Raw genomic sequence first — 57415 nt, 5'->3', positions numbered from 1 at the left:
CCGGCCCGGGTGGCGGTCGCCTACGCGCCGGGGCTGGCCGTCCCGGACTTCCACGCCGTCGTCGAGGCGGCCCCGCAGGGCCGGTGGCGGGTCGTGGACGCCACCGGCCTGGCCCCGCGCCCGGCGCTGCTGCGCATCACCGCGGGCCGCGACGCCGCCGACACCGCGTTCCTCACCACGACGGGGGAGGTCGCGCTGACGCACCTGTCGGTGCGCGCGGTCACCGACGGCGCCCTGCCCGCCGACGACCACCGCGCGGCAGTGGCCCTGCCGTAGCGGGGCCACCGGCGGGTCCGCGGGCGGAGCGCCGCGGGAGGGTCAGAGCTTCTCGCCGGCCAGGGTGGCCGCGTCCGGCAGCGCCTCGAGCCGCTCGACGGGGATGGGCTCGCCGGAGACGACCGAGATGCCGTAGGTGCCGGCGTCCAGCCGCTTCAGGGCGTCCTGCACGCTGTCGAGCCGCCGGCGGGCGCCCTCGAGCAGCCCCTCGTTCTCGGCGGCCTGCTGCTCGTGCGCGCCGAGGTCGCCGGCGTCCTGCCCGCCCTCGGCGGCGTCGGGGGTGCTCCCGGCCTCCAGGCGTGCGGTGAGGTCGTCGATCGTGGCCCGCAGGTCGCGCTGCATGGTGGTGAGCCGCTCGCGGGCGGCGTCGAGGTCCAGGGAGCTGTCGGTCATGGAGGACGTTCCTACCGTGTCGCGACGCTCCCGGCACCACGAGACGCTCTCGGGAGACGCTCCGGGGAGACGCGCCGCGCCGGTGGGTCCATGCTGGGTCGGGTGATCTCCGTCGATCTCGCCCTCCGCCTCCGGGACGCCGGCCTGCCGTGGGAGCCCGCCTCGGGCGACCGGTTCGTCATCCCGCACCGGGACATGGACTCGGACGTCTTCACGCTCTCGGACATGACCGTCGAGGTCCACGACCACCCCACGGGCCAGTTCATCGGCTTCAACGGCACGACCGAGTGGGCCCTGGACTCGGTGGACCGCCCCGAGGCGTGCTGGTTGCCGGCCGAGCACCAGCTGCGCGACCTGCTCGGGGACCGGTTCACCCGCCTGGAACGGCGCGACGCGCCCGGGGGGTCGGTCCACCGGGTGCTGCTGCTGGACGAGCGGGGCGCCGACGCCTTCGAGGCGGCGGACGCCTCCGACGCCTACGCCCTCGCCCTGCTGCACCACCTGTCCGGGGCGACCGGGGGCAGCGTCGGCACCGACGGGGCGACCGCGTCCGCCTGAGCCCGGCCCGCGGCGCGCCGGCGGCTCACTCCGGGCCGGGGTCCTCCTCGCGCTTGGCCAGGAAGCGCTCGAACTCCTCCCCCAGCTCGTCGGCGGTGGGCAGGAAGGCGCTCGCGGCGCCGGTGCCGCGCCCCTCGTCGCCGGAGGCGTCGTACTGCTCCTCCAGCGCGGTCACGACCGCGGCGGCCTCGGGGGACTCCGCGACCTGCCGGTCCACCTCGACGCGGGTGGCCGACGCGGCCTCCTGCAGCGACTGCACCGGAACGGCGACCCCCGTCGTGCCCGACAGCGTGCGCACCAGCACGGCCGCGGCGTCGGGGTAGTCGCTGCCGGCGAGGTAGTGCGGCACGTGCGCCAGCACCGACACGACGTCGCGGCCGGCCTGGCCGCCGCGCAGGTGGACCAGCGCCGAGGCGTGCGCGGGCACCTGCGCCTCCAGGTCCCAGGTGCGGAACCCGTCCAGCAGCTCGGGCCGGGTGGCGCTGGCGGTCACCCCGGCGGGACGGGTGTGCGGGACGGCCGTGGGGGCCGCCGACAGCACCGTGACCAGCCCGACGCCCAGCTCGTCCACCAGCCGCCACACCGCCGCGCTGAAGCGTTCCCACTGCACGTCCGGTTCGGGACCGGACAGCAGCAGCAGCGAGGACCCGTCCTCGTCGGTGACCCGGTGGACCTGCAGGCGGGGGGGCTCGTAGTCCACCCAGTCCTGCCCGCCGAAGGTCATCGTGGGCCGCCGGGCCCGGTAGTCGTGCAGCTGGTCCACGTCGAACGAGGCGACGACGTCGTTGCGGCAGGTCCGCAGCAGGTGCTCGACGGTCTGCCGGACGGCGTTGCCGGCGTCGATGAAGCCCGACAGGGCGATGACGAGGGGCGGTTCCACCAGGGACGGCCGCTCACCCTCGTAGGAGTACAGGGAGGCCGGATCGAGCATCCGCCCATCATCCTCCGGATGGGGAGGTGGGCCGACCGAGGGTCAGCCGCGCGCGACGGCCGGCTGGTCGCCCGGGCGGCCCAGCGGGCCGAGACCGGCCTCGCGCTCGGCCCGCAGGCGGTCGATGGCCTTCTCGAAGTCGGCGAGGGAGTCGAAGGCCTGGTAGACCGACGCGAAGCGCAGGTAGGCCACCTCGTCGAGCTCCTGGAGGAACGGCAGCGTCGCCAGCCCGACCTGGTGGGCGTCGATCTCGGCGGCGCCCTGGGCGCGGACGGCCTCCTCGACCCGGTGGGCCAGCAGGGCGATGTCGTCCTCGGACACCGGGCGCCCCTGGCAGGCCTTGCGCACGCCGGAGGCGATCTTGGCGCGGCTGAAGGGTTCGGGGGCGCCGGAGCGCTTGAGGACCGTCAGGCTCGCCGTCTCGACCGTGGTGAACCGCTTGGAGCAGTTGGGACACTGCCGACGGCGACGGATCGAGCTGCCGTCGTCCGTCGTGCGGGAGTCCACGACACGGGAATCCTCGTGCCGGCAGAACGGGCAGTGCACCCCGAGTTCCTCCCCCGCGACCGAACGACAGGCCTGGCCAAGGCTCGACCGTACGTCCGGACGGGGAGGACGGGCAACCGGACCGGTCGCCCCCGGGGTGTCCACGGGTCTCAGTCCCGGGTCGGCATCACGAGCCGCTGCCCCGCCGAGACCGTCATCGAGGGCATCTCGTTGAGCTGGACGATCCGCCCGGCGACCTCCCGCCAGTCCTCGCGGGGGGCCCAGCCGGAGGCGATGGCCGACAGCGTCTGACCCGGCTGGACCGTGACGACGACGGCTGCCGGTGCCCGGTGGACCCCCGCCGAGGCCCCGGTGAGGGCACCGGTGACGGCCACGACCGCCCCGGTGAGCGCGGTGGCCGCGGTGCAGGTGACGAGCAGGCGGCCGCGGCGGGTCAGGCGCAGACCGGTGGTGCCCGCGTGCGGGTGGCGGACCGGACGGGGGCGGCGGCGGTCGTGCCGGGCGCGCGGGGGCCGGTGCGCCGCCGCGCGGGACGGCCGGGCGAGGAACGGCTGCGACGGCTCGCAGGGCAGGACGAGGGCGGTGGTGCTCACGAGCGTGGGCCTCCATCTCGGGGTCGCCGCGATCGAACGGGTGTTCGATCGGGCGCGTCTGTTCTACCACCGTTCGAACGGTGGAGCGCAACCCCCGCAGGGGCCCGGGGAGGCCGACCGCGACGGCCGGCCCCCGGGCGCACCGGGGGGGGTGACGCGGGCAGACGCTGCCACCGCCCTCCGACAGACGCGCTGACCTGCGACGACGTCCAGGCCCTCGTCAGGAGGCGTACCGCCTGGCCGCCCGCTCGCGCGCCCGGGCCGCCTCGACCTCGCGGTCCTTCGGCGGGGCGGCGGTGACGAGGTCGTCCAGGAGGTGCTCGGTGGCGTGCGCGACGGCCGCGACGGCGCGGTCGAACGCCTCCTGGTTGCGCGCCGACGGCTTCGTCGTCCCGGCGACCTTGCGCACGTACTGCAGGGCCGCCGCCCGCACCTCCTCGCCCGTGGCGGGCGGTTCGAAGTTGTGCAGCTGGCGGATGTTCCGGCACATGGGACGAGCCTAGGCAGCGTCCCGGCACCCGACCAGGGCCTGGTCGACACGCCGGGTTCGAACACGTGTTTGATGCCCGGGGGCCGGGTGGCTAACGTTGCTCCACCGGGCGGTCGGCGAGCTCGACCGACCACGCGGCACCGCGCAGCGCCCCGGGTGACCATCGGACAGGGAGAAGGACGTGGCCGACGTGCTGGACGGCACCGACGAGAGCGGACCCGTGACGGAGCAGGCGCTCGGGACGGTCCACGAGTTCCCCGACCCTCCCCTGGCGCGCGACGGGCTCACCCAGCGGCAGCGCCGGGTCCTGCACGCCATCAAGGACTGCGTCGACCAGCGCGGGTACCCGCCGAGCATGCGGGAGATCGGGCAGGCCGTGGGCCTGACGAGCCCCTCCAGCGTCGCCCACCAGGTCAAGACCCTCGAGAGGCTGGGGTTCCTGCGCAAGGACCCGCGCCGCCCCCGCACCCTCGAGGTCGTCTCCCCGCCCCCGCGGTCGGGGTGGGGCGTGGTGGACGGCGTCAACGGCGTCGACGGCGCGGCCGCCGACAGCCACCCCGCCCCCGCGTACGTGCCCCTCGTGGGCCGCATCGCCGCCGGTGGCCCCATCCTCGCCGAGCAGCTCGTCGAGGAGGTGTTCCCGCTGCCGGCGCAGCTGATCGGCGCCGGGGAGCACTTCGTGCTCCGCGTCGTGGGCGAGTCGATGATCGAGGCGGCCATCTGCGACGGCGACTGGGTGGTCGTGCGCCGGCAGCCGACGGCCGAGAACGGGGACGTCGTCGCCGCCATGATCGACGGCGAGGCGACGGTGAAGGTGCTGCAGCGCAAGGACGGCCACGTCAAGCTGCTGCCCCGCAACCCGCTGTTCGACCCGATCGACGGCGACGAGGCCACCGTCCTGGGCCGGGTCACCGCCGTCCTGCGGAGCCTGTGACCCGCGCGGACCCGTCGCCGGCCCGTCGCCAGCCCGGCGCCGGTTCAGCGCACCGGCAGCACCAGCTCGACGGCCGCCTCGACCGCCAGCCGCGGTGAGGTGAGCACCGGGACGCTGAGGTCGCGCAGCAACGGCGCTGCGTCGACCATGCTCGCCTGGGCCAGCACGACGACGTCGACCGGCGGGTCCAGCGGCCGCAGCGCCCGGCGGACCGTGTCGGCCACCCCGGTCGTGTAGGTCAGCAGGTCCCCGGACTCGAACGCCGCCCACGTCCCGGTGCAGCGCACCTCGACGAAGTCGACGCGGCGACCGGTGTCCTCGGCGCACTCCCGCAGCAGCGGGACGAGCGTGGCGGCCGCCTCGTCCAGCGAGCTGACCACGGCGACCCGCCGCCCGGCCAGCACGGCCGCCTCCGCCATCGGGCGGTCCACGCGCACCACCCGCAGGCCGAGCTCGGCGCCGACGGCCTCAGCCGTCGCCCCGACCGTCGAGCACGTGCAGACGACGACGTCGGCCCCCTCGGCCACCAGCCGGCGCAGCCGGTCGCCCAGGGCGGCGCGCACGGCCTCGGGCCCCCGGGCCCGAGCGGCCGCGAGCAGGCCGGTGTCCACGAGGTGCCGATCAGCGACGGTGTCGTCCCGTTCGGCCAGCAGGTCGCGGAAGGTGCGCACGTGGGCGTGCGCGGTGTGCAGGAAGCCGACGGTGGCCACAGAGCGAGGATGCCACGCCCGTGGCCCCCCACCACCAGGAGGTGTCGCGGACGTCACTCGCTCAGCCGCCGCAGCGCCGCCAGCACCGTATCCGTCGACGTCGTCGCCCAGAAGTCCGGCAGCGACTCGCGCAGGAACCCGCCGTAGCGGGCCGTGGCCAGCCGGGAGTCCAGGACGGCGACGACCCCCTTGTCCTCCGCCGCCCGGATCAGCCGCCCCGCCCCCTGGGCCAGCCGGACGGCCGCGTGGGACACCGAGACGGTCAGGAACCCGTTGCCGCCGGCCGCGTCCACGGCCCGGGCCCGCGCCGACATGAGCGGGTCGTCGGGGCGGGGGAAGGGGATGCGGTCGATGACCACCAGCGAGCAGCTGGCGCCGGGCACGTCGACGCCCTGCCACAGCGACATCGTCCCGACCAGCGTCGTGGCGGGGTCGTCGGTGAAGTCCCGGACGAGCTTGGGCAGCCGGTCGTCGCCCTGGCACAGCACCGGCGTCGAGACGCGCCGGCGCAGCGCCTCGGCGGCCTCCTCGGCCGCCCGGCGCGAGGAGAACAGCCCCAGGGTGCGCCCCCCGGCGGCCTCCACGAGCGCCGCCAGCTCGTCCATCGCCGCCTCACCCGCCCCGGCCCGCCCCGGCGGGGGCAGGTGCCGGGCGACGTAGAGGATCCCCTGCCGGGGGTAGTCGAACGGGCTGCCGACGTCGACCCCCGTCCAGGCCGTGCCGGCCCCCTTGGCGCCCTTGAGCCCGAAGGCGCCGGCGACGGGGTCGAAGGACCCGCCCAGCGTCAGGGTCGCCGACGTGGCGACGACGGTCCGCTCGCTGAACAGCCTCTCCCGCAGCAGGCCCGCGACCGACAGCGGCGCGATGTGCAGGGACGGCGGCCGCGAGGCCGCCCCGAAGCCCGCGGTCACCCACGCCACGTCGTGACCGTCCTGGGCGTCCCGGCCCACCTCAGCGGCCAGCCGCTCGGCGACCGAGAAGACCTCCTGGACGGCGGCGCGCGCCAGGTGCCGGGCTCCGCGGGACTCGGGGTCCTCCTCCTTGCCGGCGGACTCGCCGGCGTCCTTGAGGTCGCTCAGCGCCTGCCGGGCGGCGTCGCGCACGGCGACGACGGCGTCGGCCAGCGCGTCGGGCCACCGGTCCAGCCGGCCCGGCGGGGCCTCCTCCAGCGCGGCCTCCAGGGCGACCGCGGCGTCGTCGAGGGCCTCGGCGACGATGCCGGCCGAGCGGCGCAGGCGCCGGGACGCGGTGTGCAGCACCGAGGCGGACAGCTCCGCCGTCGCCACGGCCGTCACCCGGTCGGCCAGTTCGTGGGCCTCGTCGACGACGAGCACGTCGTGCTCGGGCAGCAGCAGCCCGCTGTTCTCCAGGGCGTCGATGGCCGTCATGGCGTGGTTGGTGACGACGACGTCGACCTGGCGGGCCCGGGCCCGCACCCGCTCGGAGAAGCACTCGGCGGCCACCGGGCAGCGCTGGGACCCCAGGCACTCGCGGGCCGAGACGGACACCTGCCGCCAGGCGCGGTCGCTGACCCCGGGGTCCAGCTCGTCGCGGTCGCCGGTCTCGGTCGTCGCGGCCCACTCGCGCAGCCGCACCACCTCGCGGCCCAGCCGCCCGGCGTCCCCGCCGGCGCCGCTCGCCGCGACGGTGGGGGCGGCGATGTCGAACAGGGCGCCCTCGTCGGTGGGGAATCCGCCGTCGAGCTTGTTGCGGCACAGGTAGTTCGCCCGGCCCTTGAGCAGCTCCCAGGTGGGTTCGCGGCGCAGCGCCGGGGCCAGGGCCCGGGCCAGGCGCGGCAGGTCCCGCTCGACGACCTGGGCCTGCAGCGCCAGCGTCGCCGTCGTGACGACGACGCGGTGGTCGGTGTGCACGGCGTGCGCGACCGCCGGGACGAGGTAGGCCATCGACTTGCCCGTGCCGGTGCCGGCCTGCACGAGCAGGTGGCGGCGGGTGCGGATGGCGTCGGTGACGGCCTGCGCCATCCGCGCCTGCCCCTCCCGGCGCTGGCCGCCGAGGGCGTCGACGACGGCGTCGAGGAGGTCGGCGGCCTCGGGGCCGTCGACCTCCTCGTCCGCGACGTCGCGGGGGGCGGGGTCGGTGGACGTGCTCACCGGTCCATCCTCCCCCGTCGCACCGACACGACCGTCCGCCGTCCACAGCGGGTCCCCTCCGGGGCCCGCCGTGGACGCGGACGTCACCTCACGCGGTGCGCGTGAGCCGGTACCGCTCCAGCTCGGCCGCCAGCCGCGGGCGGACCCGGGCCAGCAGCCGCGTGCCGTCGGCGGTGTGCTCCTCGTCCAGCACCTGACCGGTGGTGTGCACCCGGTGGACGAGCTCGCCGCGGTCGTAGGGCACGACCACCTCGAGCTCGACGTCGGGCACCGGCAGCATCTCGGCGATGCGGGCGAGCAGCTCGTCCACGCCCTGCCCGGTGCGGGCCGAGACGGCGACCGCGTTCTTCTCCCGGCGCAGCAGCCGGTCGAGGACCTCAGGGTCGGCGACGTCGGCCTTGTTGACCGCCACCAGCTCCGGCACGCCCTGCGCGTCCACGTCGGCCAGGACGGCCCGCACCGCGGCGAGCTGCCCCTCGGGGTCGGGGTGCGACCCGTCGACGACGTGGAGGACGACGTCGGACTCGGCGACCTCCTCCAGCGTCGAGCGGAACGCCTCGACGAGCTGGTGCGGCAGCGAGCGGACGAACCCGACCGTGTCGGCCAGCGTGTACGGCCGCCCCTCGGGCGTCTGGGCCCGCCGGACGGTCGGGTCCAGCGTCGCGAACAGGGCGTTCTCGACGAGGACCCCGGCGCCGGTGAGCCGGTTGAGCAGGGAGCTCTTGCCCGCGTTGGTGTACCCGGCGATGGAGACCGCCGGGACGGCCCGGGCGTGCCGCAGCGAGCGCTTCTCGACCCGCGCGGTGCCCATGCCCTTGATCTCGCGGCGCAGCTTGGCCATCCGGCCCCGGATGCGCCGGCGGTCCAGCTCGATCTTCGTCTCACCGGGACCGCGGGAACCGATCCCCGCACCGCCGGCGACCCGGCCACCGGCCTGCCGGGACATCGACTCGCCCCACCCGCGCAGGCGCGGGAGGAGGTACTCGAGCTGGGCGAGCTCGACCTGGGCCTTGCCCTCCCGGCTCTTGGCGTGCTGGGCGAAGATGTCGAGGATGACGGCCGTCCGGTCGACGACCTTCACCTTGACGATGTCCTCCAGCCCGCGGCGCTGGGAGGCCGACAGCTCCCCGTCGCAGATGACGGTGTCGGCGCCCTCGGCGGCCACGAGGTCGGCCAGGGCGGCCGCCTTGCCCGCCCCCAGGTAGGTCGCGACGTCCGGGGTCGTGCGGCGCTGCAGCACGCCCGCGAGGACGTCGGAGCCGGCCGTGGCGGCCAGGGCCGACAGCTCCTGCAGCGAGACCTCGGCCTCGGCCCGGTTGGAGTCGGCGCTGGACCAGACCCCGGCCAGGACGACCCGCTCGAGCCGCAGCTGCCGGTACTCGACCTCGGTGACGTCCGAGAGCTCGGTGGACAGCCCGGCGGCGCGGCGCAGCGCGCGGCGGTCGGCGAGGTCGAGCTGGTCCCCGTCGAACGCGGTGTGACCGTCGGGATCGTCGTTCTCGCCCACCTCCTGCGCCGCGTTCTCCCCGTGACCGCGCAGGATGCGGGCGATGGCCCGGTCGAACTCCTGGTCGCGTTCGCTGTTCGTGGGTCCCGCGGACTGCTCCGTCGCGGGAACGTGGCGCTGGTTCATGGACCTCCTCGGTCGCTTCGTGGTGTGCGCCTAGCGTGACAGTGCAACCACGACGGGGGCGAGTTCATTTCACGCCCTACGCTTGCCCGTCGTGTCGCAGCCCGAGCCCGAGCACTACTTCTCCGCCCAGCCCGCCACGGCCGACGAGCGCCGCGAGCTGACCGTCGAGCTGGCCGGTCGCGAGGTCACCGTCACCACCGCCCGCGGCGTCTTCAGCGGCGACCGGGTCGACAAGGGCACCGCGGTGCTGCTGCCGCTCGTCGAGCCCGACGACGCCCCCGGCACGGTGCTCGACCTCGGCTGCGGCTGGGGCCCCGTCGCGCTGACCCTGGCGCTGCTGCGCCCGCACCAGGCGGTCCACGCCGTGGACGTCAACGAGCGCGCCCTGGACCTGGTGCGGCGCAACGCCGCGCGCCTGGGCACGACCGTGCACGCCGCGCTGCCCGACGCGGTCGACCCCGCCGTGCGCTTCGACGAGATCTGGTCCAACCCGCCGATCCGCATCGGCAAGGCGGCGCTGCACGAGCTGCTGCTGCGCTGGCTGCCGCGGCTGGCGCCCGGAGGGGTGGCGCACCTGGTCGTGCAGAAGAACCTGGGCGCGGACTCGCTGCACTCCTGGCTGGGCTCGGGGGTGCTGCCGGGCACCGCGACGACCCGGACGACGACGTCCGGGGGCTTCCGGGTGCTGACGGTCAGGCGGCAGGGGTGAGGGTGAGGACCCCGCGGGCGACGAGCTGAGCGGGCCCGGACAGCCAGACGGTCCCCTCCGACAGCGTCGACCCCGCACCGACGGTGACCACGAGCCGGCCGCCGGGCACCCGCACCCGCCACACCCCCGGTGCGCCCTCCCCGGCCCACGCGCGGGTCGCGAGCGCCGCGGCGCAGGCCCCGGTGCCGCAGGAGCGGGTCTCCCCGGAGCCGCGCTCGTGCACGCGCATCGCGATGTCGCCGATGTCGAGGTCGCCGTTGCCGTCGAGGTCGACGCCGTCGACGGGGACGACGAGCTCGACGTTGGTGCCGTGCGGCGGGACGGGCTCGACCTGCGGGGCGCGGCCCAGGTCGGCGGCGTCGAGCTCGGCGGCGTCGGGCAGGGCGACGACGGTGTGCGGGTTGCCGAGGTCGACGGACAGCGCGGGGCGGGCCACGCCGTCGAGGCCGGGGACCTGGACGAGGGCGTCGGACCCGTCGGCGAGGGCCCGGGCGCCGCCGGTGAGGGACCAGCGGCCCATGTCGGCCGTCCAGGAGCCGTCGGGCTCGCGGCGCAGGCGCTTGAGACCGGCCCGGGTGGCGACGCCGAACCAGGTGCCGTCCCCGGCCCCCTCGGGCAGCAGCCCGCTGCTCAGCAGGAACTCGGCGAAGACGCGGACGCCGTTGCCGCACATCTCGGCGACGGAGCCGTCGGAGTTGCGGTAGTCCATGAACCACTCGGCCTGGTCGGCCAGCGCCGCGGCGGCCGGTTCGGCGGCCGTGCGGACGGCGCGGATCAGCCCGTCCGCCCCGATCCCGGCGCGCCGGTCGCAGATCGCGGCGACCAGCTGCGCGTCCGGTGCCCAGGAGCCGTCGGGGTCGGCGACGAGCACGAAGTCGTTCTCGGTGCCGTGGCCCTTGGTGAAGGGGATCTCGCTGGTCACGCGGCCGATGCTACGGGCAGCAGGTCGACGATCCGGCGGGCGAGGTCCTCGGCGGTGGTGCCGTCGGGGGCGTCGAGCCAGTGCACGCGCCCGTCGCGGCGGAACCAGGACTCCTGCTTGCGGGCGAAGCGCCGGGTCAGGCGGGCGGTGAGCTCGCGGGCCTCGTCGTCGGTGGTCGTGCCGTCGAGGGCGTCGAGGACCTGGGCGTAGCCGAGGGCGCGGCCGGCGGTCAGCCCCTCGCGCAGGCCCCGGGCCTGCAGGGCCCGGACCTCCTCGACCAGACCGGCGGCCCACATGCGCTCCACGCGGGCGTCGATGCGGGCGACGAGCTGGTCGCGGGGCACCGCGAGGCCGACCTGCAGGGTCGGGCGCAGGTACGTCGGCTCGGGCAGGGCGGCCGCGAAGGGGGCCCCGGTGATCTCGCCGACCTCCAGGGCCCGCACGATGCGGCGGCCGTTGCCGGGCAGGATCCGGGCGGCGGCCCCGGGGTCGGAGGCGGCCAGCCGGGCGTGCAGGGCGTGCGGGCCGACGCGCTCGAGCTCGGCCTCGAGCCGGGCCCGGACGGCGGGGTCCTTGCCGGGGAAGCGGAGGTCGTCGAGCGCGGCGCGCACGTACAGCCCCGACCCGCCGACGAGGACGGGGACGCGACCGCGGCCGGTGACGTCGTCGAAGACGTCCCGGGCCCACTGCTGGAAGGCGGCGACCTCGGCGGTCTCGGTGACGTCGAGGACGTCGAGGAGGTGGTGCGGGACGCCGCGCCGCTCGGCCTGCGTGATCTTCGCGGTGCCGATGTCCATCCCGCGGTAGAACTGCAGCGCGTCGGCGTTCACGACCTCGCCGGGGGTGCCGGTGGCCCGCTCGAGCAGCCGGGCGAGGGCGACGCCGACGTCGGACTTGCCGGAGGCGGTGGGGCCGATCACGGCGATCACGGGAATCTTCGGCTGGCCCACATCGTCATGGTGGCAGAGCATTGACCCCGTCCGGGACGACTGCCGGGGACCGAGTGGAGGGACGTGACCGTGGGCACGATGAACTACCTCAAGGGCAAGCTGGGCGAGGCCGCGGACCAGGCGAAGGAGATTGCCGACCAGGCCCGCGGGAGGGCTGGCACGTTCGCGGCCGAGCACTCCGGCCGGGCGGACGGGGCGATCGGCAAGGCCGGGCAGTTCCTGAACTCGCGGACCGACGGCAAGTACGCCGACAAGGTGTCCCGGGTCGCCGACTTGGCCCGCAAGGGCGTCGACCGGGCGGCCGAGCAGGCGCCCCCGACGACGACGCCGGACGGCGGCACCCCGATGCGCGGCGGCACCACCACCGACGGGACGCCGATGACGGGACCGGTCCGGTGACGATCCCGACGCCTCCGCCGGTGCCGGCCCCGCCGACCCCCGTCCCGCACCCCGGTCAGCCCGGGGAGCCGCCGGTGCCCGACCCGGGCCCGACGCCGGGGCCGGACCCCGTGCCGGACCCCTCGGTCCCGCCGTCGAAGTGACGGCCCGGGCGCGGCCTCAGGGCCGGCGGCGCAGCGACGGCATCCCGAGCCCCACGGGCCGGGGGCCGTCGGCCTGCTCCTCCACCGGGCGAGCCTGCCGGGCCTCCCACGCGTCGCCCGCGCGGGTGCGGCGCACCGCGAACGCGCCGAGGTCGTCGGCCTCGAGGTAGTGCGGGGCCCCGCGGGTGACGTGCACCGTGGCGACGTCACCCGGGCGCAGCGCGGTGCCCTCGGGCACCGCGAAGTGCACGAGGCGGTTGTCGGGGGCCCGCCCGGACAGGCGCCGGGTCGCGGCGTCCTTGCGGCCCTCCCCCTCGGCGACCAGGACCTCCAGCGTCCGCCCGACCTGGGCCTGGTTCTCCTCGTAGGTGATGCGGTCCTGCAGCGCGGTGAGCCGCTCGTACCGCTCCTGGACGACGTGCTTGGGGATCTGGTCGCCCATCGTCGCGGCCGGGGTCCCCGGCCGCGGGGAGTACTGGAAGGTGAAGGCGCTGGAGAAGCGGGCCTGCTCCACGACGTGCAGGGTGTCCTCGAAGTCGGCGTCGGTCTCCCCGGGGAAGCCGACGATGATGTCGGTGGTGATCGCCGCGTCGGGGATGCGGGAGCGGACGCCGTCGATGATGCCGAGGAACCGGGACTGCCGGTAGGAGCGGCGCATCGCCTTCAGCACCCGGTCCGACCCCGACTGCAGCGGCATGTGCAGGCTCGGCATGACGTTCGGCGTCTCGGCCATGGCCTCGATGACGTCGTCGGTGAAGCTGGAGGGGTGCGGGCTGGTGAAGCGGACCCGCTCCAGCCCCTCGATGCCGCCGGTGGCGCGCAGCAGCTTGCCGAAGGCCAGGCGGTCGCCGAACTCGACGCCGTAGGTGTTGACGTTCTGCCCCAGCAGGGTGACCTCGAGGACCCCCTCGCCGACGAGGGCCTCGACCTCGGCCAGGACGTCGCCGGGGCGGCGGTCCTTCTCCTTGCCGCGCAGGGCCGGGACGATGCAGAACGTGCAGGTGTTGTTGCAGCCGACCGAGATGCTCACCCACGCCGCGTAGGGCGACTCGCGGCGCGTGGGCAGCGTGGAGGGGAACGTCTCCAGCGACTCGAGGATCTCGACCTGGGCCTCGGCGTTGTGCCGGGCGCGCTCGAGCAGGACGGGCAGCGAGCCGACGTTGTGGGTGCCGAAGACGACGTCGACCCACGGCGCCTTGCGGACGATCTCGCCGCGGTCCTTCTGCGCCAGGCAGCCGCCGACGGCGATCTGCATGCCCGGGCGCCGCTCCTTGACGGGGGCGAGGTGGCCGAGGTTGCCGTAGAGCTTGTTGTCGGCGTTCTCGCGCACGGCGCACGTGTTGAACACGACAACGTCGGGCTCGACCGGCGCCTGCGCGCCGGCCTCGTCGAACCGGACGTACCCCGCGTCCTCCAGCAGGCCCGACAGCCGCTCGGAGTCGTGGACGTTCATCTGGCAGCCGAAGGTGCGCACCTGGTACGTGCGCGGGGTGCCGGTCTGCGGGGAGTCGGTCGTCGTGCTCATCACACCCCAGTCTAGGTCGTGCCCGGCGTCCCGGTTCCGCTCCCGCCGGGACGGGCCGCCATCACTTTCGGATCACGATGTCGTCACCTGCGTGGCGGTCCGGTGGACACGGTGAGCACCTCCTGTACGGTCCAGCGGCATGAGTGACCACGTGCAGGCCCCTCACCCGTCACCGACGACGGGCCGTCGTCCCCTCGTCCGCCTCGAGGGCGTGCAGAAGCACTTCGGCGCCCTGCACGTCCTCAAGGACATCGACCTGACCATCGCCGAGGGCGAGGTCGTCGTCGTCATCGGCCCGTCGGGCTCGGGCAAGTCGACGCTGTGCCGCACGATCAACCGGCTGGAGACGATCGACTCCGGCCGCATCACCATCGACGGCAAGGACCTGCCCGCCGAGGGCAAGGACCTGGCGCGGCTGCGCGCCGACGTCGGGATGGTCTTCCAGTCCTTCAACCTCTTCGCGCACAAGACGGTCAAGGAGAACGTGACGCTGGGGCCGGTGAAGGTGCGGGGCAAGTCGTCCTCCGACGCCGGCAGGCGCGCCGACGCGCTGCTGGAGCGGGTGGGCGTGTCCTCCCAGGCCGGCAAGTACCCGGCGCAGCTGTCCGGCGGTCAGCAGCAGCGTGTCGCCATCGCCCGGGCGCTGGCGATGGACCCCAAGGTCATGCTCTTCGACGAGCCGACCTCGGCGCTGGACCCGGAGATGATCAACGAGGTGCTCGACGTCATGACCGGGCTCGCCCGCGAGGGCATGACGATGGTCGTGGTCACCCACGAGATGGGCTTCGCCCGTCGGGCCGCCGACCGCGTGGTCTTCATGGCCGACGGCCAGATCCTCGAGGACACCGACCCCGAGACGTTCTTCACCGCACCGAAGCACGCGCGCGCCCAGGACTTCCTCTCGAAGATCCTCACCCACTGACCCACCCGCCGACCCACTCGCTGATCCAGCCACGCATCGGGGCCACGGATCCAGCACCGACCCAGCAGTGCCACTGCGATCGAGGAGACCAGACCCCGTGAAGAACGTCAGAAACGTCGTGCTGGCCGGTGCCGCCACGGCCGTCCTCGCCCTCACCGCGTGCGGTCAGGAGGGCTCCCCGGAGACCAGCAGCGGCGGCGGCTCGACCTCCGGCGGGACGCCGGCAGCGGCACCCACCTACGCCGTCGCGACGGGCGTGACCCTGGAGGGCAGCCCGACCTTCGAGAAGATCACCTCGGCCGGCAAAGTCACGATCGGCGTGAAGGCCGACCAGCCCGGCATCGGGCAGAAGGACGCCGGGTCCGGGGAGTACGCCGGGTTCGACATCGAGATGGCCAAGCTGATGGCCGCGAAGCTGGGGCTGAGCCCGGACAAGATCGAGTTCGTCGAGACCGTCTCGGCCAACCGCGAGCCGTTCCTGCAGCAGGGCACGGTCGACATGGTCATCGCCTCGTACACGATCAACGACAAGCGCAAGGAGGTCGTCGACTTCGCCGGCCCCTACTACGTGGCCGGTCAGGACCTGCTCGTGCGGGCCGACGAGTCGGAGATCACCGGGCCGGACTCGCTCGCGGGCAAGAAGGTCTGCTCGGTGGAGGGCTCGACGCCTGCCACGCGCATCCGCGACGAGTACCCCGACGCCGACCTGGTCACCTTCGACGCCTACTCCAAGTGCGTGGAGCAGCTGACCTCCAACGCGGTGGACGCCGTCACCACCGACGACGCGATCCTGCGCGGGTACGCCGCTCAGCAGCCCGACGCCTTGAAGGTCGTGGGCGAGCCGTTCAGCGAGGAGCCGTACGGCATCGGCCTGCCCAAGGGCGACACGGCCATGCGCAACGCGCTGAACGACGCGATCGAGGCCGCCGTCACCGACGGCGACTGGAAGAAGGCCTACGACTTCACCCTCGGCGGCAGCGGCACCGACCCCGAGCCGCCCACGGTCGACCGCTACTGAGGCACCCCGTCCGGGGTCCGCGACAGCGCGGGCCCCGGACGTCGCCGTTCCGGCTCCACCCACCAGGACACAGCAAGGAGCTGACGTGCAGGTCATCGTCGACAACCTCGACGTGTTCGGTCGCGGGGTGTGGGGGACGGTCACCCTCTTCTTGTGGGCGACCCTGGGTTCCCTGGTCCTCGGGACGATCCTCGCGGTGTTCCGCATCTCCCCCAGCGCCGCGCTGCGCGCGTTCGGCAGCACCTACGTCAGCGTCTTCCGGAACACGCCGCTGACGCTGATCATCGTCTTCTGCGTGTTGTGCCTGCCGACCCTGGGCATCACGTTCGGGGTCGGCACCGCGACGCAGTACCGCCTGTACGCCATCCTGGCTCTGGTGGCCTACACCTCGACGTTCGTGTGCGAGGCGGTGCGCTCCGGGATCAACACCGTTCCGGTGGGGCAGGCCGAGGCGGCCCGCGCGATCGGGCTGCCGTTCACCGGGGTGCTGCGGCTGGTAGTGCTGCCGCAGGCTTTCCGCGCGGTCGTCCCGCCGCTGGGCAGCGTCTTGAACGCGCTGCTGAAGAACACGTCGGTGGCCTCCGCGGCCAGCAACTTCGAGCTGATCTCTGCGCTGCGCAACCTCGTCGAGCAGAACGGCAACGCCGTGATCTCCGTGCTGATCGGCATCACCGTCGCCTACATGCTGCTGGCCGGGGTGCTCTTCGCCGGTGTCGGCCTGCTGGAACGGTCCCTCTCGCGCAACGGAGCCCGCGCATGAGCCAGGTCCTGTACGACGCCCCCGGCCCGCGGGCCCGGCGGCTGAACCACGTCCTGACGGTCGTGGGGGTCGCGCTGTTCGCCGCAGTGGTGGCGGTGGTGGTGTGGCGGCTGAACGGGGCGGGGCAGTTCACCCCCTCGAAGTGGAACCCCTTCGCCTACACCGACATCCAGCGCGCGCTGTTCGGGGCGTGGTGGCGGACGATGACGGTGGCCTTGATGGCCATCGCGCTGTCGATCGTCCTCGGCGCGGTGCTGGCGAGCCTCCGGCTGTCGTCGGCCAAGGCGTTGCGCTGGGTCGCCTACGGGATGATCCAGCTGTTCCGGGCCCCGCCGGTCCTGCTGCTGATGTTCTGGTTCTTCTACGCCGGCAACGGGAACATCCCGATCTACTGGTGCGGCGTGCTCGGCCTGACCATCTACAACGGCGCGTTCATCGCCGAGATCCTGCGCGCCGGCGTCGAGGCGCTGCCCAAGGGGCAGAAGGAGGCGGGCCTGGCGATCGGGCTCACCGAAGGTCAGGTGCTGTGGACGATCCAGCTGCCGCAGGCGGTGCGCTCGATGCTGCCGTCGCTGGTCTCGCAGATCGTGGTGATCCTCAAGGACACGGCGCTGATCTACATCGTCGGCTTCACCGAGCTGCTGCGCTGGGGCACGCAGCTCGGGTCGCAGTACTTCAACCTGATCCCGGCGATGATCGTGATCGCCGTGGTCTACGTGGGGACGAACATGGTCATCGCCGGGGTCGCGAAGGTCATCGAGCGGCGCATGACGAGGAAGACCGCGACCAAGACCGCGGCCGTCCAGGTCTACGACGCCACCGCTGTCTGAGCTCAGATGTCGTCGCGGACCGTGTACAGCGTGAGCTTGCGGTCCGCGACGATCGTCCCCAGCCGGGACGCCCCCTCGGGGGTGGCGCGGAAGGCCCGGTAGGCGTCGTCGTTCTCGACCGACTCCCAGCGCTCGACGATGGAGACGTGCCGCTCGTCGGCGTTGTCGAAGAGCACCTCGCAGCCGAGGTTCCCCTCGAACGCGCGGGTCGCCTCGAGGGTCTCGGTGAGGATGGCCGGGGCCTGGGCGACGCCCTCGGCCGTGAGGGTCAGTTCCAGGATCGCGATGGTGGTCACGGACGCAACCTACGCCTGACCGTCGAGCTCCTCGCGGACGACCCGCAGCACGACGTCGGTGGGGAACCCGCGCCGGGTGAGCATCCCGAACAGCCGGCGCTCCCGGACCGCGCGCTCCAGCCCCACCGTGGAGCGCAGCTTGCGCCGCACGAGGTCCCGGGCGGCGTCGGTCTGGGTGTCGTGGTCGACGGTCTCGAGGGCCTCCTGGGCGGTCTCGTCGTCGACGCCCTTGCGCCGCAGCTCCTGGGCCAGCGCCCGCCGGCCGCGACCCACGCTGCGCGAGCGCACCCAGCCTTCCGCGAACGCGCGGTCGTCGACGAGACCGACCTCCTCGAACCGGTCGAGCACCTCCACGGCGATGTCGGCCGGGACCTCCCGGGCGGCCATCTTCTCCGCCAGCTGCGCGCGGGTCCGCGGCGCCATGGTCAGCTGCCGCAGGGCGATCGCCCGGGCGACCTCGCGCGGGTCGGCCTCCCGGTCCGGGTTCTCGTCCGGACCGGGAGGGACCTGCTCACGCTGGCGACGGCTCAGAAGTCGACCTTCTCGTCGGCCTCGGCCGGGGCGTCCATCCGGGCGCCGATGCCGAGCTTCTCCTTGATGCGCTTCTCGATCTCGTCGCCGAGGTCGGGGTTGTCGCGCAGGAAGGCGCGGGCGTTCTCCTTGCCCTGACCGAGCTGGTCGCCCTCGTAGGTGTACCAGGCCCCGGACTTGCGCACGAAGCCGTGCTCGACGCCGAGGTCGATGAGCCCACCCTCGCGGGAGATGCCCTGGCCGTAGATGATGTCGAACTCGGCCTGCTTGAACGGCGGGGAGACCTTGTTCTTGACGACCTTGACGCGGGTCCGGTTGCCGACGGGGTTCGTCCCGTCCTTCAGCGTCTCGATCCGGCGGACGTCCAGGCGCACCGAGGCGTAGAACTTCAGCGCCTTGCCGCCCGTCGTCGTCTCCGGGGAGCCGAACATGACGCCGATCTTCTCGCGCAGCTGGTTGATGAAGATCGCCGTGGTGCCGGAGTGGTTCAGCGCACCGGTGATCTTGCGCAGGGCCTGCGACATCAGGCGGGCCTGCAGGCCGACGTGGCTGTCACCCATCTCGCCCTCGATCTCGGCCTTGGGCACCAGGGCCGCGACGGAGTCGATGACGATGATGTCGAGGGCGCCGGAGCGGATCAGCATGTCCGCGATCTCCAGCGCCTGTTCACCGGTGTCGGGCTGGGAGACCAGCAGCGCGTCGGTGTCGACGCCCAGCTTGGCCGCGTAGTCGGGGTCGAGGGCGTGCTCGGCGTCGATGAACGCCGCGATGCCGCCCTTGCGCTGGGCGTTCGCCACGGCGTGCAGCGCGACGGTCGTCTTCCCGGACGACTCCGGGCCGTAGATCTCCACGACACGACCGCGCGGCAGGCCGCCGATGCCGAGGGCGACGTCCAGGGCGATGGCCCCGGTCGGGATGACCTCGATGGGCGGGCGGACGTCGTCGCCCAGCCGCATGACCGAGCCCTTGCCGAAGTTCTTGTCGATCGCGGCGAGCGCGGCGTCGAGGGCCTTCTCGCGGTCCGCAGGAGCGGGCATGTCTCCACCTCGTGGTCTGGATCTGGTCTGGATCGGACTGACTCGGGGAACGTTAGAGCCGACCTCCGACACGACCCCGCGACGGCGTGGGCCTGTGGACGGATCGACCGTTCCAACCTCCTGTGGACCCCCCGATCGTATCCGTACACCTGTTCGAACCCAAGTCGCCGCGGCCCCGGTGTGTCGGGATCACTAGGGTGCTCGGTGTGACGCAGACGTCCCCCACGGTCCTCGACCCGCGCGGCGCCGGGCTGCTGCCCGCCGGCGCCGCCCTCGAACGCCTCGGCTCGGGCAGCACCTGGGCCGAGGGGCCGGTCTGGCTCCCCACCGAGCGGGCCGTGGTCTTCAGCGACATCCCCGGCGACCGCGTGCTGCGCTGGGAGGAGTCCAGCGGCGTCGACGGCGGCCTGACCGTCCACCGCGCGGGGGTGGAGTTCACCAACGGCCGCACGCTCGACCACGAGGGCCGGGTCGTCGCCTGCTCGCACGGGCGCCGCGCCGTCGAGCGCACCGGGGCCGACGGCACCACCGGCGTCCTGGTCGACCGCTTCGGCGACCGGCGCCTCAACTCCCCCAACGACGTCGTCGTCGCCTCCGACGGAGCGATCTGGTTCACCGACCCGCCGTACGGCATCTCCGTCGCCGTCGAGGGGCACGAGGGGTTCCGCGAGTACGGGGACAACTTCGTCTTCCGGCTCGACCCCGCCACCGGTGACCTGCGCGTGGTCGTCACCGACGTCGAGGAGCCCAACGGGCTGGCCTTCTCCCCCGACGAGTCCCTGCTCTACGTCGCCGACACCTCCGCCGCGCCCACCCCGGGCAACGGCACCCACCGGCTCATCCGGGTCTACGACGTGCTCACCGGGGTACGCGGCGGCCGGGGCCCGGACGCCGTCCCCTCCGGACCCGTGGTCAAGAACGGCCGGGTCTTCGTGGAGGTCGACCGGGGCCTGGCCGACGGGTTCCGGGTCGACACCGCCGGCAACGTCTGGACGTCCAACGGGGACGCCGTGACCGTCTTCGCCCCCGACGGCACCCGGCTGCTCGAGGTCGTCGTCGGGGAGGTCGTCGCCAACGTCTGCTTCGGCGGCGAGCGCGGCACCGACCTGTTCGTCGCGGCCTCCACGAGCCTGTACCGCCTGCGGACGACCGCCGTCGGCGCGGGGCTGTGGTGGCTGTGACGGGTCCCGGGCCCGCGGGCTTCACGGCCCCCGCCGCCCCGCAGCGGGACGAGGCCCCGTACCTCGGCGACGAGCGCTCCACCCTGGAGGGATTCCTGGAGTACCACCGGACCACGTTCGCGCGGAAGGTCGAGGGGCTGACCGCCGAGCAGCTGCGCCGGCGCTCCGTCGAGCCGTCGTCGATGTCGCTGCTGGGGCTGGTCCGGCACCTGGCCGACGTCGAGCGCGGGTGGTGGCAGGCCGGGGTGGCCGGCGAGGACGTCCACCCGCGCTACTCCTCACCGGCCGACCCCGACGGCGAGTTCGACCGCGTCGAGGACGCCGACCCCGCGCACGACCTGGCCGAGCTCGCCACCCAGCAGGACCTCGCCCGGGCGGTCCTGGCCTCGCACGACCTCGACGACACCTTCGAGCACCGGCGGCAGGGCACGACGAGCGTGCGCTGGGTCCTGGCCCACCTCGTCGAGGAGTACGCCCGGCACAACGGGCACGCCGACCTGCTGCGGGAGCGGGTCGACGGGGCCACCGGGGAGTAGGTCAGCCCCGCTTCGGCGGCCTCGGGTCCTTGCCGAGGCGCCGCGCGGCCGGCACGTCCATGGCGTCGCACAGCGCCAGCCAGACGGCCTTGGGCTCGACCCCGGCCTCCAGCGCCTGCCCGGCGGTCCGGTCGTCGAGGGCCATCAGGTGCTGGTCGGCCACGAGCGAACGGCCGTAGGCGTCCCCGAACTCGTCGGTGACCAGGGTCCAGAACTCGCTGACTCGCACCGGCACAGGGTGCCACGCCGGGCACGTGTCGGAGCCGGGTGGTCTCATGACCGGATGAGCCCGGAGCCCACCCCCGAACCCAGCGCGCAGGAGGTCCTGGGCCGCTTCTCCGAGGCCACCCGCGCGTGGTTCACCGGCGCGTTCGACGCCCCCACCCCCGCCCAGGTCGGCGCCTGGGACGCCGTCAGCCGCGGCCAGCACGCCCTCGTCGTGGCCCCCACCGGGTCGGGCAAGACGCTGTCGGCGTTCCTGTGGGCCCTGGACGGCCTGGCCGGTGAGCCGGTCCCGGAGGACAAGGACCACCGCTGCCGCGTCCTGTACGTCTCGCCCCTGAAGGCGCTGGCCGTCGACGTCGAGCGGAACCTGCGCTCGCCGCTGACCGGCATCCGGCAGGCCGCGCAGCGGCTCGGGCTGCCCGTGCCCGAGGTGCGCGTCGGCGTGCGCTCGGGGGACACCTCCACCGAGGAGCGGCGCGGGTTCACCCGCACCCCGCCGGACGTGCTCATCACCACCCCCGAGTCGCTCTTCCTGCTGCTGACGTCGAAGGCCCGCGAGCAGCTGCGCGGGGTGCGCACCGTCGTGCTCGACGAGGTGCACGCCATGGCCGGGTCCAAGCGCGGGGCGCACCTGGCGGTGTCGCTGGAACGGCTGGACGCCCTGGTGGCGGCGGCCGGCGGGGAGCCCACCCAGCGCGTCGGGCTGTCCGCCACGGTCCGGCCGGTGCGCACCGTCGCGGAGTGGGTCTCCGGCGGCCGGCCCGTGACGGTCGTGCAGCCGCCCTCGACGAAGGAGTTCGACCTCGAGGTCGTCGTGCCCGTCGAGGACATGAGCGAGCTCGACAACTCCGGCCGGGGCGCCGAGGACCCCGACGACCTGACGGGCCAGGCGGCGGGCAACCCCCGCCGGGCCAGCATCTGGCCGCACGTCGAGGAGCGCATCGTCGACCTCGTCGCCGACCACCGCTCGACCCTGGTGTTCTCGAACTCGCGGCGGCTGTCCGAGCGGCTGACGGCGCGGCTCAACGAGATCTGGGACGAGCGGCTGAACCCCGACGCCGAGCAGGACGCCCCGGCGGCGGCACCCGCCGAGTTCATGGGGCAGGCCGGCGCCGGCGCCGGCAAGCCCCCCGTGCTGGCCCGCGCCCACCACGGCTCGGTGTCGAAGGAGCAGCGCTCGCTCATCGAGGAGGACCTCAAGGCGGGCCGGCTGCCCGCGGTCGTCGCGACCTCCAGCCTGGAGCTCGGGATCGACATGGGCGCCGTCGACCTCGTCGTGCAGGTCGAGTCCCCGCCCAGCGTCGCCAGCGGCCTGCAGCGCGTGGGCCGCGCGGGCCACCAGGTCGGCGCGGTCTCCCGCGGCGTGCTGTTCCCGAAGTTCCGCGGGGACCTGCTGCAGACGGCCGTCGTCGTCGAGCGCATGCGCGACGGCCGGATCGAGGAGCTGCGGGTCCCCGCCAACCCGCTCGACGTGCTGGCCCAGCAGATCGTGGCGATGGTCGCGATGGACGAGTGGACGGTGCCGGACCTGCTGGCGCTGGCCCAGCGCGCCGCGCCGTTCGCGACGCTGTCGCGGCCGGTCCTCGACGCCGTGCTCGACATGCTCTCGGGCCGCTACCCCAGCGACGAGTTCGCCGAGCTGCGCCCGCGGCTGGTGTGGGACCGCGTCACCGACACCCTCACCGGGCGCCCCGGCGCGCAGCGGCTGGCCGTCACCAGCGGCGGGACGATCCCCGACCGGGGGCTCTTCGGCGTGTTCCTGGCCTCCGGCGAGGGACCGGGACGGCGGGTCGGGGAGCTCGACGAGGAGATGGTCTACGAGTCGCGGGTGGGCGACGTCATCACGCTGGGGTCCTCGGCGTGGCGGGTCGAGGACATCACCCACGACCGGGTCCTGGTCACCCCGGCCCCCGGCCAGCCCGGCCGGCTCCCGTTCTGGCACGGCGAGGCCCTGGGCCGGCCGGCCGAGCTGGGCCGCGCCCTCGGCGAGTTCGTCCGCGAGCTCGGGTCCCTCGACGGGGGCTTCGGCGGCGACGCGGCGCGGGAGCGGGTCCGGGCCGCCGGTCTGGACGACTGGGCGACGGGCAACCTGCTGACGTACCTGACCGAGCAGCAGGCCGCGACGCGGCACGTCCCCGACGACCGGACGATCGTCGTCGAGCGGTTCCGCGACGAGCTCGGCGACTGGCGCGTCTGCATCCACTCCCCCTTCGGCGGGCAGGTCCACTCCCCGTGGGCGCTGGCGCTGGGCGCGCGCATGCGCGAGCGGTTCGGCGTCGACGTGCAGGCCATGCCCGCCGACGACGGGATCGTCCTGCGCCTGCCCGACCTCGACCTGCCGGAGGGCCAGGCCCCGGACGTGGCCGACCTGGTGGCGCTGGAGGCCGACGAGGTCGCCGACCTCGTGACGGCCGAGATCGGCGGGTCGGCGCTGTTCGCGTCGCGGTTCCGCGAGTGCGCGGCGCGGGCGCTGCTGCTCCCCCGCCGCCAGCCCGGCCGCCGCCAGCCGCTGTGGCAGCAGCGCCAGCGCGCCGCCTCGCTGCTGCAGGTCGCCAGCCGGTTCGCGAGCTTCCCGATCGTCCTGGAGACGGTGCGCGAGTGCCTGTCCGACGTCTTCGACGTCACGGGGCTGGAGCAGCTCATGCGCGACCTCGCCGCGCGCACGGTCCGGGTCGTGGAGGTCGAGTCGCCGCAGCCGTCGCCGTTCGCGCGGGGGCTGATGTTCGGGTACGTCGCGCAGTTCCTCTACGAGGGCGACTCCCCGCTGGCCGAGCGCCGGGCCGCGGCGCTCGCCCTCGACCCGAGCCTGCTCGCCGAGCTCCTCGGCCGCGGGGAGGGCGCCGCGCTGCGGGACCTGCTGGACCCCGAGGCGGTGCAGCGCACCGAGGACGAGCTGCAGCGCCTCGTCGAGGAGCGCAAGTCCACCGACGCCGAGGACGTCGCCGACCTGCTGCGCGTGCTGGGGCCGCTGACGACCGCCGAGGTCGCGGCCCGCAGCACCGCCGACCCGGCCCGCTGGCTGGTGGGCCTGGAGGAGGCGCGGCGGCTGATCCGGGTGCGCATCGCCGGTGAGGAGCACTGGGCCGTCATCGAGGACGCCGGCCGGCTGCGCGACGGGCTGGGCACTCCCCTGCCCGTCGGCATCCCGGAGGCGTTCACCGAGCCGGTCGCCGACCCGCTGGCGGAGCTGCTCGGCCGGTTCGCGCGGACCCGGGGGCCGTTCACCGTGACCGAGGCCGCGGCCCGGTTCGGGGTGGGGCGCGCTGTCGCGCACGAGGCGCTGCGCCGGTTGCAGGCCGTGGGCCGGGTGGTGGAGGGCGAGCTGCGGCCCGGTGGGACGGGGCTGGAGCTGTGCGACGCCGACGTGCTGCGGATCCTGCGGCGGCGGTCGCTGGCGGCGCTGCGCGCCGACGTCGAACCGGTGCCGCCGCGGGACCTGGCCCGCTTCCTGCCCGCCTGGCAGGGCGTCAGCACCGGTCTGCGGCAGCGCGTGCGCGGCGTCGACGGGGTCCTGCGCGCGGTGGAGCAGCTCGCCGGGGCGGTCGTGCCCGCGAGCGCCCTGGAGCCGCTGGTGCTGGCCTCCCGCGTCGAGGGGTACTCCCCGTCGATGCTCGACGAGCTCACCGCGGCCGGGGAGGTCGTGTGGTCCGGGCACGGGGCGCTGCCCGGTGACGACGGCTGGGTCTCGCTGCACCCGGCCGACCTGGCGCCGCTGACGCTGCCGGACCCGGGCGAGTCGGAGGTGGACGTCGACACCGAGCTGCACCGGGCGGTGCTGGACGCGCTCGGCGGGGGCGGGGCGTACTTCTTCCGCGCGCTGTCCGACGCGGTGGGCTCCACCGACGACACCGGTCTGACGACGGTGCTGTGGGACCTGGTGTGGGCCGGGCGGCTGACCAACGACACCCTGGCGCCGCTGCGCAACCGCCTCGGCGGCCGGGGGGCGCACAAGCCGCGGGCCGCCGCGCCGCGCAGCCGGTACGCGCGCCCGGCGCGGGCGCGGGGGGTGCGTCGGGTGGAGCTGCCCTCCCGCAGCGGGCCGCCGTCGGCTGCCGGCCGCTGGTCGCTGCTGCCGCAGGTCGAGACCGACGCGACGGTGCGCGCGCACGCCAGCGCCGAGGTGCTGCTGGACCGGCACGGGGTCCTGACCCGCGGGGCGGTCGGCAGCGAGCGGGTCCCGGGCGGTTTCGCCGCCGTGTACAAGGTGCTGTCGGCGTTCGAGGAGGCCGGCCGGGCCCGGCGGGGGTACTTCGTCGAGGGGCTGGGCGCCTCGCAGTTCGCGACCGCCGGAGCGGTGGACCGCCTGCGGGACAGCGCGAGGCCGGTGGGCGGGGCGAGCCCGTCGCAGCGTCGCGGCCAGGACCGGGACACCGGGCCGGGGGCGCTGGTGCTGGCGGCGACCGACCCGGCGAACCCGTACGGGGCGGCGCTGCCGTGGCCGGAGCGTCCCGCGGCGACCGAGGGCGCGACGGGGCACCGCCCGGGGCGCAAGGCGGGCGCGCTGGTGGTCCTCGTCGACGGCGAGCTGGTCCTGTACGTCGAGCGCGGCGGCCGGTCGGTGCTGTCGTGGACGGCGGAGGAGGCGGTCCTGCAGGCCGCGGCCGACGTGCTCGCGCTGGCCGTCCGCGAGGGCGTCCTGGGGCGGCTGACGGTCGAGAAGGCCGACGGCAGCGGGGTGCTGGTGGCGGACTCGCCGCTGGGGAAGGCGCTGGAGGCCGCGGGTTTCCACGCCACGCCGCGGGGCCTGCGGATCCGGAGCTGAGGGGTGCCCGAGGGGGACGTGGTCTGGCGCACGGCGCGGCGGCTGGACCGGGCGCTGACCGGGCGCGCGCTCCTGTCCAGCGACCTGCGGTGGCCGAGCCTGGCCACGGTCGACCTGTCGGGGCGGGTGGTGCTGGGGACGGTCAGCGCGGGCAAGCACCTGCTGACCCGGGTCGCCGCCGGTGGGGACGACCCGCCGCTGACGCTGCACAGCCACCTGCGGATGGAGGGGTCCTGGTTCGTCGAGCGCACCGGGGACCCGCGGGGGCGGCGGTCGGCGTCGGGGACGCGCGCGGTGCTGGCGACGGCGGAGTGGACGGCGGTCGGCCACAAGCTCGGGATGCTGGACCTCGTGCCCACCGACGGTGAGCACGAGCTCGTCGGGCACCTGGGCCCGGACCTGCTGGGGCCGGGCTGGGACCCCGCCGAGGCCGAGCGCCGGCTCACCGGGGACCCGGACCGCGAGCTGGGGGCGGCGCTGCTGGACCAGCGGGTCCTGGCGGGCGTGGGGACCTTCTACATGGCCGAGGCGTGCTTCCTGGCCCGGCTGACCCCGTGGGCGCCGGTGTCGCAGGTGGCGGACCCGGCGGCGTTCGTGGCGCTCGTCCACCGGCTGCTGGACCTGAACAAGGAGCGGGCCGACCAGGTCACGACGGGCGACCTGCGGCGGGGGCGGAAGAACTTCGCGCACGCGCGCTCGGGCCTGCCGTGCCTGCGGTGCGCCGGGACGGTCCGCGTCGCGCCGATCGGGCCGCCCCCGCAGGACCGCACCGCCTTCTACTGCCCGGGGTGCCAGCGCGGTCCGGCCCCGACGGACGACGGCCGCCCGCAGCGCCCCCTGGGCAGCTCCGGACGGCCGGGCGTGGGCAGGTCCTACCGGACCCGCCGCTGAGTCAGGCGGCCGAGACGAGGCGGCGCCGGACGATGAGCTCGAGCTCCTCGGGCAGGCCCTCGAGCTCGACCGCGAACTCGCGGCTGGGCACCTCGGCGAGCGCGGAGTCGATGGCGTGGTCGACCACGGAGTCGACGGCCTGCTCGACGAGGGTGTCGAGGTCGGTGTCCAGCTCGGGGGTGAGGTCGCCGGCCGTCTCGACGGCGGGGGCGTCGGCCACCGGGCGCTGGGGCTCGGGGGCCGGGGCGGGGACGATGCCCTCGGCGGCGTACCGGCGACGGGTCGCCGGGCCCTCCTCGACGGCGATGCGGCGGGTCACCTCGCCCAGGACCTGCGAGAGCGGGACGTCGAGCGCGGTGCAGATCGAGGCGAGGAGCTCGCTGGAGGCTTCCTTCTGGCCGCGCTCGACCTCGCTGAGGTACCCGAGGGAGACCCGTGCGGTGGAGGACACCTCACGCAGGGTCCGCTGCTGACCGCGCCGTTCATCGCGCAGCACGTCACCGATCGTCCGGCGGAGCACGACCATGCGGCGGCCTCCCTCAGGGAGTCGAGGTGGCAGTCCGCGCAGGACCGGACGGTTGTCCGAGACGGCTCGGTGGCTGCCGGTAGTGGAACCACTACCGTACCCCGGCCGGGGCGCGGAGGTGGTGGTGGGAGCAGAGTTGCGCACGTCTGGCTCAACTCCCGGACGGGCCGTCCTGTTCCTCGGCCCGCGCCGGGCGGTCGGCCAGCGCCGCGGCGACGGCGGCCAGGGCGGCCCGGACGGTCTCGCGCCGGATGCGCGCGCGGTCCCCGGTCAGGGCCAGCCGCACGTGCCGGGCCCCGCCGGGCAGCCACGGCGCGGCCACGCCCAGGAAGACCGTCCCGGCGTCGAACCCGTCGGCCGGGCCGGGACCGGCGACGCCCGTCGTGGCGACGCCGAGGTCGGCCCCCAGCCGGGCGCGGGCGCCGCGGGCCATCTCCTCGGCCACGAACGCGTCCACCGGGCCGGTGCGGGCCAGCGCGTCGGCCGGCACCCCCAGCAGCGCGGTCTTCAGCTCGGTGGCGTAGGCCACGACCCCGCCGCGGACGACCGCGGAGGCCCCCGGCACGTCCACGAGGGTCGCGCACAGCAGCCCGCCGGTGAGGGACTCGGCGGTGGCGACGTGCACCCGCGCGGCGGTCAGCGCGGCCACGACGTCCGGCGCGGACGTCACGGGCGCAGCAGCTTCGCCCCGGCCACCACGTACGCCCAGGCGCTCCAGAGGGTCAGGACGACGGCGACGCCCATGACGGCCAGGCACACCGGGTCCAGCGCGGCCGGCAGCGGCAGCACGAACAGCCCCACGGCGATCGTCTGGACGACGGTCTTGATCTTGCCGCCCTTGGCGGCGGGGATGACGCCGCGGCGGATGACGAGGAAGCGCAGCAGCGTGACGAGCAGCTCGCGGGCCAGGATGACGATCGTCATCCACCACCACAGCCGCCCCTGCAGGGACAGCACGACCAGCCCGGCCCCGATGAGCGCCTTGTCGGCGATCGGGTCGGCGATCTTGCCGAAGTCGCTGACGACCTCCCAGCGACGGGCCAGGTGCCCGTCGTAGCGGTCGGTGATGCTGGCGGCGACGAAGACGGCCGAGGCGGCCAGCCGCCACCGCCAGTTCGTGCCGCCGTCCGCGGCCAGGAACCAGACGAACAGCGGGACGAAGACCAGCCGCAGGACGGTCAGGGCGTTGGGCACGTGCCCGCGGTGCAGGCCCAGCCGGTCGGACCCTGTCCTGGTGCTCACGGCTCGATCTCCATCCTCAGACCGTAGCCCCCACCAGTGGTTCGGCGAGCAGGTCGGCGCCGGCGACGCCCGTGACCCGGGCGCGCACGAGGTCGCCGACCGCGACCGTGGAGCCCGGCGGGAGGTCCAGCTCGGTCTCGCCGTCGACGTCGGGGCCCTGGTGGGCGGCGCGGCCGACGACGTGCGGGTCGCCGTCCTCGTCGACGACCGACTCCACGAGCACCTCGACGACCTCGCCGAGGCGTTCCTCGGCGCGCTGGGCGACGAGCTCCTCCACGAGGCGGGTCACCCGGTCCAGGCGGGCCGCGACGACCTCCTCGGGGTGCTTGCCGTCGAGCCCCTCGGCCTCGGTGCCGTCCTCGTCGGAGTACCCGAACACCCCGACGACGTCGAGGCGGGCCCTCTCGAGGAAGGAGCACAGCTCGTCGAGGTCGGCCTCGGTCTCGCCGGGGAACCCGACGATGACGTTGGACCGGATCCCGGCGGTCGGGAAGCGCTCGCGCACCTGGTCCAGCAGGGCCAGGAACGCCTCGGTGCTGCCGAAGCGGCGCATGCGGCGCAGCACGTCCGGCGCGGAGTGCTGGAAGGACAGGTCGAAGTAGGGGACGACGCCGGGGGTGCCGGTGAGCGCGTCGAGCAGACCGGGGCGGACCTCGGCCGGCTGCAGGTAGGACACCCGGACGCGCTCGATGCCCTCGACGGCCGCGACCCGCGGCAGCAGCGCCTCCAGGGCCCGCAGGTCCCCGAGGTCCTTGCCGTAGGAGGTGGTGTTCTCCGAGACGAGGAACACCTCCTTGACGCCCTGCTCGGCCAGCCACCGCGTCTCGGCGAGGACCTCGTCGGCGGGCCGGGAGACGAACGAGCCGCGGAAGGCGGGGATGGCGCAGAAGGTGCAGCGGCGGTCGCAGCCGGCGGCGATCTTCACCGGCGCCCACGGGCCCGAGCCCAGGCGGCGGCGCACGACGCGCGGCCCGCTGGCGGGGGCGACGCCCTCGGGCAGGTCGGGCGCGGCGGCCAGGGCGGCGGCGCGGGCGGCCTGCCGGTCCACGGGCGCCAGCGGCAGCAGCGAGCGCCGGTCGCGCGGCACGTGGGACTGCGGCTTCTCCCCGTGCAGGATCGCCTCGAGGTGGGAGGACAGGTCGCCGTAGGAGTCGAAGCCGAGGACCGCGTCGGCCTCGGGCAGGGACCGGGCGAGGTCCTCGCCGTAGCGCTCGGCCATGCAGCCCACGGCCACGACGGCCCGCGTGCGGCCGGCCTCCTTGAGGTCCGCGGCGGCCAGCACGGTGTCGATGGAGTCCTTCTTGGCCTGCTCCACGAACCCGCAGGTGTTCACGACGGCCACGTCGGCGCCGTCGGCGTCGTCGACGAGGGTCCAGCCGGCGTCGGCGAGCCGTCCGGCGAGTTCTTCGGAGTCGACGTCGTTGCGGGCGCAGCCGAGCGTCACGAGCGCGACGGACCGCTGCTGTCCGGGGAGGGGAGGCACCTCCCCAGGGTACGGCCCGGGCGGCCGGCGACGGGCCGTCCGGCCGGGGCCCGGCCTCAGGCGCTGCGGGCCCGCTGGGGGTGGGCGACCGGGGCGCGGCCGACCTCGCCGACCTCGGGGGCCGCCGGCCGGGGGGCGTCCTCGGGTCCGGGCGGGGCGTCGGGTGCGGTGCGCGCCAGCCCCTCGGCCGCGGCCGCGGGGGCCTCGGGCGGCGACGCCGGCTGCTCCAGCGGCGCGGAGTCCTCCAGCAGCGCGCGCATGGGCCGGGTGGGGCGGAACCAGCCGCCGTCGGGGGGCAGCGCCGTCAGGCGGGTGCGCCCGAGCGTGACCTGGAAGGCGCCGGGGACGTCCTCGAGGTCGACGAACTCGATGTGCGGGGACTCCTGGGCGTACCCGGCGACCTCGGCGAAGGAGAGCACCACGACGCGGACCCCGGCGCGGTGCAGCTCCTCCAGGGGGGCCAGGAAGTTGCGGCCGTCGCCGCTGGCGACGACGACCCGGCGCAGCCGGTGCGAGGCCCGCCGGGAGGCGATGTGCTGGAGCATCGCGTCGTCGACGTCGTCCTCGGGGAGCACCTTGGGGCGGGCGAACACCGCGTACCCGAAGCTGCGCAGCGCCTCGATCCAGCCGCGCAGCGACACCGCGCTGGCGGGGTGGACGTTGGTGAACACGCAGCCCTCGACCTCGTGGTCGCCGGCCTCGGACAGGAACCAGCGGGCGATGGCGTCGAAGCGGGGGCGGTCGGAGGACGCGGGGCGGGACCCCAGGATCGAGGACAGCGTCATGTCGATGTTCGGCGCGTCCCAGACCAGGAGGTCCAGGTCGCGCCGCTCGGCCTCCCGGCGCTCGGTGGGGCGCTCGGGGGGCCGGTCCGGGGACCGTTCGCTGGACGACCGGACCGGCTCATGGGGTCGGGGCGCGTCCATGACTCAAAGTTACACGGAGAGTCACCGGAATGCGACAGACTGCTCGCTCTCCGTGACGTGTCGCTCCCGGCGCCTCAACGCCGGTCGAGCAGCTCCCAGGCGTCCTCCCCGCCGTCGACCTCGACGACCTCCGGCTCCCCCACCGGGTCCATCGCCACCGGCGGCTCCTCGCCGCGCATGAGCGCCAGCGCGCCGGGCAGGTCCTCCGGGCGCACCAGCACGTCGCGGGCCTTGGACCCCTCGCTCGGCCCCACGACTCCCCGCGACTCCAGCAGGTCCATCAGCCGGCCCGCCTTGGCGAATCCGACCCGCAGCTTGCGCTGCAGCATCGACGTCGACCCGAACTGCGTCGTCACCACCAGCTCGGCGGCCTGCAGCAGGACGTCGAGGTCGTCGCCGATCTCCTCGTCCACCTGCTTCTTCTGCGCCGTCACCACCACGTCGTCGCGGTACACCGGCTGCAGCTGCGACTTCACGTGCGAGACGACGGCCTCGATCTCGCTCTCGGTGACCCACGCGCCCTGCACGCGCATCGGCTTGGACGAGCCCATCGGCAGGAACAGCGCGTCCCCCTGCCCGACGAGCTTCTCCGCGCCGGGCTGGTCCAGCACGACGCGGGAGTCGGCCAGCGAGCTCGTGGCGAACGCCAGCCGCGACGGCACGTTCGCCTTGATCAGGCCGGTCACGACGTCGACCGACGGCCGCTGCGTCGCCAGCACCAGGTGGATCCCCGCCGCGCGCGCCAGCTGCGTGATGCGCTGGATCGAGGCCTCCACGTCGCGGGGGGCGACCATCATGAGGTCGGCCAGCTCGTCGACGATCACCAGCAGGTACGGGTAGGGCTGCAGCACCCGCTGCGACCCCTCCGGCACCTGGACCTTGCCGGCCTTCACGGCCTTGTTGAAGTCGTCGACGTGCTTGAACCCGAACTCGGCCAGGTCGTTGTAGCGCTGGTCCATCTCCCGCACGACCCACTCCAGGGCCTCGGCGGCCTTCTTGGGGTTCGTGATGATCGGCGTGATGAGGTGCGGGATGCCCTCGTAGATCGTCAGCTCGACGCGCTTGGGGTCGACGAGCACCATCCGGACCTCGTCCGGCGTGGCCCGCATGAGGATCGAGGTGATCATCGAGTTCACGAAGCTGGACTTGCCGGCGCCGGTGGCCCCCGCGACGAGCAGGTGCGGCATCTTGGCGAGGTTGGCGACGACGAACCCGCCCTCGACGTCCTTGCCGACCCCCATGACCATCGGGTGCTCGGTCGAGGTCGCCACCTTCGAGCGCAGCACGTCGCCCAGGGAGACGGTCTCGCGGTCGGAGTTCGGGATCTCGATGCCGATGGCGGACTTGCCCGGGATCGGCGACAGGATGCGGACGTCCGCGCTGGCCACCGCGTAGGCGATGTTCTTCGACAGCTGCGTGACCCGCTCGACCTTCGTGCCCGGCCCGAGCTCCACCTCGTAGCGCGTGACCGTCGGGCCGCGGGAAAAGCCCGTGACGCGGGCGTCGATGTCGAACTGGTCCAGCACCCCGGACAGGGCCTCCACGACCCGGTCGTTGGCGGCGCTGCGCTCCTTCGGCGGCGTCCCGGGCGTCAGCGCGGCCGCCTCCGGCAGCGTGTACGTCACGTCGGGGGCGAGGGTCAGCTGCTCGATGCGCGGCGGCAGCGGCGTCGCGGGCGGCGCGACCAGGTCCTTCGGCGGCGTGGAGGGCACCGAGGCGCCGTCCACGCGGGACCCCTCCTCGAGGGCCTCGCGCACCGACGGCACGTCCGAGGCGACCGGCCGGCGCTGCCCGGGGCGCGGGCGCGCCCGGGCCTCCTCGGCCTCCTCGGCCCGCGGGGCGTCGCCGGCGACGGCGGCGTCGGTGATCGCGGCCTGCTCGAACGCCTCGTCCCCGACGCGCTCGGCGACCGGCGCGTCGTCCTTCTTCCGGCGGCGACGGGGCTTCTCGTCGGCCTCCGGGGCCGCTCCCTGGGCGCGCGCCGCCCGCTGCCGGGCCAGCGCCGTCGCCGGCAGGTCCCGCCGGCCGGCGGCCTCCTCGCGGGCCGCCTCGCGGTGCGGGTGGTGGGTCAGGCGCTCGTACGCCTCGCGCAGGCGCGAGGGGATGGCGTGCACCGGCGTGGCCGTGAGCACCAGGACGCCGAAGAAGCCCAGCAGGACCAGGATCGGGGTCGTGACCCACGGGGTCAGCGCGGTGGTGAGCGGGCCGGCCACCAGGAAGCCCAGCATCCCGCCGGAGTCGGTGACCACGCTCGCGCCCTGCGGACCCGTCGGCGCGGGCGACCCGGTGGCCAGGTGGACCAGCCCGGCGGCCGACAGCGTCAGCGCGAGGGAGCCGACGACGGCGCGCGTGGTCGTCTGGGTGTGGTCGGGGTGGCGCAGCAGGTGCACCGACAGCCCGACCAGCACGACGGGCAGCGCGAGGGCCACCTCCCCCAGCGTGCCGGCGGCGACGGTGTGGATGACCTGCCCGGCCCGGCCGGGCAGCCCCCACCACTCGCGGGCGGCGACGACGATGGCCAGCGCCAGCAGCGCGAACCCCGCGCCGTCGCGCCGCAGCTCGGGGTCGAGGTCGCGGGCACCGGTCCCGATGCGCCGCGCGGCGCCCCCGACCAGGTGCGCGCACCCCATCCAGACGGCCGTGACCGCCCGCACCGGCCAGGACGGGCCCGTCGGCTCCGGGCGGGGCGCCGGGCGACGGGCCGGGGTGCGGGCCGTGGAGCGGTTCGCCGCGGGCCGGGCCCCGGACCGCGCGGGCGCCTTGGCCGGGGCCTTGGCCGGGCTCTTGGCCCGGGACCCGTTCGCGTTCGCCTTCGTGCCACCCCGAGAACCGGTCGCCACCTTGGTGGACCCTCCCCTGCCGCTGGTCGTCCGCGTGTTCGTCCGGGTGGCCATGCGGTCACCGTACCCGGGCGCGACTGCTCCGACCGGGCGAGCACCCAGCCGGGTCCCAGCGTCCCCCCGGCGGCGTCGGGAGGGCCGCCGACACGCCGACGGGACGCCCGGGCCGGGCACCGCCCCCGGCAGACTGACCCGGTGACCCGCTCCCCCGACCGCGCCCCGGCCCGCGGCCCCGCCGCCGAGCGCGTCACCGGCGTCGACCTGGCCCGCGCCGCGGCGGTCGTCGGCATGATGGCCATCCACGTCCTGCCGGGCGAGGAGGCCCCCGGGGCCGGCGGCGTGCTGTACGCCCTCGCCCACGGCCGCGCGTCGGGGCTGTTCGCCGTGCTGGCCGGGGTCTCCCTCGGCCTGGCCACGCGCCGGGCCGCGAGCCCCGCCCAGCGCCGCGGCGCCCGCGCGGGCGTCGTCGTCCGGGGCCTGCTCGTCGCGCTCGTGGGCCTGCTGCTCGTCGACGCCGGCAGCCGCGTGGCGGTCATCCTCCCCTACTACGGGGTGGCGTTCGCGGTCGTCCTGCCGTTCCTGTGGTGGCCGGCGCGCCGGCTGGCCGTCGTCGCGGTCGGCTGGCTGGCGCTGGCCCCGCTCGTCTCCTTCGCCGTGCGCGCCGCCCAGGACCTGCAGCCGCGGTACGAGCAGCCGACGCTGGGCTGGCTGGGGCGCCCCGGGGACCTGCTGGAGGCGCTCACCCTCACCGGCTACTACCCCGTCGTCGGCTGGGCCGGGTACCTGCTGCTCGGCCTGGCGGTCTCCAGGGTCGACCTGCGCTCGCCGCGCGCGGCGCTGGGGGTGCTGGGCGCGGGGGCCGCCGCGGCCGCCGCCGCGTGGGCCGGCAGCGCGCTGCTGCTGGGCCCGGGGGGCGGGCGGGCCGTCCTTGACGGCGTCGCGGGCCCCTCCGCGGTCGACCTCGCACGGTTCTACGGCACCGTCCCCACCGACAGCCGGTGGTGGCTGGCGGTCGTCTCACCGCACTCCGGCACGCCCTTCGACCTCCTGCACACCGGCGGGACGGCGCTCGCGGTCCTCGGGGCGGCGTGCCTGCTGCCGGCCGCGGTGACCCGGTTCCTGCACCCGGTGGCGGCGGTCGGCGCGATGCCGCTGACGGTGTACACCGCCCACGTGCTCGCGCTCGCCGGCACCGACGACCAGTCGACGGGCCTGCTGGCCGCGCACGTGGCCGGGGCCCTGGTGTTCGCGACGCTCTGGCGGCGGGTGGTCGGGCGCGGGCCGCTGGAGCTCGTCGTGGGCCGCACCGCCGCGGCGGCCGCGGCCGCGGTGGCCGGGCGCCCGGCTCCCGTCGGCTGAGCCGGGCGGCTCAGTCCACCGGCTCCCCGGGCAGGTGGCGGGCGAGGTGGTCCGCGGCCGCGCGGACGTCCTCGGCGGTCTCCGGCGCCGGGTCCTCCACCAGGTGCCGCGGTGCGGGGGTGAGCGTGACCTCGACGGCCACGGAACCGGGTGCGGGGCTGGAGACCTCGCCGGTCACCTGCACCGGCTCGGGCCCGGGGAGGTGGATCGTCACCTCGCGGCGGGGGACCCGCCAGTCCTCGGGGACCTCCAGGGTGGCCGACAGCAGGCCCAGCTCGGTGGGGGCCGGCACGACCGGGACCTGCCCGGGCGGGGCGGCCGGGACCTCGCCGGGGACCTCGGCCGGGACCTCCACGGGTGCACCGGTGGCGGGGGGCGCGGGTGCGGCGACCGGGCCGCCCACCGGAGCGGGGGCGGGGGCCGGGGTGAGCGACGGCGACCGGTCCCGGCCGGCGCCGCGGGAGGCGACCGCCTCGGGGGCCGGCCCGGGGTCGGCCGGTGCCGCGTCCGCGACGGGGGTCCCGGCGGGGGCCTCGGCGACGGGCGCGGGGTCGAGCGCGGGGTCGAGCGCGGGGTCGAGCGCGGGGTCGAGCGCGGGGTCGGCCGGCGCCGGCGTCTCGGCGGTGACCGCCGGGGTGGGTGCCGGGGTGACCGCCGGGCGGGCGGGTGCGGCGACCTCGGTGCGCGAGGGGGTGGGCCGGGCCTGCACCCGCTCGGGCTGCTCGCCGGCCCGCTCGGCCGCCACGACCCCGCCGACGACGGCGACCGAGACGGTCAGCCCGGCGGCGACGACGCGCGCGGGACGGCTGCCGAGCAGGCCGCCGGTCGAGTGCCGCGGGCGGTGGGCCCTCCCGGTCCTGGGACGTCGGGGTCTGGGCACGGCGCAGAACCTAGCACCACCGCCGGGCGCGACCGGCCCGCCGGGACGGGCCCGGACGCGGCCGCAGCCGCCCCCGGGGACGGGAGCGGCTGCGGCCGGTGCGGGCGGGGGTCAGGCGGTGACGACGACCGGCACGATCATCGGCCGGCGGCGGTGGGTCTGCGCGACCCACGTCCCGACCGTGCGGCGCACGATCTGCTGCAGCTGGTAGGTGTCCACCGGCCCGGTGGACGCCTCGTTCAGCGCGTTCTCGACCCGCTTGCGCACCCCGGCGAAGCGGTCGTCGCCGTCGCCGATGAACCCGCGGGCGTTGAACTCCGGCCCCGAGACGACCTTCCCGGTCACCGAGTCGACCGCGACGAAGATGGAGATGAACCCCTCCTCGCCGAGGATGCGCCGGTCCTTCAGGTCCGCCTCGGTGATCTCCCCGACGCTGGACCCGTCGACGTAGACGTACCCCACCGGGACCGCCCCGACGATCTTGGCCACCCCGTCGACGAGGTCGACGACCACGCCGTCCTCGGCGATGACGACGCGCTCGCGCGGGACGCCCGTCTTGACGGCGAGCTCGCCGTTGGCCAGCAGGTGCCGGATCTCGCCGTGCACCGGCATGACGTTGCGGGGCTTGAGGATGTTGTAGCAGTAGAGCAGCTCCCCGGCGCTGGCGTGCCCGGAGACGTGGATCTTCGCGCTCTGCTGGTGCACGACCGTCGCCCCGAGGCGGGCCAGGCCGTTGACGACGCGGAACACCGAGTTCTCGTTGCCCGGGATGAGGGAGCTGGCGAGGATCACCGTGTCGCCGGCGTCGATCGAGATGCGGTGGTCCCGGTTGGCCATGCGCGACAGCGCCGCCATCGGCTCGCCCTGCGACCCGGTGCACATGAGGACCACGCGGTCCTCGGGCAGGTCGTCGACCTGCTTGAGGTCGATGAGGATGTTCTTCGGGACCTGCAGGTACCCCAGGTCGGCCGCGATGCCCATGTTGCGGACCATCGAGCGGCCCACCAGGGCCACCTTGCGGCCGTGGGCGTCGGCGGCGTTGAGCACCTGCTGCACGCGGTGCACGTGCGAGGCGAACGAGGCGACGATGATGCGCTTCTCGGCCCGCCCGAACAGCTGCTCCAGCACCGGGCCGATGTCGCGCTCGGGCGCGGTGAAGCCGGGCACCTCGGCGTTGGTGGAGTCGACGCAGAACAGGTCGACGCCCTCGTCACCGAGGCGCGCGAACGCGTTGAGGTCGGTGATGCGGTCGTCCAGCGGCAGCTGGTCCATCTTGAAGTCGCCGGTGTGCAGGACGAGCCCGGCGCTGGTGCGGATCGCGACGGCGAGCGCGTCCGGGATCGAGTGGTTGACGGCGATGAACTCGCACTCGAACGGGCCGAGCTGCTCGGTCTGCCCCTCGCGCACCGCGTGGGTGTACGGCCGGATGCGGTGTTCCTTGAGCTTGGCCTCGATGAGCGCGAGGGTCAGCTGGGACCCCAGGATCGGGATGTCGGACCGCAGCTTCAGCAGGTACGGCACCGCCCCGATGTGGTCCTCGTGCCCGTGGGTCAGGACGAGGGCGACGATGTCGTCGAGCCGGTCGGCGATGGGGCCGAAGTCGGGCAGGATCAGGTCGACGCCGGGCTGGTGGTCCTCGGGGAACAGGACGCCGCAGTCGACGACGAGCAGCTTGCCGTCGTGCTCGAAGACGGTCATGTTGCGCCCGACCTCGCCGAGGCCGCCGAGGCCGTAGACGCGCAGGGCGCCCTTCGGCAGCTTCGGCGGGCTCGTCAGCTCGGGGTGGGGGTGGCTCATGCGGCTCCTCCTGCGGCCTCGGGCGGCCGCGGACCGTGGGACGGGGTTCTTCAGGCGTTCGCGGGGGCCGGCACGAGGCCGGCCAGGGCGAGGTCGGCGCCGATGGCGGCGACCTCCTCGGGGGTGGCCGGCAGCAGCGGCTGCCGGACGGTGCGGGTGGGCAGGACGCCGGTGAGCTCGAGCGCGGCCTTCACCGCGACGGCCCCCTGGGTGCGGCCCATGATCCCGCGGACGGCGGGCAGCAGCTGCGCGTGCAGCGCGCGGGCCGTGCGCAGGTCCCCGGCGTCGACGGCGGCGACGAGCCGCGCGTACTCGCGGCCCGCGACGTGGCTGACGACGGAGACGATGCCGGACCCGCCCAGGCTCAGCAGCGGCAGGTTCAGCGCGTCCTCGCCGCTGTAGTACGCCAGGTCGGTGCGGGCCAGCACCTGGGCGGAGGCGTGCAGGTCGCCCTTGGCGTCCTTGACCGCGACGATCCGGTCGTGCCCGGCGGCCCGCACGAGCGTCTCGGTCTCGATCGGCACCCCGGAGCGGCCGGGGATGTCGTAGAGCATGACCGGCAGGTCCGTCGCGTCCGCGACGGTCGTGAAGTGCGCCAGGAGCGCGGCCTGCGGCGGCTTGTTGTAGTAGGGCGTGACGACGAGCAGCCCGTGGGCACCCGCCTTCTCCGCCGCCCGCGCCAGCTCCACGGTGTGCCGGGTGTCGTTGGTGCCCACCCCGGCCACGACGGTGGCGCGGTCGCCCACGGCCTCCAGGACGGCGCGCAGCACGGCGTCCTTCTCCTCGTCGGACGTCGTCGGGGACTCGCCCGTGGTGCCGCTGACGACGAGGCCGTCGTGGCCGGTGGCGACGAGGTGCTCGGCCAGCGCCGAGGCCGCGGCCAGGTCGAGGGAGCCGTCCGCCGCGAAGGGGGTGACCACCGCGCTGAGCACCGTCCCGAACGGACGGGGGGGAGCTGCGGCGGTGGCGGTCGGCATACCGGGAGGTTACCGCGAGCGCGCGGTGGACCGGCTCACCAGACCCCCGCGGGGCCGCGGGGCCGCCCGGACGTGCGGGGACCCGGTCGCTGCCCGCTCGGGGGTCCGGGCAGCGACCGGGTCCGAGCAGGTCATCGCCGCGACCCCGGGTGGTGTTACACCCCGCCGGTCGGGGCCCCGTCCCCGACCAGCCTCACCCGCAGCCCGTCCGGGCCGGGGGTGATCGCGACCTGCGACAGCAGCGGCACCACGAGGTCGGCCTCCAGCGGCCCCTCGGGGTGCGTGGTGCGCACCGCGAGCGTCGCGCAGCCCGCGGCGCGGCCGGCGGCCAGCCCGGCCGGGGCGTCCTCGACGACGAGGCAGTCGGCGGGGTCGACCCCGAGCCGGGCCGCGCCCAGCAGGAAGCAGTCGGGGGCCGGCTTGCCGGCGTCCACGTCGTCGTAGGTGACGAGCGCGGTCGGCTCGGGCAGGCCCGCGGCGTGCCGGCGCGCGTCGGCCAGCGGGGTCGAGCAGGACGTCACGATGGCCCAGGAGCGGTCCGGCAGCCCCGCCAGCACCTGCGGCACGCCCGGCAGCTGCACGACGCCCTCGACGTCGGTGACCTCCAGCTCCAGGATGCGGGCGGCGGCCTGCGGCACCGTCTCGGCCGCCACCAGGTCGGCCACGATCTCCGGCGCGGGGCGGCCGTGCCCGGCGGCCCGGGCCAGCTGCTCGCCGGTGACGCCGTGCTCGACCGCCCACGTCGTCCAGCACCGGGCGATGGCCGCGGTGGAGTCGACGAGGGTGCCGTCCATGTCGAACAGGACGGCGGCGAAGGCGCGGTCCAGCACGGGGTGGGAGGGGTGGGCGCTCACGGGCGCACCCTACGCGGGACCCCGGCGGGGTCCGCGTGCCAAGGTGGGCGGGTGCGGACCTCGATCGCGACCGTCAGCCTCGCCGGGACCCTCGCCGAGAAGCTGCGGGCCGCGGCGGCCGCGGGGTTCGACGCCGTCGAGGTGTTCGAGCCCGACCTCGTGACCTCCCCGCTGCGCCCCGCGCAGGTCCGCGCGCTGGCCGACGACCTCGGGGTGCGGGTCGCGCTGTTCCAGCCGTTCCGCGACCCCGACGACACCGACCCGGCCGCCGTGGCCCGCACCCGGGAGCGGTTGCGCCGCAAGCTGCCCGTGGTCCGCGCCCTCGGCTGCGACCTCGTGCTGGTCTGCTCCTCGGTGCACGCCGGCGCGGTGCGCGACGACGACGAGCTCGCCGGGCAGCTGGCGGCGCTGGCCGACCTCGCCGCCGCCGAGGGCGTCCGGCTGGCGTACGAGGCCCTCGCGTGGGGGGCGCACGTCGCCGACTACCGGCACGGGGCGCGCGTCGTCGCCCTGGCCGGCCACCCCGCGCTGGGGACGTGCGTGGACTCCTTCCACGTCCTGTCCCGCGGGGACGACCCCGACGACGTCGCCGGGCTCGACAAGCTGTTCTTCTACCAGGTCGCCGACGCCCCGCTGCTGGGGATGGACGTGCTGCCCTGGTCGCGGCACCACCGCCTGTTCCCCGGCCAGGGCGGTTTCGACCTCGCCCGCTTCCACCGGGCGGTGCTGGCGAGCGGGTACGACGGCCCGGTCTCGCTGGAGGTGTTCAACGACCTGTACCGCCAGAGCGACCCGGGCCGCACGGCCGTCGACGCGCTGCGCTCGCTGCGCCACCTCGCCGACCGGGCCGAGCCGGGCACGCTGCTGGCGGCCCCGGCCCCGGCCGGCTGGGCGTTCGTGGAGGTGGCCGCCTCCCCCGAGGGCGCACCCGCGGTCGGTGCGCTGCTGGGGGCGCTGGGGCTGGCGCGCACCGGCACGCACCGGCGCGGCGACGTCGACCTGTGGACCGGCGGCGGCGTGAACGTCGTGGTGAACCGCCGCTCGGCCGACGAGCGGGCGCGGGTGTCGTCCCTGGGGTTGCGGGTGAGCCACCCGCACGCCCTGGCCGACCGGGCGCGGGAACTGCTCGCACCCCTGGTGCACCGGCCGGTCGGGCCCGGGGAGGCGGAGATCCCCTCCCTGGTGGCGCCCGACGGGACGTGGGTGCAGTTCTGCGGCACGGCACCGGACTGGACGGACGACTTCACCTCCACCCGCGAGGACACCGGGGCGGGCACCGGGGCGGGCACCGGGGCGGGGTCGGCGCTGACGGGCGTGGACCACGTCGCGCTGCCGCAGCCGTTCGCGGGCTTCGACTCCGCCGGGTTGTTCCTCACGGCCGTCCTGGGGCTGCGGGCCGGGGAGGTCGTGGAGGTCCCCGCCCCCGAGGGGCTGGTGCGCTCGCGCGCGCACACCTCCCCCGACGCCGCCCCCGAGGCCACGGTGCGCATCGCGCTGAGCGTGGGCCCGACGTCGGCGACGCTGCGCGGGCGGCCGGTGGCGGCCGGGCACGTCGCGTTCTCCACCGCGGACCTGTTCGCCGTCGTCCGCGGGTTCACCGCCGCCGGCGGGGAGGCGCTGCAGGTGCCCGACAACTACTACGACGACCTCGACGCCCGGTTCGGCCTGGACGCCGCGTTCCTGGCCGACCTGCGCCGGCACGGCGTCCTGTACGACCGCGACGGCACCGGCGGGGAGCTGCTGCAGTTCTTCACCCGGGCGGTCAGCCGGGAGTTCTTCGTGGAGGTGGTCGAGCGGCGCGGCGGGTACGCCGGGTACGGCGCCGCGAACACCCCGGTGCGGCTGGCGGCGCAGCGCGGGGTCCCGGCGGGGGTCAGGGCAGCAGGACGATCCGGCCCTGCCGGTGCGGCCGCTCGGCGGTGACGAAGGCCTCCACGACGTCGCTCAGCGCGAACGACCCCGCGATCGGCACGTGCAGCCGGTCCGTCGCGACGAGGTCGACGAGCTCGGCGAGGACCTCGCCGCGGCGGGGGGCGGGGTCGCCGAACTCCAGGTCGGCCTCCAGCGGGAGCGTCGCCACGCACCGGTCCTCGGCGACCCCGAGGGCCTCGGCGAGGTGCCCGACGTCGGCGCCGGTCGTGTCGACGAGGACGTCGACCGCGCCGGCCGCGGCGTGCACGGCCCGGGCCAGGCTGCCCGCGTCGCCGCAGGCCACGGGCACGGCCCCGTGCGCGTGCAGCCACTCGTGGTGGACGGGGTCGGCGGCCCCCACGACCGTCGCCCCGCACAGCCGGGCCAGCTGGACGACCAGCGTCCCCGCGTCGGAGGCGGCGCCCACGACGAGGACCACGTCGCCGTCGCGGACCCTCGTGGTCTCCACGCACGTCCACGCCGTCACCCCGGCCACGTACAGCGCCCCGGCCACCTCCCAGGACACGGCGGCGGGCTTGGCGACCAGCGAGCGCTCGGGCACCACGACGACGTCGGCGTGCCCGCCGTGGTCCGGGCTCCAGCCGAGCACCTCGTCGCCGACGGCGAACCGGCCGGCCCCCTCGCCGGCGGCGGTGACGACGCCGGCGAACTCCGAGCCGGTCGCGGCCGGGAAGGCCATCGGGTAGAGCTGCGCGAGCGCCCCCTCGCGGGCGGCGGACTCCCCCGCGGTCACCCCCGCGGCGCGCACCGTGACGGCGACCTCCCCGGGACCGGGGTGCCGGGCGGGGACCTCGACGACCCGCAGGACGTCCGGGCCACCCCACCGCTCGAAGCGCACGACTCTGCTCACGCGGGCAGCCTGTCCCGAACGGCAGCCGGGAGCAAGCCGCCCGGCCGCTCGTGGACCGGGTCTCGTCGGGCACGAGGTCCCCGGCGGGGCGAGGCTGGGTCCATGAGCGAGACGAACCCGCAGGACAGCGGTCCCGAGACCGGCACCGACCCCGACGGCGACCCCGGCCAGCTGAACCCGCGCGACCTGCGCGGCACCCCCACCGGCGACGACGTCGCGCAGGACGGGACGGACGACGGGGCCCGGGACGAGGACGGCGACCCGCGCAACCTCAACCCCCGGGACGCCGACCCCGGAGCCTGAGCCGCTCCCGGGGGCCGGGTCGCCCGACCTGCGGGTCCGGGGCCCGGCTCCTAGGGTCGGAGCGTGCTGGGACTGCCTGACGACGTGACCGCGCTCCTGTTCGACCTCGACGGCGTGCTGACGGACACCGCCGCCGTCCACGACAAGGCCTGGACGAGCGCCTTCGACTCCTACCTGCGCGACCACGCCGAGCGGACCGGCACGCCCTTCCGCCCGTTCGACCCCGACGGGGACTACCGGACCTTCGTCGACGGCAAACCCCGCGCCGACGGCGTGCGCGACTTCCTGGCCTCGCGCGGCATCGCGCTGCCGGAGGGTTCGCCCGACGACCCCGGCGACCAGGCCTACGAGGACACCACCGTCGCGGGCCTGGGCAACCGCAAGAACGCCGACCTGCTGCGGCGCATCGACTCCGAGGGCGTCGAGGTGTACGAGGGGTCGCGCCGGTACCTGCGGGCCGCCCGCGACGCGGGGCTGCGGCGGGCAGTGGTCTCCTCCAGCGCGAACACCCGCCAGGTGCTGGAGGTGACCGGGCTGGCCGAGTTCGTCGAGGCCCGCGTCGACGGGGTGACGTTGCGCCAGGAGGGGCTGCGGGGCAAACCCGCTCCCGACAGCTTCCTGGCCGGGGCCCGCGCGCTCGGCGTCGACCCCACGCACGCGGCCGTGTTCGAGGACGCGCTGGCCGGGGTGGCGGCCGGGCGCGCCGGGGGTTTCCGCGCCGTCGTCGGGGTGGACCGCGTCGGGCAGGCCGACGCGCTGCGCGAGAACGGGGCGACGGTCGTGGTGACCGACCTGGCGCAGCTGCTGGAGGGGCAGGGGTGATCGCCCAGGACGCCTTCCCGGTCGAGCCGTGGCACGTGCGCGAGACCCGCGTGGACCTGCGGCTGCTGGGGTCGGCCGAGTCGGTGTTCGCGCTGTCCAACGGGCACATCGGTTTCCGCGGGAACCTCGACGAGGGCGAACCGCACGGGCTGCCCGGCACCTACCTGAACTCGTTCTACGAGGAACGCCCGCTGCCGTACGCCGAGGCCGGGTACGGCTACCCGGAGGTCGGCCAGACGGTCGTCAACGTCACCGACGGCAAGATCGTGCGGTTGTTCGTCGACGACGAGCCGTTCGACGTCCGCTACGGCGAGCTCGTCGCCCACGAGCGGGTGCTGGACCTGCGGGCCGGAACCCTGGTCCGCACGGCCGAGTGGGTCTCCCCGGCGGGCAAGCGGGTCCGGGTCCGCTCCACCCGGCTCGTCTCGTTCGTGCAGCGGGCGTGCGCGGCGGTCGAGTACGTCGTGCAGGCCGTCGACGAGGGGGTGCGCGTGACCCTGCAGTCGGAACTGGTCGCGAACGAGGTGCTGCCGGGGACGTCCGGGGACCCGCGGGTCGCGGCGGTGCTGGAGGCCCCGCTGGTCTCGGTGGAGCACGACAGCGGCCGGGCCGGCGCCACGCTGGTGCACCGCACCCGGGTCAGCGGGCTGCAGATGGCCGCCGGCATGGAGAACCACGTCGAGGCCCCCGGTCGCGTCGACGTGGAGACGCACGACGCGCAGGACTGGGCCCGCACCACGGTGGTGTGCGTGCTGGAGCCGGGCGAGGAGGTGCGGCTGACGAAGTTCCTCGCCTACGGCTGGTCGGCGCTGCGGTCCCAGCCGGCGCTGCGCGACCAGGTCGCCGGGGCGCTGTCGGGGGCCCGGTTCACCGGGTTCGCCGGGATGCTCGCCGAGCAGCGCGAGTACCTGGAGGAGTTCTGGGACGCCGCCGACGTGCAGGTGGAGGGCGACGCGGAGATCCAGCAGGCCGTCCGCTTCGCGCTGTTCCACGTCCTGCAGGCCGGGGCGCGCGCCGAGCAGCGGGGCATCCCGGCCAAGGGGCTCACCGGCCCCGGCTACGACGGTCACACCTTCTGGGACACCGAGGCGTACGTGCTGCCGGTCCTGACGTACACGGCGCCGCGGGCCGCGGCGGACGCGCTGCGCTGGCGGGCCCGCACGATCGACGCCGCCCGCCAGCGCGCGGCCGAGCTGGGGCTGGCGGGGGCGGCGTTCCCGTGGCGGACGATCCGGGGCCGGGAGTCCAGCGGGTACTGGCCGGCGGGCACGGCGGCCTTCCACGTCAACGCCGACATCGCCGCGGCCGTCGAGCGGTACCGGGTCGCGACGGGCAGCGACGCGCTGGAGACCGACGGGGGGTTGCTCGTCCTCGTCGAGACCGCCCGGTTGTGGATGTCCCTGGGCCACCACGACGACGAGGGCCGCTGGCACGTCGCCGGCGTCACCGGGCCCGACGAGTACACGGCCGTCGTCGTCGACAACCTCTTCACGAACCTGGCGGCGGCGCAGAACCTGCACGCCGCGGCGGGGGCGTGCTCGCGGCACCCGGACCTGGCGCGGTCGCTGGGGGTGGACCTGGAGGAGCGGGCCGCCTGGCGCGACGCCGCGGACGCCGTCGCGGTCCCCTACGACGAGAAGCTGCGCGTGCACCAGCAGTGCGAGGGGTTCACCCGCCGGCCCGAGTGGGACTTCGAGGCGCACCGGGAGTACCCGCTGCTGCTGCACTCGCCGTACTTCGACCTGTACCGGCGCCAGGTCGTGAAGCAGGCCGACCTGCAGATGGCGCTGTTCTGGTTCCCCGACGCGTTCACCGCCGAGGACAAGGCCCGCGCCGTGGACTACTACGAGCGGCGCACGGTGCGCGACTCGTCGTTGTCCGCTGCGGTGCAGGCGATCACGGCCGCCGAGGTGGGCCACCTGGAACTGGCCCACGACTACCTGTACGAGGCCGCCGGCGTGGACCTGCGCGACCTGCACCACAACACCGGCGACGGCCTGCACATGGCCTCCCTCGCCGGGACGTGGCTGGCGCTGGTGAACGGCCTGGGCGGGATGCGGGACAACGGCGGGGTGCTGCGGTTCGACCCGCACCTGCCCGAGGGGTTGTCGCGGCTGCGGTTCACGATCCACTGGCGCGAGGCGAAGCTGTGCGTCGACGTCACCCGGGACGACGTCACGTACACCGTGCGCGACCACGGCAGCGAGGTCGTCCTGCGGCACGCCGGGGAGGAGGTCACGGTCCGGTCCGGGTCCCCGGTGACCCGGCCCCTGACGCCGGTGCACCCGCTGCTGCCGCCGCCGCAGCAGCCCCCCGGCCGCGCGCCCGTGCAGCGCGAACGCCGCTGACCCCCGGCCGGGCGCGTCAGCGCATCGGGTCAGGGGCGGTGCAGGGCCGCGACCACCGCGGCTTACCCCTCGCCCCCGGCCGCCCGCAGGGTGGTCGCCCAGCGCCACCGGCCCTCGACGTGGTCGTCCCCGGCCGTCACCGGCGACCCGCCGGAGGTGCCCCGCAGCACCCGGGCCTCGGGCGCCCGGGCTGCTGACGCGGGACGGTCAGCGCGCGCGGTGCAGCTTCACGGCGTGCCGGGCGGCGGCGCGGCCCCGGCGGCGGTCGCCGGAGGCGTCGTAGGCCATCGCCAGCCGGTACCAGGCGCCGGCGTCCTGCGGGCTGCGCTCCACCTCGCCCTTGGCCCGTTCCCAGGCGACCGCGCCGGCGGCCCGGTCGATGCGGCCGGCGGCGGTCCGCTCCAGGTCGTCGACCGGCAGCTCGCCGCGCTCGGCCAGCTCGCGCCCCAGCTTCTCCGTCGCCACCCCGAACAGCAGCTCGCGCACGACGGCCCACAGCCCGACCAGCGGCAGCAGGAACAGGGCGATCCCGAGCAGGACCCCGGCCCAGGTGCCCGTGCGGGCCAGCTGCACCCCGAGGTTGCCGAGGAACACGAAGTAGAACAGCAGCGCGGCGACGCTGACGGCGACGACGACCTTGGTCCGCACGCCCCTCACCCCAGGTCGAGGTAGTGCTCGAGGCCCACCGTGACGCCCGGGCGGGCGGCCACCTGACGGATCCCCACCAGCAGCCCCGGCATGTAGGCGGAGCGGTCGTAGGTATCGTCGCGCAGGGTGAGGGTCTCCCCCGGCCCGCCCAGGACGACCTCCTGGTGGGCCGTCATGCCCCGCATCCGGACGGCGTGCACGTGCACGCCGTCGACGACGGCCCCGCGGGCCCCGGGCAGCTCGGTCGTCGTCGCGTCGGGCGAGGGCCCCAGCCCCGCCTCGGCGCGGGCGCGCGCGATGAGCTGGGCGGTGCGGATCGCCGAGCCGCTGGGCGCGTCGACCTTGCCGGGGTGGTGCAGCTCGACGACCTCGACGGACTCGAAGAACCGGGCGGCCTTGGCGGCGAGCTGCATGACGAGCACCGCGCCGATCCCGAAGTTCGTCGCGATGAGCACGTTGCGGCCGGCGGCCGCGGCCCACGCCTCGACCTGCGCGACCCGCTCGGGGGTGAACCCGGTGGTGCCGGTGACGACGTGCATCCCCTGCGCCAGTGCGCGTTCGACGTTGCCCATGACCTGGTCGGGGACCGTGAGGTCGACCAGGACGTCCGAGCCGGCGGCCGCGGCCGGGTCGTCGCCGCGCCCGAGCGCGGCGACGAGCTCGAGGTCGGCCGCCGCCTCGATCGCGGCGACGGCCTCGCTCCCCATCCGCCCGCGCGCCCCGGCCACCGAGACCCGCACGGTCACTGCACGACCCCGGTGAAGGCGCTGTCGTCGGCGAAGGGCCCCACGACCGTCACCGAGCGCGGCCGCGCCAGCAGGTCCGCGGCCAGCGCCTGCACCTGCTCGGCGGTGACCGAGCGGATGCGGGCCAGGACGGTGTCGACGTCGAGGAACTGCCCGTGGGTGAGCTCGGACTTGCCGAGGCGGTTCATCCGCGACCCGGAGTCCTCCAGGCCCAGCACCAGGCCGCCGGTCAGCTGCCCGACCCCGCGCGCCAGCTCCTCGGCCTCCAGCGGCGCCTCGCCCAGCTTCACCAGCTCGGCCAGCATCAGGTCGGTGACCTGCGCCGCCTTGGCCGGCGAGCAGCCCGCGTACAGGCCGACGTAGCCGGAGTCGGCGTAGTTGGCGTTGAACGAGTACACCGAGTACGCCAGGCCCCGCTTCTCGCGGACCTCCTGGAACAGCCGCGAGCTCATGCCGCCGCCGAGGACGGCGTTGAGCACCGACAGCGTGAAGCGGCGCGGGTCGGTGGCGGTGATGCCGGTCATCCCGAGCAGGACGTGCGCCTGCTCGGTCTGCCGGTCCACGACGAGCGCGCGGCCCTTCTCCAGCCCGCCGGCGACCTGACCGCTGACCCGGCGCGGGCGCGGGGCGGCCTGCCCCAGGTCGCCCGCGGCGCGGTCCAGCTCGCGCTGCACGGTGGCGACGACCTCGTCGTGGTCGAGGCCGCCGGCCGCGGTGAACACCAGCGTGGAGGGCTGGTAGTGCTCGCGGTAGTGCGCCCACACGTCGTCGCGGCCGACGGCGCGGATCGTGTCCGGGGTGCCGCCGATGGGCCGGGCCAGCGGGTGCTCGCCCAGGACGAGCTCGGCGAAGCGCTCGTGCGCGACGTCGCCGGGGTCGTCGTCGTTCATCGCCAGCTCCTCGAGGATGACCTCGCGCTCGCTGGTGAAGTCGTCGTCGTCCAGGACGGCCGAGGTCACCATGTCGGTGACGACGTCGATGGCCATCGGCAGGTCGCTGTCGAGCACCCGCGCGTAGTACGTCGTGTGCTCCTTGCCGGTGGCGGCGTTCGCCTCGCCCCCGACGGCGTCGAACGCGGAGGCGATGTCCATCGCGTCGCGGCGCTCGGTGCCCTTGAACAGCAGGTGCTCGAGGAAGTGGGTGGAGCCGAAGTGGCCGCTGGTCTCGTCGCGCGAGCCGACGCCGACCCAGCACCCGATGCTGGCCGAGCGCTGACCGGGCATCGCCTCGGTGAGGACCCGCGCACCGCACGGCAGGACGGTGCGCTTGACCAGCGCGCCGTCGGCGTCGGACAGGACGGTGGTAGCGGGAACCCCGCCGGCCGCCTCGGTGGGCAGCTCGACGGGGTTCCCGGGGAGGTTGGACGTCACGTCAGGCGTCGGCCTGCTCCGCCGCGGGGGCGTCGCCCTCGGCGGGCTCCTCCGCGACCACGGGGACCAGGGACAGCTTGCCGCGCGGGTCGATCTCGGCGATCTCGACCTGGACCTTCTGCCCGATCGAGACGACGTCCTCGACGTTGTCGACGCGCTTGCCGCCGGAGAGCTTGCGCAGCTGCGAGATGTGCAGCAGGCCGTCCTTGCCCGGCATGAGCGAGACGAACGCGCCGAAGGTCGTCGTCTTCACGACGGTGCCGAGGTAGCGCTCGCCGACCTCGGGCATCGTCGGGTTGGCGATGGCGTTGACCGCTGCACGGGCCGCCTCCGCCGAGGGGCCGTCGACGGCCCCGATGAACACCGTGCCGTCGTCCTCGATGGAGATGTCGGCGCCGGTGTCCTCCTGGATTTGGTTGATCATCTTGCCCTTGGGCCCGATGACCTCGCCGATCTTGTCCACGGGGACCTTGACGGTGATGATCCGCGGCGCGGTCGGCGACATCTCGTCCGGGGTGTCGATGGCCTCGGCCATGACGTCCAGGATGTGCAGGCGCGCGTCGCGGGCCTGGGTCAGCGCACCGGCGAGCACCGAGGCGGGGATCCCGTCGAGCTTGGTGTCGAGCTGGATCGCGGTGACGAACTCCTTGGTCCCGGCGACCTTGAAGTCCATGTCGCCGAAGGCGTCCTCGGCCCCGAGGATGTCGGTCAGCGCCGCGTAGCGGGTCTCACCCTCGACGGTGTCGGAGATGAGGCCCATGGCGATGCCGGCGACGGGGGCGCGCAGCGGGACACCGGCGTTGAGCAGCGACAGCGTCGAGGCGCAGACCGAGCCCATCGAGGTGGAGCCGTTGGAGCCCAGCGCCTCGGAGACCTGGCGGATCGCGTAGGGGAACTCCTCGCGGGCCGGCAGGACCGGGACGATGGCGCGCTCGGCGAGGGCGCCGTGGCCGATCTCGCGGCGCTTGGGCGAGCCCACGCGGCCGGTCTCACCGGTCGAGTACGGCGGGAAGTTGTAGTTGTGCATGTAGCGCTTGCGCGTCACCGGCGACAGCGTGTCCAGCTGCTGCTCCATGCGGAGCATGTTCAGCGTGGTGACGCCCAGGATCTGGGTCTCGCCGCGCTCGAACAGCGCCGAGCCGTGCACGCGGGGCAGGACCTCGACCTCGGCGGACAGGGTCCGGATGTCGGCCAGGCCGCGGCCGTCGATGCGGACGCCGTCCTTGAGGACGCGCTGGCGGATCAGCGACTTCTGCACCGAGCGGTAGGCGGCGGAGACCTCCTTCTCGCGGCCGGCGAAGGCCTCCGCGAGCTCGCCCTTGACGCGCTCCTTGATCTCGTCGATCCGGGTCTCGCGCTCCTGCTTGCCCGCGATGACCAGCGCGGCGGCCAGCTCGGTCGCCGAGGCGTCGAAGACGGCCTGGTAGGTGTCGTCGGCGTAGTCGGGGAACAGCGGGAACTCGGCGGTGGGCTTGGCGGCCTGCGCGGCGACCTCGGCCTGGGCCTTGACCAGCTTCGCGATGTGCGGCTTGGCGGCCTCCAGGCCCTCGGCCACGACCTCCTCGGTGGGGGCGGTGGCGCCCTGCTCCTTGATGAGCGTCCAGGAGCCCTCGGTGGCCTCGGCCTCGACCATCATGATCGCGACGTCCTCGGAGCCGTCCGCGGCGGTCACGACGCGGCCGGCGACGACCATGTCGAAGACGGCGCGCTCGATCTCGGAGTAGCGCGGGAAGGCGACCCACTGGCCGTCGATGAGCGCGATGCGGACACCGCCGACCGGGCCGGAGAACGGCAGGCCGGACAGCTGGGTCGACATCGACGCGGCGTTGATGGCCACGACGTCGTAGGCGTCGTCGGGGTGGATCGCCATGACGGAGACGACGACCTGGACCTCGTTGCGCAGGCCCTTGACGAAGCTCGGGCGCAGCGGGCGGTCGATCAGGCGGCAGGCCAGGATCGCCTCGGTGGAGGGGCGGCCCTCGCGGCGGAAGAACGAGCCGGGGATCTTGCCCGCGGCGTACGAGCGCTCCTCGACGTCGATCGTCAAGGGGAAGAAGTCGAACTGGTCCTTCGGGGACTTCCCGGCGGTCGTGGCGCTCAGCAGGAACGTCTCGCCGTCGAGGTAGACGCTCGCGGAACCGGCGGCCTGCTTGGCGAGGCGGCCGGTCTCGAAGCGGACGGTGCGGGTGCCGAACGAGCCGTTGTCGAGGACGGCTTCGGCGGCGGTGATCTCAGGACCCTCCAAGGGGTTCCTCCTCGGGTTGCGGTGCGGTGCGCGACACCAGCGCGTCCCCGGCCTTCGATCGAGGCCCACGGGCCCCGGGGGGTCTCCCCCCGGGTCCGGAAGCCACTACCGAGGACCGGCGCGACGCTGCGCGGTGTCGCAGCTCGTCAGGATGAGTCTGCCGCGAGTGCGGCCGGGATGCGCAGCAGGGGTGGCCCCGTGTGTCGGGACCACCCCTGCTGCCGAGGCCCCTGACCTAGGTCAGCGGCGGATGCCGAGACGCTCGATGATCGAGCGGTAGCGGTTGATGTCCTTCTTGGCCATGTACTTCAGCAGGTTGCGGCGCTGGCCGACGAGCAGCAGCAGGCCACGACGGCTGTGGTGGTCGTGCTGGTGCTGCTTGAGGTGCTCGGTGAGGTCGCGGATGCGCTGGGTCAGCATCGCGACCTGGACCTCGGGCGAGCCGGTGTCGCCCTCGCTGGTGGCGTACTCGGCCATGATCTGCTTCTTCACTGCGGCGTCGAGGGGCACTCGTCTCTCCTTGCACTCGTTGCGCGGTGCCTCGGGGCTGATCCACCCGGGCGCTCTGGGTCCGCGGCCGATCGAACGGCGGGGTCAAGCCTATCAGCGGTCCCCCGACGCCCCGACCACCGCGCGTCAGGGCCGCGTCAGGACTGCGACGGGCCGAGCAGGAGCTCGCGGCAGGTCGCGACGTCGCGCTCCATCTGCGCCACCAGCGCCGGGACCCCCTCGAAGCGCAGCGTGGGCCGCAGGTGCGCCACCAGCTCGAGGTCGACGCGCTCGCCGTACAGGTCCAGCCCCGGCCCCACGCCCGGCTGCCCGGGCAGGCAGTAGGCCTCCAGCTGGCGGCGCTCGCCGTCGAACGTGGGGTTGGTGCCGATGGAGACGGCCGCGGCCAGCCGCTGCCCCGAGGCGCGGGTGAGCCAGCCGGCGTAGACGCCGTCGGCGGGCACCAGGCCCTGCGCGGTCGCGGTGTCCAGGTTGGCCGTGGGGTACCCCAGCTCCCGGCCGCGGTGGTCGCCGTGCACGACCGTGGAGGTGATGCGGTGCGGGTGCCCCAGCACCTGCGCGGCCCGCTCCACCTCGCCCTCGGCCAGCGCCCGGCGCACCGCCGTGGAGCTCCAGCGCTGCGGGGCGCCCCGGTCCCCGAGGTCGGTGAGCACCTCGACCTCGAAGCCCCACCGGGCCCCCAGCTCCCGCATGGTCGTCAGGTCCCCGGCGTTGCCCCGCCCGAACCGCACGTCGTGCCCGACGACGACGACCTGCGCGCGCAGCGCGGTGACGAACACGTCGCGCACGAACCGCTCCGGGCTCCACCCGGCCAGCTCCCGGGTGAACGGCATCACCAGCACCGCGTCCAGGCCGGTGCCGGCCAGCAGGTCCAGGCGGTGCTCCAGGCCGGTGATCAGCCCCGGCGCGCGGTCGGGGTCCAGGACCTGCAGGGGGTGGGGGTCGAAGGTGACCGCGACGCTGGACAGGCCGCGGGAGCGGGCCAGGCCGACCACCGTCCCCAGGACGGCCGCGTGCCCGCGGTGGACGCCGTCGAAGTTGCCGATGGTGACCACCGACGGGCCGAACCCGGCTTCGACGTCTGACAGGTCTTCCCACCGCTGCACGCAGACACTGTGCCAGCAGCCGGTGGCGCGCCCCGAACGCGGGCTGACTACCGTTCGATCCATGAGCACAGGACCCGTCGATCCCACCACCACCCCCGCGTGGGCGTCGCTGGACGCGCACCGGGCCGCCACCACGCCCGACCTGGCCGCCTGGTTCGCCGCCGACCCCGGGCGCGCGGGCGAGCTGAGCTTCCCGGTCGCCGACCTGTTCGTGGACCTGTCCAAGAACCTGGTCACGCCCGAGACGGTCTCGCTGCTGCTGGAACTGGCCGAGCAGACCGGCGTCCTGGCCCGCCGCGACGCGATGTTCGCCGGTGAGCACATCAACGTCACCGAGGACCGCGCGGTCCTGCACACCGCGCTGCGCCGCCCGGCCGGCGCCTCCCCCGCGCTCGTGGTCGACGGCCAGGACGTCGACGCCGACGTGCAGGCGGAGCTGGCGAAGGTGTTCGCGTTCGCCGACGCCGTCCGCAGCGGCGAGTGGACGGGCGTCACCGGCGAGCGGATCACGCACGTCGTGAACATCGGCATCGGCGGGTCGGACCTGGGTCCGGTCATGGCCTACGAGGCGCTCAAGCCGTTCGCGCAGGACGGGCTGGAGCTGCGGTTCATCTCCAACATCGACCCCACCGACGTCGCCGAGACGACCAAGGACCTCGACCCGCGCACGACGCTGTTCATCGTGGCGTCCAAGACGTTCGGGACGCTGGAGACGCTGACCAACGCGCGGCTGTCCCGGGCGTGGCTGTGGCGCGGGCTGTCCGAGGCCGGGGTCCTGGCCGACGACGACGAGGCCCGCAGGGACGCCGTCGCCAAGCACTTCGTCGCCGTCTCCACGGCGCTGGACAAGGTCGCCGCGTTCGGCATCGACCCGGCGAACGCCTTCGGGTTCTGGGACTGGGTGGGCGGCCGGTACTCGGTCGACTCCGCCATCGGCACCTCGCTGGCCGTCGCGATCGGCCCGGACGCGTTCCGCGAGTTCCTCGCCGGTTTCCACGCCGTCGACGAGCACTTCCGCACGACCGAGCCGGCGCGCAACGTCCCGCTGCTCATGGGGCTGCTCAACGTCTGGTACGTCAACTTCCTCGACGCGCACACCCACGCGGTCCTGCCGTACTCGCAGTACCTGCACCGGTTCGCGGCGTACCTGCAGCAGCTGACCATGGAGTCGAACGGCAAGTCGGTGCGCTACGACGGCGAGCCGGTCACCACCGACACCGGTGAGGTGTTCTGGGGCGAGCCCGGCACGAACGGCCAGCACGCCTTCTACCAGCTGATCCACCAGGGCACCCGGGTCATCCCGGCGGACTTCATCGCCTTCGCCACCCCGGCCCACCCCCTGGTCGACGACGCGGCGGGCGGGGCCGACGTGCACGCCCTGTTCATGGCGAACTTCTTCGCCCAGACCAAGGCGCTGGCCTTCGGCAAGTCCGCCGAGGAGGTCCGGGCCGAGGGCACGGCCGAGGAGGTCGTCTCGGCCCGGGTGTTCTCCGGGAACCGGCCGACCACGTCGATCCTGGCGCCCTCCCTGACCCCGTCGGTGCTCGGTCAGCTCATCGCCCTCTACGAGCACGTCACGTTCGTCGAGGGGTCGGTCTGGGGCATCGACAGCTTCGACCAGTGGGGTGTGGAACTGGGCAAGAAGCTGGCGCTGGAGATCGCGCCGGCCCTCACCGGCGACACCGGCGCCCTGGAGGCGCAGGACCCCTCGACGGCCTCGCTCATCCGGTACTACCTGGCGAACCGCGCGAACTGAGCCGGCCCCGGGCCGGGGGTGCTGGTCCCCCGGCCCGGTGCGCTCACCAGCCCTCGTGCAGGACGCGCTCGAGCGCGTCGGCGAAGAAGTCCGCGGACTCCCGCGCCAGGCACAGCGGCGGTTTCACCTTCAGGACGTTCTGGTGGTCGCCCGTGGGCTGCATGACGACCCCCAGTCCCAGCAGCCGGTCGCAGATCGCGGCGGTCTCCTCCGTCGCCGGTTCCAGGGTGGCCCGGTCGCGGACGAACTCCACGCCCAGGTACAGCCCGTCGCCGTGCACGGCTCCGACGAGGTCGTGGCGGCCGGCGATCTCCCGCAGCCGCGCCCGCAGGTGGTCGCCGACGGCGACGGCGTTCTCCTGCAGGCGTTCGTCCGCGATGACGTCCAGGACCGTCGACCCGACGACGCTGGACAGCGGGCTGCCCCCGGTGGAGGAGAAGAAGTACCCCTGGGTGCGGTACCGGTCGGCGACGGCCCGGCTCGTGACGACGGCCCCCACGGGGAACCCGTTGCCCACCGACTTGGCGACGGCCACCACGTCCGGCACGACGCCCTGCTGCTCGAACCCCCAGAACCACCGGCCCAGCCGGCCGTACCCGACCTGCACCTCGTCGGCGACGGCGAGCCCGCCGGCCTCGCGCACCGCGGCGTAGACGGCCTCCAGGTACCCCGGCGGCAGCGCGACCCCACCGGCGTTGCCGAAGTACGTCTCGGCGACGAACCCGGCCAGGTCGACGCGGGAGGCCAGCTCGCGGATCGCGGCGACGGCCTCGGGGGCGTACCGGTGCGCCTGCGGGCCGCGGTGCCGGCCGCGGTAGGGGTTCGCGGCGTCCACCGCGTGCACCCAGTCCGGCCGGGTGCCGAGCGCGGCGGGGTTGTCGGCGATCGAGGTCGACACGGCGTCGCTGGCGAAGGTCCACCCGTGGTACGCCTCGCGCATGGCCACGACGTGCCGGCGCCCCGTCGCGGCCATCGCGATGCGCAGCGCCAGGTCCACGGCCTCGGACCCGGAGTTGACGAGGAACACCGTGTCGAGCTCGTCCGGCAGGGTCCCGGCGATCTTCTCGGCGAACTCGGCGACGGCCGCGTAGTGGAACCGGGAGTTCGTGTTCAGCAGCCGCAGCTGCCGGTGCGCGGCCTCGGCCACCCGCGGGTGGGCGTGCCCGATCGAGGTGACGTTGTTGACCATGTCCAGGTACACCCGCCCGTTGACGTCGGCGAGGTGCTCGCGCCAGCCGCGCTCGATCTGCGGGGGGTCGGCGTAGTAGTGCTCCTGGACCCCCGCCAGGACCCGCTCGCGCCGGTGCAGCACCTCGGCGGCGGGGACGGCCACCGCCGGGGGCAGCCCGAGCAGCGGGGCGGGGTCGTGGACCTGCGCGAGCCAGCCGGGGGCGTGCGCGGCCCGCACCCGGGCCGGGACGTCGAGGGCGGCGTCGCGCAGGACCTGCACGTGCACGGCGCGGTGGGCCGGGACGGCGGCGAACCCCTGCCCGGTCCGCACCGGCCCCGGCCCGGTGGCCGCCGCGGCCCCCGACAGGCGCAGGACCGCCTCCCCGCCCACGAGCTCGACCCCACCGTCCCCGGCGCGGACGTGCCCGGCGAAGGGGGCGAGCGCGGTGAACCCGCGGGCCGCCCACAGGGTGGTGCCGGTGGGGACGGTGGCGGGCGGTTCGGCGCTCAGCGCGGGTGAGCCGGTCAGGACGGGCGCCGCGTGCGGCAGGGCGACGACGTCGGCCGCGCCCAGCCGGCGCAGCGCCTCGCGCTCCAGCGTCCCCGCGTCCGTCCAGGCGCCGAGGTCGTTGACCTCCGAGCGGGTGCCGGCGTCCAGCACGTCGACCGTCGTGCCCGGCGGCAGCAGCGGCGCGGCCGGCGGGGGCGCCGCGGGGCGCGAGCGGCCCAGGGCGTGCCGGACGAGGGCGGTCACCACCGGGATGGGCAGCTCGGTGGCCACCTCCAGGATGCGCCGCTCGCGGTCCAGGCCGTCCTGGGCGTAGGCGTTGCCCGGGTCCAGGACGGCCTGGTCGCGGCCGCTGAGGACCAGCACCGCCCCGCGCAGGACCACCAGCGGCCACAGCGCCTCGACCTCGTCGTCGGTGAGGGACCGCGCGGCGTCGAAGGCGCGGACGGCGGGCAGCGTGCTGCTCGCGTCGGCGCCGGCGTGGTGCAGGACGGAGGAGATCGTCACGGCCAGCTCCCCCACCCGCCAGGAGCGCAGGACGTCGCCGAAGTCGACGACGCCGTCCGGCAGGCGCCCCCCGGGCGGGACGACGACGTTGTCGTCGGTGAGGTCGAAGTGCCCCAGCTGCGCGGGCAGCCGCGCCGCCAGGGGTTCGAGGACCGCGAGCGCCGCGGTCGCGGCGGTCACGACGCGCTCGCGCACCGCGGTGTCCGGTTCGCGCGGGGCCAGCAGCTCCACGACCCGCCGGGCGTGCTGCAGGTCCCACTGCAGGACCCGCTCCTGGGCGGGGTGCTCGACGTGCTCCAGGGCGCGGCTGACCGCGGCGGCCAGGACCCCGAGCCGTTCGACGACGGCCGGGGCCAGGTAGCCGGAGCCGTTCAGGGTCCGGCCGTGGACGACGGTGAGCAGCCGGGCGTGCAGCCGGCCGCGGGAGGTGTCGAACCAGCCCCGCAGGTCGCGGCCGTCGCGGTGCAGGACGTGGGCGACGCGCAGGTCGGGCAGCTCCCGGGCCAGCAGCGCGGCGACGTGGTCCTGCAGGTCGACCTCGGCGGCGCTGAAGGCGGGGTTGCTGAGCTTGAGCACGGCCACGGGCTCGTCGTCGGCGACGGCGTGCGCCATGAGGTTCTGGTCCTGCTGGCTGCCGAGGGAGCGCAGGCGGACGTCGAGGCCGAACTCGCGGGCGACGAGCCCGGTGAGCTCGTCGGCGGGCACGTCGGGGGCGGGCAGCGCGGGCTGGGCGAAGAAGTCGAACAGGGGTGCCCCGTCGGCGGGGTTCGGCACGTCAGCTCCGATCGTCGGCGTGACGCGGAGCCTAGGTGTACTCGGCCATCACGTTGGTGACAGGCGGCTGAGCGGAGGAAGGCCACCGAGTGCGCTGTGACGCCGTTGAGTGTTGTAGTGCTCCAGCCACGGAGCAAGCGCGGCGGCGCGTTCGGCATTGCTG

General features: G+C 75.1%; 52 protein-coding genes and 1 pseudogene (1 of these 53 cut by a window edge). 19 read left to right on the top strand and 34 right to left on the bottom strand.

All coding sequences use genetic code 11. The features are described from left to right. On the top strand, positions 1 to 276 hold the end of the coding sequence (locus tag ACRYM6_RS16210) for a transglutaminase-like domain-containing protein (RefSeq protein WP_432543917.1). It extends 540 nt beyond the left edge of the window; only the last 276 of its 816 coding nucleotides appear in the window; its start codon lies beyond the left edge, outside the window; the stop codon is at positions 274 to 276. Between the two features lie 42 nt (positions 277 to 318). Here the strand turns inward: ACRYM6_RS16210 and ACRYM6_RS16205 are convergent, their stop codons facing one another. Continuing rightward, on the bottom strand, positions 319 to 669 hold the full coding sequence (locus ACRYM6_RS16205) for a TraR/DksA family transcriptional regulator (protein WP_432543916.1): 351 nt from the start codon (positions 667 to 669) through the stop codon (positions 319 to 321). A 102-nt stretch (positions 670 to 771) separates the two neighbouring features. Between ACRYM6_RS16205 and ACRYM6_RS16200 the strand changes: the two genes are divergently transcribed. Beyond that, complete coding sequence (locus ACRYM6_RS16200) at positions 772 to 1227, top strand: pilus assembly protein CpaE (protein ID WP_432543915.1); 456 nt, start codon at positions 772 to 774, stop codon at positions 1225 to 1227. 25 nt (positions 1228 to 1252) lie between these two features. On the opposite strand, the gene ACRYM6_RS16195 is transcribed toward ACRYM6_RS16200, so the two are convergent. From ACRYM6_RS16195 to ACRYM6_RS16180, 4 genes are all read right to left on the bottom strand, one after another. After that, positions 1253 to 2158 (bottom strand): proteasome assembly chaperone family protein, encoded by a 906-nt coding sequence (locus ACRYM6_RS16195; protein ID WP_432543914.1) that lies wholly within the window; start codon positions 2156 to 2158, stop codon positions 1253 to 1255. Positions 2159 to 2200: 42 nt separating this feature from the next. Next, positions 2201 to 2704 carry a transcriptional regulator NrdR gene (gene nrdR, locus ACRYM6_RS16190; protein WP_432543913.1) on the bottom strand — a complete coding sequence of 168 codons (504 nt, stop codon included), beginning with the start codon at positions 2702 to 2704 and terminating at the stop codon, positions 2201 to 2203. Between the two features lie 110 nt (positions 2705 to 2814). Beyond that, positions 2815 to 3258 (bottom strand): LysM peptidoglycan-binding domain-containing protein, encoded by a 444-nt coding sequence (locus tag ACRYM6_RS16185; RefSeq protein WP_432543912.1) that lies wholly within the window; start codon positions 3256 to 3258, stop codon positions 2815 to 2817. A gap of 220 nt (positions 3259 to 3478) precedes the next feature. Further along, on the bottom strand, positions 3479 to 3748 hold the full coding sequence (locus ACRYM6_RS16180; RefSeq protein ID WP_432543911.1) for a DUF2277 domain-containing protein: 270 nt from the start codon (positions 3746 to 3748) through the stop codon (positions 3479 to 3481). A 181-nt stretch (positions 3749 to 3929) separates the two neighbouring features. Between ACRYM6_RS16180 and lexA the strand changes: the two genes are divergently transcribed. Then, positions 3930 to 4682, top strand: a complete 753-nt coding sequence (gene lexA, locus ACRYM6_RS16175; RefSeq protein ID WP_432543910.1) for a transcriptional repressor LexA — start codon at positions 3930 to 3932, stop codon at positions 4680 to 4682. Between the two features lie 44 nt (positions 4683 to 4726). On the opposite strand, the gene ACRYM6_RS16170 is transcribed toward lexA, so the two are convergent. From ACRYM6_RS16170 to hflX, 3 genes are all read right to left on the bottom strand, one after another. Then, positions 4727 to 5392 carry an aspartate/glutamate racemase family protein gene (locus ACRYM6_RS16170; protein WP_432543909.1) on the bottom strand — a complete coding sequence of 222 codons (666 nt, stop codon included), beginning with the start codon at positions 5390 to 5392 and terminating at the stop codon, positions 4727 to 4729. Between the two features lie 53 nt (positions 5393 to 5445). Beyond that, positions 5446 to 7503 (bottom strand): ATP-dependent DNA helicase, encoded by a 2058-nt coding sequence (locus ACRYM6_RS16165; RefSeq protein WP_432543908.1) that lies wholly within the window; start codon positions 7501 to 7503, stop codon positions 5446 to 5448. Between the two features lie 88 nt (positions 7504 to 7591). Next, positions 7592 to 9136, bottom strand: coding sequence for a GTPase HflX (hflX, locus tag ACRYM6_RS16160; protein WP_432543907.1), 1545 nt, complete (start codon positions 9134 to 9136; stop codon positions 7592 to 7594). A 91-nt stretch (positions 9137 to 9227) separates the two neighbouring features. Here hflX and ACRYM6_RS16155 point away from each other — a divergent pair, with 91 nt between their 5' ends. After that, a complete protein-coding gene (locus ACRYM6_RS16155) occupies positions 9228 to 9845 on the top strand; it encodes a class I SAM-dependent methyltransferase (protein ID WP_432543906.1) in 618 nt (205 codons plus the stop codon). On the opposite strand, the gene dapF is transcribed toward ACRYM6_RS16155, so the two are convergent. Beyond that, positions 9829 to 10767, bottom strand: a complete 939-nt coding sequence (gene dapF / locus ACRYM6_RS16150) for a diaminopimelate epimerase (RefSeq protein ID WP_432543905.1) — start codon at positions 10765 to 10767, stop codon at positions 9829 to 9831. The two genes, ACRYM6_RS16155 and dapF, sit on opposite strands and share 17 nt — an antisense overlap. Further along, the gene (gene miaA, locus ACRYM6_RS16145) at positions 10764 to 11738 is read right to left on the bottom strand and encodes a tRNA (adenosine(37)-N6)-dimethylallyltransferase MiaA (protein ID WP_432543904.1); all 975 of its coding nucleotides are present in this window, start codon (positions 11736 to 11738) and stop codon (positions 10764 to 10766) included. The genes dapF and miaA overlap by 4 nt, the downstream gene beginning before the upstream one ends. 42 nt (positions 11739 to 11780) lie before the next feature. Between miaA and ACRYM6_RS16140 the strand changes: the two genes are divergently transcribed. After that, the gene (locus ACRYM6_RS16140; RefSeq protein ID WP_432543903.1) at positions 11781 to 12116 is read left to right on the top strand and encodes an antitoxin; all 336 of its coding nucleotides are present in this window, start codon (positions 11781 to 11783) and stop codon (positions 12114 to 12116) included. A gap of 159 nt (positions 12117 to 12275) precedes the next feature. Here ACRYM6_RS16140 and miaB read toward each other — a convergent pair whose 3' ends face one another. Next, positions 12276 to 13784 carry a tRNA (N6-isopentenyl adenosine(37)-C2)-methylthiotransferase MiaB gene (gene miaB / locus ACRYM6_RS16135; RefSeq protein WP_432543902.1) on the bottom strand — a complete coding sequence of 503 codons (1509 nt, stop codon included), beginning with the start codon at positions 13782 to 13784 and terminating at the stop codon, positions 12276 to 12278. 139 nt (positions 13785 to 13923) lie between these two features. Between miaB and ACRYM6_RS16130 the strand changes: the two genes are divergently transcribed. The 4 genes from ACRYM6_RS16130 (at position 13924) to ACRYM6_RS16115 (ending at position 17314) form a co-directional block, all read left to right on the top strand. Beyond that, on the top strand, positions 13924 to 14706 hold the full coding sequence (locus ACRYM6_RS16130) for an amino acid ABC transporter ATP-binding protein (RefSeq protein ID WP_432543901.1): 783 nt from the start codon (positions 13924 to 13926) through the stop codon (positions 14704 to 14706). Between the two features lie 97 nt (positions 14707 to 14803). Beyond that, positions 14804 to 15724 carry a glutamate ABC transporter substrate-binding protein gene (locus ACRYM6_RS16125; protein WP_432543900.1) on the top strand — a complete coding sequence of 307 codons (921 nt, stop codon included), beginning with the start codon at positions 14804 to 14806 and terminating at the stop codon, positions 15722 to 15724. Between the two features lie 85 nt (positions 15725 to 15809). Then, positions 15810 to 16484, top strand: a complete 675-nt coding sequence (locus ACRYM6_RS16120) for an amino acid ABC transporter permease (protein WP_432543899.1) — start codon at positions 15810 to 15812, stop codon at positions 16482 to 16484. Continuing rightward, the gene (locus ACRYM6_RS16115) at positions 16481 to 17314 is read left to right on the top strand and encodes an amino acid ABC transporter permease (RefSeq protein WP_432543898.1); all 834 of its coding nucleotides are present in this window, start codon (positions 16481 to 16483) and stop codon (positions 17312 to 17314) included. The genes ACRYM6_RS16120 and ACRYM6_RS16115 overlap by 4 nt, the downstream gene beginning before the upstream one ends. 2 nt (positions 17315 to 17316) lie before the next feature. On the opposite strand, the gene ACRYM6_RS16110 is transcribed toward ACRYM6_RS16115, so the two are convergent. The 3 genes from ACRYM6_RS16110 to recA form a co-directional block, all read right to left on the bottom strand. Beyond that, entirely contained in the window at positions 17317 to 17610 is a 294-nt protein-coding gene (locus ACRYM6_RS16110; RefSeq protein WP_432543897.1) for a putative quinol monooxygenase, read from the bottom strand. A 9-nt stretch (positions 17611 to 17619) separates the two neighbouring features. Continuing rightward, positions 17620 to 18054: a regulatory protein RecX gene (locus tag ACRYM6_RS16105; RefSeq protein WP_432543932.1), complete on the bottom strand. Its 435-nt coding sequence runs from the start codon at positions 18052 to 18054 to the stop codon at positions 17620 to 17622. Positions 18055 to 18137: 83 nt separating this feature from the next. Continuing rightward, positions 18138 to 19178, bottom strand: coding sequence for a recombinase RecA (gene recA / locus ACRYM6_RS16100; protein WP_432514004.1), 1041 nt, complete (start codon positions 19176 to 19178; stop codon positions 18138 to 18140). 206 nt (positions 19179 to 19384) lie between these two features. On the opposite strand from recA, the gene ACRYM6_RS16095 reads away from it, so the two are divergent. Beyond that, a complete protein-coding gene (locus tag ACRYM6_RS16095; RefSeq protein ID WP_432543896.1) occupies positions 19385 to 20359 on the top strand; it encodes an SMP-30/gluconolactonase/LRE family protein in 975 nt (324 codons plus the stop codon). Then, positions 20356 to 20895 carry a DinB family protein gene (locus ACRYM6_RS16090; protein WP_432543895.1) on the top strand — a complete coding sequence of 180 codons (540 nt, stop codon included), beginning with the start codon at positions 20356 to 20358 and terminating at the stop codon, positions 20893 to 20895. Before ACRYM6_RS16095 ends, ACRYM6_RS16090 begins: the two co-directional genes overlap by 4 nt. A gap of 1 nt (position 20896) precedes the next feature. On the opposite strand, the gene ACRYM6_RS16085 is transcribed toward ACRYM6_RS16090, so the two are convergent. Next, positions 20897 to 21124 (bottom strand): DUF3046 domain-containing protein, encoded by a 228-nt coding sequence (locus ACRYM6_RS16085; protein WP_432543894.1) that lies wholly within the window; start codon positions 21122 to 21124, stop codon positions 20897 to 20899. A 54-nt stretch (positions 21125 to 21178) separates the two neighbouring features. On the opposite strand from ACRYM6_RS16085, the gene ACRYM6_RS16080 reads away from it, so the two are divergent. Beyond that, complete coding sequence (locus ACRYM6_RS16080; RefSeq protein ID WP_432543893.1) at positions 21179 to 25882, top strand: ATP-dependent helicase; 4704 nt, start codon at positions 21179 to 21181, stop codon at positions 25880 to 25882. Positions 25883 to 25885: 3 nt separating this feature from the next. Further along, complete coding sequence (locus ACRYM6_RS16075; RefSeq protein WP_432543892.1) at positions 25886 to 26773, top strand: DNA-formamidopyrimidine glycosylase family protein; 888 nt, start codon at positions 25886 to 25888, stop codon at positions 26771 to 26773. 289 nt (positions 26774 to 27062) lie between these two features. Here ACRYM6_RS16075 and ACRYM6_RS16070 read toward each other — a convergent pair. The 6 genes and pseudogenes from ACRYM6_RS16070 to ACRYM6_RS16045 form a co-directional block, all read right to left on the bottom strand. Continuing rightward, a pseudogene (locus ACRYM6_RS16070) lies at positions 27063 to 27299 on the bottom strand (helix-turn-helix domain-containing protein); the annotation flags it as partial. Between the two features lie 151 nt (positions 27300 to 27450). Next, on the bottom strand, positions 27451 to 27969 hold the full coding sequence (locus ACRYM6_RS16065; RefSeq protein ID WP_432543891.1) for a CinA family protein: 519 nt from the start codon (positions 27967 to 27969) through the stop codon (positions 27451 to 27453). Further along, positions 27966 to 28541, bottom strand: coding sequence for a CDP-diacylglycerol--glycerol-3-phosphate 3-phosphatidyltransferase (gene pgsA, locus ACRYM6_RS16060; RefSeq protein WP_432543890.1), 576 nt, complete (start codon positions 28539 to 28541; stop codon positions 27966 to 27968). Before pgsA ends, ACRYM6_RS16065 begins: the two co-directional genes overlap by 4 nt. 16 nt (positions 28542 to 28557) lie before the next feature. Beyond that, positions 28558 to 30024, bottom strand: coding sequence for a 30S ribosomal protein S12 methylthiotransferase RimO (gene rimO, locus ACRYM6_RS16055; protein WP_432543889.1), 1467 nt, complete (start codon positions 30022 to 30024; stop codon positions 28558 to 28560). Between the two features lie 56 nt (positions 30025 to 30080). Then, positions 30081 to 30950, bottom strand: coding sequence for an NYN domain-containing protein (locus ACRYM6_RS16050; protein ID WP_432543888.1), 870 nt, complete (start codon positions 30948 to 30950; stop codon positions 30081 to 30083). Between the two features lie 74 nt (positions 30951 to 31024). Next, entirely contained in the window at positions 31025 to 33844 is a 2820-nt protein-coding gene (locus ACRYM6_RS16045; protein ID WP_432543887.1) for an FtsK/SpoIIIE family DNA translocase, read from the bottom strand. Positions 33845 to 33985: 141 nt separating this feature from the next. Here ACRYM6_RS16045 and ACRYM6_RS16040 point away from each other — a divergent pair, with 141 nt between their 5' ends. Beyond that, complete coding sequence (locus tag ACRYM6_RS16040) at positions 33986 to 35149, top strand: heparan-alpha-glucosaminide N-acetyltransferase domain-containing protein (RefSeq protein WP_432543886.1); 1164 nt, start codon at positions 33986 to 33988, stop codon at positions 35147 to 35149. 10 nt (positions 35150 to 35159) lie between these two features. On the opposite strand, the gene ACRYM6_RS16035 is transcribed toward ACRYM6_RS16040, so the two are convergent. The 4 genes from ACRYM6_RS16035 to ACRYM6_RS16020 form a co-directional block, all read right to left on the bottom strand. After that, positions 35160 to 36029, bottom strand: coding sequence for a hypothetical protein (locus ACRYM6_RS16035; RefSeq protein WP_432543885.1), 870 nt, complete (start codon positions 36027 to 36029; stop codon positions 35160 to 35162). Positions 36030 to 36140: 111 nt separating this feature from the next. Then, positions 36141 to 37826 carry a ribonuclease J gene (locus ACRYM6_RS16030; RefSeq protein WP_432543884.1) on the bottom strand — a complete coding sequence of 562 codons (1686 nt, stop codon included), beginning with the start codon at positions 37824 to 37826 and terminating at the stop codon, positions 36141 to 36143. A 50-nt stretch (positions 37827 to 37876) separates the two neighbouring features. Further along, the gene (gene dapA, locus ACRYM6_RS16025; protein WP_432543883.1) at positions 37877 to 38803 is read right to left on the bottom strand and encodes a 4-hydroxy-tetrahydrodipicolinate synthase; all 927 of its coding nucleotides are present in this window, start codon (positions 38801 to 38803) and stop codon (positions 37877 to 37879) included. Positions 38804 to 38958: 155 nt separating this feature from the next. Continuing rightward, positions 38959 to 39657 (bottom strand): HAD-IA family hydrolase, encoded by a 699-nt coding sequence (locus ACRYM6_RS16020; protein WP_432543882.1) that lies wholly within the window; start codon positions 39655 to 39657, stop codon positions 38959 to 38961. A gap of 51 nt (positions 39658 to 39708) precedes the next feature. On the opposite strand from ACRYM6_RS16020, the gene ACRYM6_RS16015 reads away from it, so the two are divergent. Next, on the top strand, positions 39709 to 41580 hold the full coding sequence (locus ACRYM6_RS16015) for a sugar phosphate isomerase/epimerase and 4-hydroxyphenylpyruvate domain-containing protein (protein WP_432543881.1): 1872 nt from the start codon (positions 39709 to 39711) through the stop codon (positions 41578 to 41580). Here ACRYM6_RS16015 and ACRYM6_RS16010 read toward each other — a convergent pair. After that, positions 41531 to 42439, bottom strand: coding sequence for an NADP-dependent oxidoreductase (locus ACRYM6_RS16010; protein ID WP_432543880.1), 909 nt, complete (start codon positions 42437 to 42439; stop codon positions 41531 to 41533). The two genes, ACRYM6_RS16015 and ACRYM6_RS16010, sit on opposite strands and share 50 nt — an antisense overlap. A 102-nt stretch (positions 42440 to 42541) precedes the next feature. Here ACRYM6_RS16010 and ACRYM6_RS16005 point away from each other — a divergent pair, with 102 nt between their 5' ends. The 3 genes from ACRYM6_RS16005 to ACRYM6_RS15995 all read left to right on the top strand — a co-directional run bounded on the left by ACRYM6_RS16005 (position 42542) and on the right by ACRYM6_RS15995 (position 45912). After that, positions 42542 to 42742, top strand: a complete 201-nt coding sequence (locus ACRYM6_RS16005; RefSeq protein WP_432543879.1) for a hypothetical protein — start codon at positions 42542 to 42544, stop codon at positions 42740 to 42742. A gap of 63 nt (positions 42743 to 42805) precedes the next feature. Next, the gene (locus tag ACRYM6_RS16000; RefSeq protein ID WP_432543878.1) at positions 42806 to 43564 is read left to right on the top strand and encodes a beta-phosphoglucomutase family hydrolase; all 759 of its coding nucleotides are present in this window, start codon (positions 42806 to 42808) and stop codon (positions 43562 to 43564) included. Further along, on the top strand, positions 43561 to 45912 hold the full coding sequence (locus tag ACRYM6_RS15995; RefSeq protein ID WP_432543877.1) for a glycoside hydrolase family 65 protein: 2352 nt from the start codon (positions 43561 to 43563) through the stop codon (positions 45910 to 45912). Before ACRYM6_RS16000 ends, ACRYM6_RS15995 begins: the two co-directional genes overlap by 4 nt. A gap of 207 nt (positions 45913 to 46119) precedes the next feature. On the opposite strand, the gene ACRYM6_RS15990 is transcribed toward ACRYM6_RS15995, so the two are convergent. The 6 genes from ACRYM6_RS15990 to ACRYM6_RS15965 form a co-directional block, all read right to left on the bottom strand. Further along, positions 46120 to 46560 carry a hypothetical protein gene (locus tag ACRYM6_RS15990; protein WP_432543876.1) on the bottom strand — a complete coding sequence of 147 codons (441 nt, stop codon included), beginning with the start codon at positions 46558 to 46560 and terminating at the stop codon, positions 46120 to 46122. A gap of 5 nt (positions 46561 to 46565) precedes the next feature. Continuing rightward, positions 46566 to 47306 (bottom strand): 4-hydroxy-tetrahydrodipicolinate reductase, encoded by a 741-nt coding sequence (gene dapB / locus ACRYM6_RS15985; protein WP_432543875.1) that lies wholly within the window; start codon positions 47304 to 47306, stop codon positions 46566 to 46568. Next, a complete protein-coding gene (locus ACRYM6_RS15980) occupies positions 47303 to 48676 on the bottom strand; it encodes a M16 family metallopeptidase (protein ID WP_432543874.1) in 1374 nt (457 codons plus the stop codon). The genes dapB and ACRYM6_RS15980 overlap by 4 nt, the downstream gene beginning before the upstream one ends. A 1-nt stretch (position 48677) precedes the next feature. After that, positions 48678 to 50921, bottom strand: a complete 2244-nt coding sequence (locus ACRYM6_RS15975; protein ID WP_432543873.1) for a polyribonucleotide nucleotidyltransferase — start codon at positions 50919 to 50921, stop codon at positions 48678 to 48680. A gap of 240 nt (positions 50922 to 51161) precedes the next feature. After that, positions 51162 to 51431 (bottom strand): 30S ribosomal protein S15, encoded by a 270-nt coding sequence (rpsO, locus tag ACRYM6_RS15970; RefSeq protein ID WP_432513590.1) that lies wholly within the window; start codon positions 51429 to 51431, stop codon positions 51162 to 51164. Between the two features lie 137 nt (positions 51432 to 51568). After that, the gene (locus ACRYM6_RS15965; RefSeq protein WP_432543872.1) at positions 51569 to 52537 is read right to left on the bottom strand and encodes a bifunctional riboflavin kinase/FAD synthetase; all 969 of its coding nucleotides are present in this window, start codon (positions 52535 to 52537) and stop codon (positions 51569 to 51571) included. A 61-nt stretch (positions 52538 to 52598) separates the two neighbouring features. On the opposite strand from ACRYM6_RS15965, the gene pgi reads away from it, so the two are divergent. Further along, positions 52599 to 54293 carry a glucose-6-phosphate isomerase gene (pgi, locus tag ACRYM6_RS15960; protein ID WP_432543871.1) on the top strand — a complete coding sequence of 565 codons (1695 nt, stop codon included), beginning with the start codon at positions 52599 to 52601 and terminating at the stop codon, positions 54291 to 54293. Positions 54294 to 54336: 43 nt separating this feature from the next. Here the strand turns inward: pgi and ACRYM6_RS15955 are convergent, their stop codons facing one another. Then, positions 54337 to 57252, bottom strand: a complete 2916-nt coding sequence (locus ACRYM6_RS15955; protein ID WP_432543870.1) for an aminotransferase — start codon at positions 57250 to 57252, stop codon at positions 54337 to 54339. Between the two features lie 48 nt (positions 57253 to 57300). Then, on the bottom strand, positions 57301 to 57415 hold a 115-nt coding region (locus tag ACRYM6_RS15950; protein WP_432543931.1), incomplete at its 5' end, for an integrase core domain-containing protein.

It is taken from the genome of Kineococcus rugosus (assembly GCF_050871975.1).
Lineage (GTDB): Bacteria > Actinomycetota > Actinomycetes > Actinomycetales > Kineococcaceae > Kineococcus.
Note: the sequence above shows the minus strand (reverse complement) of the source record. Positions and strands in the feature narration are given on the sequence as shown.

Coding starts and splice junctions, on each gene's coding strand:
- ACRYM6_RS16205 (WP_432543916.1), bottom strand. CDS start 669: ATGACCGACAGCTCCCTGGACCTCGACGCCGCCCGCGAGCGGCTCACC.
- ACRYM6_RS16195 (WP_432543914.1), bottom strand. CDS start 2,158: ATGCTCGATCCGGCCTCCCTGTACTCCTACGAGGGTGAGCGGCCGTCC.
- ACRYM6_RS16180 (WP_432543911.1), bottom strand. CDS start 3,748: ATGTGCCGGAACATCCGCCAGCTGCACAACTTCGAACCGCCCGCCACG.
- hflX (WP_432543907.1), bottom strand. CDS start 9,136: ATGAACCAGCGCCACGTTCCCGCGACGGAGCAGTCCGCGGGACCCACG.
- miaA (WP_432543904.1), bottom strand. CDS start 11,738: ATGCTCTGCCACCATGACGATGTGGGCCAGCCGAAGATTCCCGTGATC.
- miaB (WP_432543902.1), bottom strand. CDS start 13,784: ATGAGCACGACGACCGACTCCCCGCAGACCGGCACCCCGCGCACGTAC.
- ACRYM6_RS16130 (WP_432543901.1), top strand. CDS start 13,924: ATGAGTGACCACGTGCAGGCCCCTCACCCGTCACCGACGACGGGCCGT.
- ACRYM6_RS16115 (WP_432543898.1), top strand. CDS start 16,481: ATGAGCCAGGTCCTGTACGACGCCCCCGGCCCGCGGGCCCGGCGGCTG.
- recA (WP_432514004.1), bottom strand. CDS start 19,178: ATGCCCGCTCCTGCGGACCGCGAGAAGGCCCTCGACGCCGCGCTCGCC.
- ACRYM6_RS16080 (WP_432543893.1), top strand. CDS start 21,179: ATGAGCCCGGAGCCCACCCCCGAACCCAGCGCGCAGGAGGTCCTGGGC.
- ACRYM6_RS16050 (WP_432543888.1), bottom strand. CDS start 30,950: ATGGACGCGCCCCGACCCCATGAGCCGGTCCGGTCGTCCAGCGAACGG.
- ACRYM6_RS16045 (WP_432543887.1), bottom strand. CDS start 33,844: ATGGCCACCCGGACGAACACGCGGACGACCAGCGGCAGGGGAGGGTCC.
- ACRYM6_RS16030 (WP_432543884.1), bottom strand. CDS start 37,826: ATGAGCCACCCCCACCCCGAGCTGACGAGCCCGCCGAAGCTGCCGAAG.
- dapA (WP_432543883.1), bottom strand. CDS start 38,803: ATGCCGACCGCCACCGCCGCAGCTCCCCCCCGTCCGTTCGGGACGGTG.
- ACRYM6_RS16005 (WP_432543879.1), top strand. CDS start 42,542: ATGAGCGAGACGAACCCGCAGGACAGCGGTCCCGAGACCGGCACCGAC.
- pgi (WP_432543871.1), top strand. CDS start 52,599: ATGAGCACAGGACCCGTCGATCCCACCACCACCCCCGCGTGGGCGTCG.